At 67.1% G+C, this 56,543-nt stretch carries 55 protein-coding genes, 1 tRNA gene and 1 pseudogene (2 of these 57 cut by a window edge); 30 read left to right on the top strand and 27 right to left on the bottom strand.

The window, feature by feature from the left end:
- Positions 1-382: the 5' portion of an ABC transporter ATP-binding protein gene (locus tag D1832_RS02180; RefSeq protein ID WP_241510814.1), read on the bottom strand. The gene continues 371 nt to the left of window position 1, outside the view; the window shows 382 of its 753 coding nt (coding positions 1-382); its start codon is at positions 380-382; its stop codon lies off the left edge, out of view.
- A 161-nt stretch (positions 383-543) separates the two neighbouring features.
- On the opposite strand from D1832_RS02180, the gene D1832_RS02175 reads away from it, so the two are divergent.
- The 8 genes from D1832_RS02175 to D1832_RS02140 are packed head-to-tail and all read left to right on the top strand — an operon-like array spanning position 544 to position 7,231.
- Entirely contained in the window at positions 544-1,287 is a 744-nt protein-coding gene (locus D1832_RS02175) for a helix-turn-helix transcriptional regulator (RefSeq protein WP_118912419.1), read from the top strand.
- On the top strand, positions 1,284-2,702 hold the full coding sequence (sufB, locus tag D1832_RS02170) for a Fe-S cluster assembly protein SufB (RefSeq protein WP_118912418.1): 1,419 nt from the start codon (positions 1,284-1,286) through the stop codon (positions 2,700-2,702). Before D1832_RS02175 ends, sufB begins: the two co-directional genes overlap by 4 nt.
- Positions 2,702-3,922, top strand: coding sequence for a Fe-S cluster assembly protein SufD (gene sufD, locus D1832_RS02165; RefSeq protein WP_118912417.1), 1,221 nt, complete (start codon positions 2,702-2,704; stop codon positions 3,920-3,922). Before sufB ends, sufD begins: the two co-directional genes overlap by 1 nt.
- Positions 3,919-4,248: a non-heme iron oxygenase ferredoxin subunit gene (locus tag D1832_RS02160; RefSeq protein WP_047312787.1), complete on the top strand. Its 330-nt coding sequence runs from the start codon at positions 3,919-3,921 to the stop codon at positions 4,246-4,248. Before sufD ends, D1832_RS02160 begins: the two co-directional genes overlap by 4 nt.
- Before the next feature lie 38 nt (positions 4,249-4,286).
- Positions 4,287-5,057, top strand: a complete 771-nt coding sequence (sufC, locus tag D1832_RS02155) for a Fe-S cluster assembly ATPase SufC (protein ID WP_118912416.1) — start codon at positions 4,287-4,289, stop codon at positions 5,055-5,057.
- A 2-nt stretch (positions 5,058-5,059) separates the two neighbouring features.
- Positions 5,060-6,355: a cysteine desulfurase gene (locus D1832_RS02150; protein WP_118912415.1), complete on the top strand. Its 1,296-nt coding sequence runs from the start codon at positions 5,060-5,062 to the stop codon at positions 6,353-6,355.
- A gap of 1 nt (position 6,356) precedes the next feature.
- Positions 6,357-6,839, top strand: a complete 483-nt coding sequence (gene sufU / locus D1832_RS02145; RefSeq protein WP_047312790.1) for a Fe-S cluster assembly sulfur transfer protein SufU — start codon at positions 6,357-6,359, stop codon at positions 6,837-6,839.
- Entirely contained in the window at positions 6,836-7,231 is a 396-nt protein-coding gene (locus D1832_RS02140) for a metal-sulfur cluster assembly factor (RefSeq protein ID WP_225910765.1), read from the top strand. The genes sufU and D1832_RS02140 overlap by 4 nt, the downstream gene beginning before the upstream one ends.
- Positions 7,232-7,460: 229 nt before the next feature.
- On the opposite strand, the gene D1832_RS02135 is transcribed toward D1832_RS02140, so the two are convergent.
- Positions 7,461-7,934, bottom strand: coding sequence for a C40 family peptidase (locus D1832_RS02135; protein WP_052947149.1), 474 nt, complete (start codon positions 7,932-7,934; stop codon positions 7,461-7,463).
- Between the two features lie 305 nt (positions 7,935-8,239).
- A complete protein-coding gene (gene ypfJ, locus D1832_RS02130) occupies positions 8,240-9,208 on the bottom strand; it encodes a KPN_02809 family neutral zinc metallopeptidase (RefSeq protein WP_118912414.1) in 969 nt (322 codons plus the stop codon).
- Positions 9,209-9,372: 164 nt separating this feature from the next.
- Here ypfJ and D1832_RS02125 point away from each other — a divergent pair, with 164 nt between their 5' ends.
- Positions 9,373-10,971 carry an ABC-F family ATP-binding cassette domain-containing protein gene (locus tag D1832_RS02125; protein ID WP_118912413.1) on the top strand — a complete coding sequence of 533 codons (1,599 nt, stop codon included), beginning with the start codon at positions 9,373-9,375 and terminating at the stop codon, positions 10,969-10,971.
- A gap of 115 nt (positions 10,972-11,086) precedes the next feature.
- On the opposite strand, the gene D1832_RS02120 is transcribed toward D1832_RS02125, so the two are convergent.
- The 4 genes from D1832_RS02120 to D1832_RS02105 all read right to left on the bottom strand — a co-directional run bounded on the left by D1832_RS02120 (position 11,087) and on the right by D1832_RS02105 (position 13,344).
- On the bottom strand, positions 11,087-11,857 hold the full coding sequence (locus D1832_RS02120) for an SDR family oxidoreductase (RefSeq protein WP_118912412.1): 771 nt from the start codon (positions 11,855-11,857) through the stop codon (positions 11,087-11,089).
- A 12-nt stretch (positions 11,858-11,869) separates the two neighbouring features.
- Positions 11,870-12,718 carry an SURF1 family cytochrome oxidase biogenesis protein gene (locus D1832_RS02115; RefSeq protein WP_118912411.1) on the bottom strand — a complete coding sequence of 283 codons (849 nt, stop codon included), beginning with the start codon at positions 12,716-12,718 and terminating at the stop codon, positions 11,870-11,872.
- Between the two features lie 73 nt (positions 12,719-12,791).
- A complete protein-coding gene (locus D1832_RS02110; protein WP_118912410.1) occupies positions 12,792-13,031 on the bottom strand; it encodes a hypothetical protein in 240 nt (79 codons plus the stop codon).
- Positions 13,003-13,344 carry a DUF3099 domain-containing protein gene (locus D1832_RS02105; protein ID WP_118912409.1) on the bottom strand — a complete coding sequence of 114 codons (342 nt, stop codon included), beginning with the start codon at positions 13,342-13,344 and terminating at the stop codon, positions 13,003-13,005. Before D1832_RS02105 ends, D1832_RS02110 begins: the two co-directional genes overlap by 29 nt.
- Positions 13,345-13,479: 135 nt before the next feature.
- On the opposite strand from D1832_RS02105, the gene fabG reads away from it, so the two are divergent.
- Genes fabG through D1832_RS02090 form a run of 3 tightly spaced genes read left to right on the top strand, consistent with a single transcriptional unit; the run spans position 13,480 to position 16,962 of the window.
- Positions 13,480-14,190, top strand: coding sequence for a 3-oxoacyl-ACP reductase FabG (gene fabG, locus D1832_RS02100; RefSeq protein ID WP_118912408.1), 711 nt, complete (start codon positions 13,480-13,482; stop codon positions 14,188-14,190).
- A 56-nt stretch (positions 14,191-14,246) separates the two neighbouring features.
- Positions 14,247-15,008: an enoyl-ACP reductase FabI gene (fabI, locus tag D1832_RS02095; protein WP_118912407.1), complete on the top strand. Its 762-nt coding sequence runs from the start codon at positions 14,247-14,249 to the stop codon at positions 15,006-15,008.
- 58 nt (positions 15,009-15,066) lie between these two features.
- On the top strand, positions 15,067-16,962 hold the full coding sequence (locus tag D1832_RS02090; RefSeq protein ID WP_241510813.1) for a Mur ligase family protein: 1,896 nt from the start codon (positions 15,067-15,069) through the stop codon (positions 16,960-16,962).
- Between the two features lie 84 nt (positions 16,963-17,046).
- Here D1832_RS02090 and cphA read toward each other — a convergent pair whose 3' ends face one another.
- From cphA to glgC, 4 genes are read right to left on the bottom strand one after another with little or no spacing between them, the layout of a single operon-like run.
- Positions 17,047-19,896 carry a cyanophycin synthetase gene (gene cphA, locus D1832_RS02085; RefSeq protein WP_118912406.1) on the bottom strand — a complete coding sequence of 950 codons (2,850 nt, stop codon included), beginning with the start codon at positions 19,894-19,896 and terminating at the stop codon, positions 17,047-17,049.
- A gap of 30 nt (positions 19,897-19,926) precedes the next feature.
- Positions 19,927-20,817, bottom strand: a complete 891-nt coding sequence (locus D1832_RS02080) for a cyanophycinase (RefSeq protein WP_118912405.1) — start codon at positions 20,815-20,817, stop codon at positions 19,927-19,929.
- A 10-nt stretch (positions 20,818-20,827) separates the two neighbouring features.
- Positions 20,828-22,051 (bottom strand): phosphoserine phosphatase SerB, encoded by a 1,224-nt coding sequence (serB, locus tag D1832_RS02075; protein ID WP_118912404.1) that lies wholly within the window; start codon positions 22,049-22,051, stop codon positions 20,828-20,830.
- Positions 22,052-22,094: 43 nt separating this feature from the next.
- Positions 22,095-23,348 (bottom strand): glucose-1-phosphate adenylyltransferase, encoded by a 1,254-nt coding sequence (glgC, locus tag D1832_RS02070; protein ID WP_118912403.1) that lies wholly within the window; start codon positions 23,346-23,348, stop codon positions 22,095-22,097.
- Positions 23,349-23,411: 63 nt separating this feature from the next.
- Between glgC and glgA the strand changes: the two genes are divergently transcribed.
- On the top strand, positions 23,412-24,623 hold the full coding sequence (gene glgA / locus D1832_RS02065) for a glycogen synthase (RefSeq protein WP_118912402.1): 1,212 nt from the start codon (positions 23,412-23,414) through the stop codon (positions 24,621-24,623).
- A 64-nt stretch (positions 24,624-24,687) separates the two neighbouring features.
- Here glgA and D1832_RS02060 read toward each other — a convergent pair whose 3' ends face one another.
- The 3 genes from D1832_RS02060 to D1832_RS02050 are packed head-to-tail and all read right to left on the bottom strand — an operon-like array spanning position 24,688 to position 27,460.
- On the bottom strand, positions 24,688-25,449 hold the full coding sequence (locus D1832_RS02060) for a hypothetical protein (RefSeq protein ID WP_147362591.1): 762 nt from the start codon (positions 25,447-25,449) through the stop codon (positions 24,688-24,690).
- Between the two features lie 25 nt (positions 25,450-25,474).
- Complete coding sequence (locus D1832_RS02055; RefSeq protein ID WP_206609337.1) at positions 25,475-26,761, bottom strand: MFS transporter; 1,287 nt, start codon at positions 26,759-26,761, stop codon at positions 25,475-25,477.
- Between the two features lie 57 nt (positions 26,762-26,818).
- The gene (locus tag D1832_RS02050) at positions 26,819-27,460 is read right to left on the bottom strand and encodes a GntR family transcriptional regulator (RefSeq protein ID WP_118912400.1); all 642 of its coding nucleotides are present in this window, start codon (positions 27,458-27,460) and stop codon (positions 26,819-26,821) included.
- 173 nt (positions 27,461-27,633) lie between these two features.
- Between D1832_RS02050 and D1832_RS02045 the strand changes: the two genes are divergently transcribed.
- The 4 genes from D1832_RS02045 to D1832_RS02030 all read left to right on the top strand — a co-directional run bounded on the left by D1832_RS02045 (position 27,634) and on the right by D1832_RS02030 (position 31,175).
- Positions 27,634-28,419: an ABC transporter ATP-binding protein gene (locus D1832_RS02045; protein WP_118912399.1), complete on the top strand. Its 786-nt coding sequence runs from the start codon at positions 27,634-27,636 to the stop codon at positions 28,417-28,419.
- Positions 28,420-28,518: 99 nt separating this feature from the next.
- The gene (locus D1832_RS02040) at positions 28,519-29,295 is read left to right on the top strand and encodes a sulfite exporter TauE/SafE family protein (protein ID WP_118912398.1); all 777 of its coding nucleotides are present in this window, start codon (positions 28,519-28,521) and stop codon (positions 29,293-29,295) included.
- Positions 29,296-29,317: 22 nt separating this feature from the next.
- A complete protein-coding gene (locus D1832_RS02035) occupies positions 29,318-30,220 on the top strand; it encodes a TrmH family RNA methyltransferase (RefSeq protein ID WP_118912397.1) in 903 nt (300 codons plus the stop codon).
- Positions 30,221-30,431: 211 nt separating this feature from the next.
- The gene (locus D1832_RS02030; protein ID WP_182434618.1) at positions 30,432-31,175 is read left to right on the top strand and encodes an FRG domain-containing protein; all 744 of its coding nucleotides are present in this window, start codon (positions 30,432-30,434) and stop codon (positions 31,173-31,175) included.
- Between the two features lie 178 nt (positions 31,176-31,353).
- On the opposite strand, the gene D1832_RS02025 is transcribed toward D1832_RS02030, so the two are convergent.
- The 6 genes from D1832_RS02025 to D1832_RS02000 all read right to left on the bottom strand — a co-directional run bounded on the left by D1832_RS02025 (position 31,354) and on the right by D1832_RS02000 (position 40,102).
- Entirely contained in the window at positions 31,354-31,773 is a 420-nt protein-coding gene (locus tag D1832_RS02025; RefSeq protein WP_118912395.1) for a hypothetical protein, read from the bottom strand.
- 392 nt (positions 31,774-32,165) lie between these two features.
- Entirely contained in the window at positions 32,166-35,102 is a 2,937-nt protein-coding gene (locus D1832_RS02020; protein WP_118912394.1) for a type I restriction endonuclease subunit R, read from the bottom strand.
- Entirely contained in the window at positions 35,102-36,265 is a 1,164-nt protein-coding gene (locus tag D1832_RS02015) for a restriction endonuclease subunit S (protein ID WP_118912393.1), read from the bottom strand. The genes D1832_RS02020 and D1832_RS02015 overlap by 1 nt, the downstream gene beginning before the upstream one ends.
- A complete protein-coding gene (locus tag D1832_RS02010; RefSeq protein ID WP_118912392.1) occupies positions 36,262-37,755 on the bottom strand; it encodes a type I restriction-modification system subunit M in 1,494 nt (497 codons plus the stop codon). Before D1832_RS02010 ends, D1832_RS02015 begins: the two co-directional genes overlap by 4 nt.
- A complete protein-coding gene (locus D1832_RS02005; protein WP_118912391.1) occupies positions 37,752-39,302 on the bottom strand; it encodes a type I restriction-modification system subunit M in 1,551 nt (516 codons plus the stop codon). The genes D1832_RS02010 and D1832_RS02005 overlap by 4 nt, the downstream gene beginning before the upstream one ends.
- A 218-nt stretch (positions 39,303-39,520) precedes the next feature.
- Positions 39,521-40,102: a recombinase family protein gene (locus D1832_RS02000; RefSeq protein WP_118912390.1), complete on the bottom strand. Its 582-nt coding sequence runs from the start codon at positions 40,100-40,102 to the stop codon at positions 39,521-39,523.
- Between the two features lie 244 nt (positions 40,103-40,346).
- Here D1832_RS02000 and D1832_RS01995 point away from each other — a divergent pair.
- Positions 40,347-40,757, top strand: a pseudogene (locus tag D1832_RS01995) (TrmH family RNA methyltransferase); the annotation flags it as partial.
- A 103-nt stretch (positions 40,758-40,860) separates the two neighbouring features.
- On the opposite strand, the gene D1832_RS01990 reads toward D1832_RS01995, so the two are convergent.
- From D1832_RS01990 to D1832_RS01980, 3 genes are read right to left on the bottom strand one after another with little or no spacing between them, the layout of a single operon-like run.
- Positions 40,861-41,400: a YbhB/YbcL family Raf kinase inhibitor-like protein gene (locus D1832_RS01990; RefSeq protein ID WP_118912389.1), complete on the bottom strand. Its 540-nt coding sequence runs from the start codon at positions 41,398-41,400 to the stop codon at positions 40,861-40,863.
- Positions 41,401-41,432: 32 nt separating this feature from the next.
- Positions 41,433-41,825, bottom strand: a complete 393-nt coding sequence (locus tag D1832_RS01985) for a DUF3037 domain-containing protein (RefSeq protein ID WP_118912388.1) — start codon at positions 41,823-41,825, stop codon at positions 41,433-41,435.
- Entirely contained in the window at positions 41,822-42,598 is a 777-nt protein-coding gene (locus D1832_RS01980) for a HipA family kinase (protein ID WP_118912387.1), read from the bottom strand. The genes D1832_RS01985 and D1832_RS01980 overlap by 4 nt, the downstream gene beginning before the upstream one ends.
- Before the next feature lie 34 nt (positions 42,599-42,632).
- Between D1832_RS01980 and D1832_RS01975 the strand changes: the two genes are divergently transcribed.
- The 4 genes from D1832_RS01975 to D1832_RS01960 all read left to right on the top strand — a co-directional run bounded on the left by D1832_RS01975 (position 42,633) and on the right by D1832_RS01960 (position 48,053).
- Complete coding sequence (locus D1832_RS01975) at positions 42,633-43,406, top strand: lysophospholipid acyltransferase family protein (RefSeq protein WP_118912386.1); 774 nt, start codon at positions 42,633-42,635, stop codon at positions 43,404-43,406.
- A 77-nt stretch (positions 43,407-43,483) separates the two neighbouring features.
- Positions 43,484-45,580, top strand: a complete 2,097-nt coding sequence (locus D1832_RS01970) for a RecQ family ATP-dependent DNA helicase (protein WP_118912385.1) — start codon at positions 43,484-43,486, stop codon at positions 45,578-45,580.
- A gap of 53 nt (positions 45,581-45,633) precedes the next feature.
- Positions 45,634-46,680: a glucose 1-dehydrogenase gene (locus tag D1832_RS01965; protein WP_118912559.1), complete on the top strand. Its 1,047-nt coding sequence runs from the start codon at positions 45,634-45,636 to the stop codon at positions 46,678-46,680.
- Entirely contained in the window at positions 46,677-48,053 is a 1,377-nt protein-coding gene (locus D1832_RS01960; protein ID WP_118912384.1) for a DNA polymerase IV, read from the top strand. The genes D1832_RS01965 and D1832_RS01960 overlap by 4 nt, the downstream gene beginning before the upstream one ends.
- Before the next feature lie 43 nt (positions 48,054-48,096).
- Here the strand turns inward: D1832_RS01960 and D1832_RS01955 are convergent, their stop codons facing one another.
- On the bottom strand, positions 48,097-48,465 hold the full coding sequence (locus tag D1832_RS01955) for a tetratricopeptide repeat protein (protein WP_118912383.1): 369 nt from the start codon (positions 48,463-48,465) through the stop codon (positions 48,097-48,099).
- 135 nt (positions 48,466-48,600) lie between these two features.
- Here D1832_RS01955 and D1832_RS01950 point away from each other — a divergent pair, with 135 nt between their 5' ends.
- The 4 genes from D1832_RS01950 to D1832_RS01935 all read left to right on the top strand — a co-directional run bounded on the left by D1832_RS01950 (position 48,601) and on the right by D1832_RS01935 (position 52,016).
- The gene (locus D1832_RS01950; RefSeq protein WP_047312822.1) at positions 48,601-49,053 is read left to right on the top strand and encodes an NfeD family protein; all 453 of its coding nucleotides are present in this window, start codon (positions 48,601-48,603) and stop codon (positions 49,051-49,053) included.
- Positions 49,054-49,120: 67 nt separating this feature from the next.
- Positions 49,121-50,374, top strand: a complete 1,254-nt coding sequence (locus D1832_RS01945; protein WP_118912382.1) for an SPFH domain-containing protein — start codon at positions 49,121-49,123, stop codon at positions 50,372-50,374.
- A 161-nt stretch (positions 50,375-50,535) separates the two neighbouring features.
- Positions 50,536-50,620 (top strand) — tRNA-Leu (locus D1832_RS01940).
- Positions 50,621-50,693: 73 nt separating this feature from the next.
- Positions 50,694-52,016, top strand: a complete 1,323-nt coding sequence (locus D1832_RS01935; protein WP_118912381.1) for a M20/M25/M40 family metallo-hydrolase — start codon at positions 50,694-50,696, stop codon at positions 52,014-52,016.
- Positions 52,017-52,048: 32 nt separating this feature from the next.
- On the opposite strand, the gene D1832_RS01930 is transcribed toward D1832_RS01935, so the two are convergent.
- On the bottom strand, positions 52,049-52,249 hold the full coding sequence (locus D1832_RS01930) for a DUF5703 family protein (protein ID WP_047312900.1): 201 nt from the start codon (positions 52,247-52,249) through the stop codon (positions 52,049-52,051).
- A 37-nt stretch (positions 52,250-52,286) separates the two neighbouring features.
- On the opposite strand from D1832_RS01930, the gene D1832_RS01925 reads away from it, so the two are divergent.
- The gene (locus D1832_RS01925; RefSeq protein WP_118912380.1) at positions 52,287-52,577 is read left to right on the top strand and encodes a primosomal protein; all 291 of its coding nucleotides are present in this window, start codon (positions 52,287-52,289) and stop codon (positions 52,575-52,577) included.
- Positions 52,578-52,669: 92 nt separating this feature from the next.
- Here D1832_RS01925 and D1832_RS01920 read toward each other — a convergent pair whose 3' ends face one another.
- Entirely contained in the window at positions 52,670-53,656 is a 987-nt protein-coding gene (locus D1832_RS01920) for an aldo/keto reductase (RefSeq protein WP_182434617.1), read from the bottom strand.
- Positions 53,653-54,654 carry a magnesium and cobalt transport protein CorA gene (locus D1832_RS01915; RefSeq protein WP_047312901.1) on the bottom strand — a complete coding sequence of 334 codons (1,002 nt, stop codon included), beginning with the start codon at positions 54,652-54,654 and terminating at the stop codon, positions 53,653-53,655. Before D1832_RS01915 ends, D1832_RS01920 begins: the two co-directional genes overlap by 4 nt.
- Positions 54,655-54,705: 51 nt before the next feature.
- On the opposite strand from D1832_RS01915, the gene D1832_RS01910 reads away from it, so the two are divergent.
- The 3 genes in view from D1832_RS01910 to D1832_RS01900 are tightly spaced (at most 9 nt apart) and all read left to right on the top strand, a layout consistent with a single transcriptional unit that may run on beyond the window.
- Positions 54,706-55,434, top strand: coding sequence for an MSMEG_4193 family putative phosphomutase (locus D1832_RS01910; RefSeq protein ID WP_118912378.1), 729 nt, complete (start codon positions 54,706-54,708; stop codon positions 55,432-55,434).
- Between the two features lie 9 nt (positions 55,435-55,443).
- Positions 55,444-55,965 (top strand): DUF3090 domain-containing protein, encoded by a 522-nt coding sequence (locus tag D1832_RS01905; RefSeq protein ID WP_118912377.1) that lies wholly within the window; start codon positions 55,444-55,446, stop codon positions 55,963-55,965.
- On the top strand, positions 55,962-56,543 hold the 5' portion of the coding sequence (locus tag D1832_RS01900; protein ID WP_206609336.1) for an SCO1664 family protein. 255 nt of this gene lie beyond the right edge of the window; 582 of the gene's 837 nt are visible here — the first part of the coding sequence; the start codon lies at positions 55,962-55,964; the stop codon falls past the right edge of the window. The genes D1832_RS01905 and D1832_RS01900 overlap by 4 nt, the downstream gene beginning before the upstream one ends.

The raw sequence follows: 56,543 nt of genomic DNA, 5'->3' as shown, positions 1-56,543 counted from the left end.
GTTCGTCAATGTCACGGGGCTCGGCGTAGAACGACGCGAGATGGCGAAGGAGCGCGAGGGGCTTCGTCCCCATTGGCAGGCCGCCGTCCTCCAGCATGACGCCCACACGCGCACGGTGGGCGGCGTCCGCGTTCCACGGCTCGGCTCCCAACACGCGGATGGAGCCGGAGGCCGGTCGGCGAAGTCCCTCGGCCATCTCGACGACGCTCGTCTTGCCCGCGCCGTTGCGCCCGAGAAGCGCCGTGATGGCTCCGGCCGGCGCGTGCCACGACAGGTCGCGCAATGCCTCCACACCGCCGTAAGCGTGCGACACACCGTCGACGACAACGGCGTGTTCGGCCGGTTCGGGTCGTTTCACTGCGGGCGACGGGGGATGAGGCACCGAAACAGCGTACTCGGGGGGCACACGGCGTCTCCCGGCGGTCGAAGTGAGGTGAACCTCAGTTTCGCGAGGGAATCGATTTACGCAACATGGGTGTTGTTAATTTCGATGGAGAGTCGACGTGGTTACGTCTACGAAGCGATCGAAGGAGGTGCGAGGCCATGACGCCGGAGCCTGTGAACCCAGGAGCCGCTGCGAGTCCTGCTGCACCCCAGAGTGTGCCGACGCGCGAACGCGTCCGGCTCGCCGTTTCCGAACACGGCCCTGTCACCGCCGCCGAACTCGGCGAGCGCATGGGCCTCACTCCGGCCGCCATGCGCCGTCACCTCGACGCACTCGTCGCGGACGGTCTCATCGCCGAGCGGGAGGCCCCGTCGTCCGGAGCCAAGCGCCGCGGCCGGCCGGCACGCGCCTACGTCCTCACCGACGCCGGCCACGCCGCCATGACGGCCGGGTACGACACGCTCGCCAACCAGGTTCTCGAGCACCTCGTGCGCGTCGGGGGAGACGAGGCCGTCGAGGCTGTCGCTCGTGAGCGCGCCCGTGAGATCGCCCACTCGGTCAAGCCCCTCGTGGACGCCGCCGGTGACGACCCTAACGCCCGCGCCCGCGCCCTGGCAGGCGCGTTGAGCAGCCAGGGCTTCGCAGCGTCGACACGCCCGGTGGCGCAGGGCACGCCGCTCGCGGGCGTCCAGTTGTGCCAGGGTCACTGCCCGGTACAGCATGTGGCGGCCAACCACCCCCAGTTCTGCGAAGCGGAAGCCGAGGTGTTCTCCGAGGTTCTCGGCGTCCACGTCCAGCGGCTCGCGTCGCTCGCGCACGGCGACCACGTGTGCACCACGTTCATCCCCACCATCACCACCGACCGAAACAATGCCGCCCCACATGAGGAGGAGCAGCGATGAGCACGATCGAGGAGCTCAACCCAGGTCTCGCCGACCTCGGCCGCTACGAGTACGGATGGGCGGACTCCGACACCGCCGGCGCATCCGCCAAGCGCGGCCTGTCGCCGGATGTCGTCACCGACATCTCGGACCGCAAGAGCGAGCCGGAGTGGATGAAGAAGCTTCGCCTGAAGTCGCTCAACCTCTTCGAGAAGAAGCCCATGCCGAACTGGGGCAGCGACCTCACGGGCATCGACTTCCAGAACATCAAGTACTTCGTGAAGTCCACGGAGAAGCAGGCCACCACGTGGGACGAGCTTCCCGAGGACATCAAGGCCACCTACGACAAGCTCGGCATCCCGGAGGCCGAGAAGCAGCGCCTCATCGCTGGTGTCGCCGCGCAGTACGAGTCGGAGGTCGTCTACCACCAGATCCGCGAGGACCTGGAGGAGAAGGGTGTCATCTTCGTCGACACCGACTCCGGTCTGCGTGAGCACGAGGACCTGTTCAAGGAGTACTTCGGCTCCGTCATCCCCGCCGGTGACAACAAGTTCGCCGCGCTCAACACGGCCGTGTGGTCGGGTGGCTCCTTCATCTACGTGCCGCCTGGCGTCCACGTCGACATCCCGCTGCAGGCCTACTTCCGTATCAACACGGAGAACATGGGCCAGTTCGAGCGCACGCTGATCATCGCCGACGAGGGCAGCTACGTTCACTACGTCGAGGGCTGCACCGCCCCCATCTACAAGACCGACTCCCTGCACTCGGCCGTCGTCGAGATCGTCGTCAAGAAGAACGCCCGCGTTCGCTACACGACGATCCAGAACTGGTCGAACAACGTCTACAACCTCGTGACGAAGCGCGCCACCTGCGAAGAGGGCGCCACGATGGAGTGGATCGACGGCAACATCGGCTCCAAGGTGACGATGAAGTACCCGGCCGTCTTCCTCATGGGCGAGCACGCCAAGGGCGAGACGCTGTCGATCGCGTTCGCGGGCGAGGGCCAGCACCAGGACGCCGGCGCCAAGATGGTCCACGCCGCGCCGAACACGAGCTCGACCATCGTGTCGAAGTCCGTGGCCCGTGGCGGCGGCCGTACCTCCTACCGCGGTCTCGTGCAGGTGCTCGAGGGCGCCGAGCACTCGAAGAGCTCCGTCGTCTGTGACGCCCTGCTCGTCGACCAGATCTCGCGTTCGGACACCTACCCCTACGTCGACGTCCGCGAGGACGACGTGCAGATGGGTCACGAGGCCACCGTCTCCAAGGTCTCCGAGGACCAACTGTTCTACCTGCGCAGCCGCGGCCTGAGCGAAGAGGAGGCCATGGCGATGATCGTGCGTGGCTTCGTCGAGCCCATCGCGCGTGAGCTGCCCATGGAGTACGCACTCGAACTCAACCGCCTCATCGAACTCCAGATGGAAGGAGCCGTCGGCTGATGACCGCCGTCACGCCAGAAATGGGCAAGGCAGACAAGGCCACTCTCGCGGGTGACCACAGCCACGGGGCCACGATCCCGGACCAGTCGCGCGCCGAGCGCCGCAAGTCCTTCGACCTGGGTGCCTTCGGTGTCCCGAGCGGCCGCGAGGAGGAGTGGCGTTTCACGCCCGTCGACCGCCTCTCGCCGCTGCTCGCCGAGAAGCAGACCGACCCCGGGGCCGTCACCGTCACCGTGACGGGCGAGGGCTTCGAGTCCGGCACGCTCGCCGAGGGTGAGGCTCCGCGCGGCACCGTGCTCGTGCCAAGCGACCGCGGTTCGGTTCTCGCGTCGTCCCTGACGCCGAACGCCGACCACGTCGTCATCCCGGCCGAGGCCGAGCTCGCCACACCGGTGCGCATCGCGGTCGACGGCAAGGGTGGCGACAAGCGGGCCAACGCTCACCTCGTCATCGAGGCCAAGCAGCACAGCAAGGCGCTCGTCATCCTCGAGCACACCGGCTCGGCCCAGGTCACGGCCAACGTCGAGATCGTCACCGGCGACGGCGCCGACCTCACGGTCGTCACCGTGCAGCGCTGGGAGGACGACGCTCTCCACCTCGCCGAGCACGACGCACTCGTCGGCCGTGACGCGCGCTACCGCCACATCGCGGTGACGCTCGGCGGCGGCATCGTGCGCATGAACTCGAATGTCCGCTACGCCGGGCCCGGGGGAGAGGCGACGCTCCTCGGCGTGTACTTCGCCGACTCCGGTCAGCACCTCGAACACCGCTCGTTCATCGACCACAACGCGCCGAACTGCACCTCCCTCGTCACCTACAAGGGTGCCCTGCAGGGTGAGACGGCCCGCACCGTCTGGGTGGGCGACGTGCTCATCCGCGCCGAGGCCGAGGGCATCGAGACCTACGAGCTCAACCGCAACCTCGTGCTCACCGACGGGGCCCGTGCCGACTCCGTGCCGAACCTCGAGATCGAGACCGGCGAGATCGAGGGTGCGGGTCACGCCTCCTCGACCGGCCGCTTCGACGACGAGCAGCTGTTCTACCTGCAGGCTCGTGGCATCCCCGAGGACGAGGCACGTCGTCTCGTCGTGCGCGGCTTCTTCGCCGACATCGTGAACAAGATCGGTGTCGCCGAGGTCGTCGAGCCCCTCATGGAGGCCATCGACGAGGAACTCGCCGCCACGGCCGCGCTCGTGGAGAGCGCAGGAGCCGAGGCATGAGCGACGCGAACGTCGAGTGGGTCAAGCTGGCGCAGCTGAGCGACATCGGTACGCCGGGTGCGATCAAGGTCGACATCGACGACCTGCAGATCTGCATCGCGCGCGACTCCGCCGGTGACGTTCACGCGCTCGACGACACGTGCTCGCACGCCGCAGTCTCCCTCTCCGAGGGCGAGGTGGAGGACGACGGCATCGAGTGCTGGCTGCACGGCTCGAAGTTCGCCTACGCCACCGGCGAGCCGATGAGCCTGCCGGCCACGCAGCCGGTCAACGTCTATCCGACCAAGCTCGAGGGCGACGACATCCTCGTCGGCATCCCCGCCTGAGCACCCCCGAAACTTTCCTGACAGAAGGACGAACAAGCATGTCAACGCTGGAAATCCGCGATCTTCACGTGACCGTCGAGACGGAGAACGGCACGAAGGAGATCCTCAAGGGCGTCAACCTGACGATCAACTCGGGCGAGACGCACGCCATCATGGGCCCCAACGGCTCCGGCAAGTCGACGCTGGCCTACTCCATCGCCGGCCACCCCAAGTACACGGTCACGTCGGGCACCGTCACGCTGGACGGTGAGGACGTCCTCGCGATGGAGGTCGACGAGCGCGCCCGTGCGGGCCTCTTCCTCGCCATGCAGTACCCCGTCGAGGTTCCGGGCGTCACCGTCTCGAACTTCCTGCGCACGGCCAAGACGGCCATCGACGGCGAAGCACCGAAGGTGCGCACGTGGGTCAAGGACGTCAAGGGCGCCATGAGCAACCTCAAGATGGACCCGGCCTTCGCCGAGCGCAACGTCAACGAGGGCTTCTCCGGCGGCGAGAAGAAGCGCCACGAGATTCTGCAGATGGAGCTTCTCAAGCCGAAGATGGCGATCCTCGACGAGACCGACTCCGGCCTCGACGTCGACGCGCTGCGCATCGTCTCCGAGGGCGTCAACCGCGCCAAGGACGAGACGAACTGCGGCGTCCTGCTCATCACGCACTACACGCGCATCCTGCGCTACATCAAGCCCGACCACGTCCACGTGTTCGTCAACGGCAAGGTGGCCGAGGAGGGTGGCCCCGAGCTGGCCGACCGCCTCGAGGCCGAGGGCTACGACCGCTACGTCAACGCCGCTGCGGAGGCGAAGGCCTGATCATGGCGCACGCATCGTTCGACGCGGCGCGCGTGCGCGAGGACTTCCCGCTGCTCGCGCGCCGCGTCCGCGACGACAAGCCGCTGGTCTACCTCGACTCCGGTGCGACGTCGCAGAGCCCCGAGTCGGTCATCACCGCCGAGGGCGACTTCTACCGCACCGTGAACGCTGCGGTGCACCGAGGAGCCCACCAGCTCTCCGAGGAAGCCACCGACGCCTACGAAGGCGCGCGCGAGACCATCGCCCGTTTCATCGGTGGGCGAGCCGACGACATCGTGTTCACCAAGAACGCCACCGAGGCTCTCAACCTCGTCGCGTACGCCTTCAGCAACGCCGGCGCGCCCGGCGCGATGGACGGCGTCGACGAGGCGATCGCCTCGAAGTTCGCGCTGGGCCCCGGTGACGAGATCGTCGTCACGGCGATGGAGCACCACGCGAACCTCGTGCCGTGGCAGGAACTCGCACGTCGTACCGGCGCCACGTTCCGTTGGATCGAGATCACCGACGACGGTTTCGTCGACCTCGATTCGGCGCGTGAGGTCATCACCGAGCGGGCCAAGGTCGTCGCCTTCACCCACGTCTCCAACGTGCTGGGCACGATCAACCCCGTCAATGACCTCGCAACGATCGCTCGCGAGGCCGGGGCACTCGTCGTTCTCGACGCGTGCCAGTCGGTGCCGCACATGCCCGTCGACGTGGCACAGCTCGATGTCGACTTCCTTGCCTTCTCCGGCCACAAGATGCTCGGTCCCACCGGCATCGGTGTGCTGTGGGGCAAACACGAACTCCTCGAGGCGATGCCTCCGTTCCTCACCGGCGGATCGATGATCGAGATCGTGAAGCTCGAAGGCACGACGTTCGCGCCCCCGCCCCAGCGCTTCGAGGCGGGCACCCCGAACGCCGCTCAGGCCGTCGGTCTCGGCGCCGCGTGCGACTACCTCGAGGCGCTCGGCATGGACAACGTGCTGCGTCACGAGCAGGATCTGATCCAACTCACGCTCGACGGCCTCGCCGAGCGTCCCTGGGTCAGCGTGCTCGGCCCCCAGGACGCAGGTGCCCGACTCGGTGCGGTCGCGTTCGTCGTCGACGGGGTGCACCCGCACGACGTCGGGCAGATTCTCGACGACGCCGGTGTTGCCATTCGTACCGGTCACCACTGCGCGTGGCCGTTGCACCGACGTCTTCGCGCCGTGGCGAGCAGCCGTGTCAGTTTCAACGTCTACTCCACGGCCGACGACGTCGAGGCGTTCCTCACGGCGCTCGACCGGGTGCCGAACATCTTCGGTCTGGAGGTCTGAGATGGATCTGTACCAGGAGCTCATTCTCGAGCACTCCAAGCGCCCGCAGCACGCGGGCCTGCGCGAGCCGTTCGGCGCCGAGAGCCACCACGTCAACACCTCCTGCGGTGACGAGATCACCCTGCGTGTCGACGTCGAAGGCGAGGGCGACGACGCCGTCATCAAGGACGTCAGCTACGACTCGATCGGTTGCTCGATCTCCGTGGCGTCGGCGTCAATGCTCGCCGAGAACCTCATCGGGCTCACGCTGCGTGAAGCCCAGGAGGTCTTCGGTGCCACCCGCACGATGCTCACGAGCAAGGGCCAGGCTGCCGGTGACGAGGAAGTCATCGGCGACGCCATCGCCCTCGCCGGAGTCTCGAAGTACCCCGCGCGCGTCAAGTGCGCCCTGCTGTCGTGGTCCGCACTGCAGGACTCGCTCGGCAAACTCGGTCTCGATCTGACCGGGGGCGCCGCATCCACCACGGAGGAGACCAAGGCATGACCGACAACGAGATCACGGCCGACGTGACCGCCAACGAGGCCGAGGCGCCCGAGCGCGCCCAGGCGCAGGGAGTCAGCGACTCCGGCGTCGAGGTCGAGGAGGTCAAGGAGGCCCTGCGTGACGTCGTCGACCCCGAGCTCGGCATCAACGTCGTCGACCTCGGTCTCGTCTACGGCATCACCGTCGACGAGAGCAAGCACGCCGTCATCGACATGACGCTGACGTCTGCGGCCTGCCCGCTCACGGACGTCATCGAGGAGCAGGTCGCCACGTCCCTGCTCGATGTCGTCACGGGCCACACGCTCAACTGGGTGTGGATGCCGCCGTGGGGTCCGGACAAGATCACCGACGACGGCCGCGAGCAACTTCGCGCGCTCGGCTTCAACGTCTGACAAGAGGTGGGCGAAAGCGGCTCCGGTCCACCTGAGTCGCGTCGACCCTGACGACGAAGGCCCTCACCATTGTGGTGAGGGCCTTCGTCGTGTCGTTGGCTCGCGGGACGTCCGCGAGAAAACGCAACCCGTGTGAGAAGCCGGTCGATTGCCCACAGCGCAGAGACGCGAAACGCCCCTCGTCCCGGAGGACGAGGGGCCGTTTCGAAACGTCGCAGAGGCTCGCGGATCAGACGCGACCGAAGCGGTAGCTGGCACCGGCGCGCGAGAGCGACACGCGCGTACCCGGACGCATAGCGTGCCACACCATGCCGTTACCGGCGTAGATACCCGTGTGGTAGGCGTAACCACCAGAGGTGAGGAACGCCAGGTCGCCCGGACGGGCGTACGCGCGGGAAACGCGGTAGGAGGAGCGGTACTGCTGGTTGGCCGTACGCGGCAGGTAGCGGCCGACCTGGCGGTAGGACCAGCTCGTCAGACCCGAGCAGTCGAAGCGCCATGGGCCGGAAGCGCCGTACACGTAGGGCGCACCACGACGGCTCGAAGCCTTGGCCACGGCGCGGCGCGCGGACGCGGCCGTGACGGCGCTGGCGTTCGAGGCGCTGGCAACCGAGACGGCGCCGAGAGCGGAGGAGGCCAGAGCCGTGCCGACGGCAACCTTGGAGGTGTTGGCCATGAAGGAGCGGCGGGACATGTTCTTCATGTCGAGTCATTTCCAGGAGCGCTTACGAGGCATGACCTGTCGGGTTCGAGATCCTAGATTCTCGGCCCACCGAAGTGAGCTTTACCCCAAGAACCACCGAAGTGGCCCGGATGCTGGGTGCACCGTTCCCGTCGCTCCGCATCATGCGAAGTGATACCTGGCCTTCGTGACGGGACTCAGCGACGAAGCAGGGCCGCACCGTTTCGGTGCGACCCTGCAAGGTTACAGACTGATCACGAGCGACACAAATCGAGCTCTCGTCAACTTGTCAGGAAAACCACATCCTCGCGGTTTTCCGGCGTTTCTCAGCCCAGATCCTGCGCGTTGAACGTGTCGCAGGAGTTGAGTTCACCGCTCTGGAAACCGGTGAGGAACCACTTCTGACGCTGCTGCGATGAACCGTGCGTCCACGACTCCGGCGTCACCCGGCCCTGAGCCTTCTGCTGGATGCGGTCGTCACCGACCGCGGATGCGGCGGACAGCGCCGACTTGATGTCGGACTCGGTCACGGGCTTGAGGAGGGTGTTGCCGTTCTTGTCCTTGGCCTCGGTGGCGTGGTTGACCCAGATGCCGGCGTAGCAGTCGGCCTGCAGCTCGAGGCGGACCGATCCGGACTCCGGCCCCTTCGGGTCCTGCTGGGCGCGACCCAGGGCGCCGAGAAGGTCCTGGATGTGGTGGCCGTACTCGTGCGCGACGACGTACATCTGAGCGAGGTTGCCGCCGTCGGCGCCGTAGGTGCTCGACAGCTCCTGGAAGAAGCTCGTGTCGATGTAGACCTTCCGGTCGTTCGGGCAGTAGAACGGCCCCATCTGCGAGCTCGCGGTGCCGCAACCGGAGGACGTCTGGCCGCTGTAGAGCTTGGTGGGCGCGTACTCGTACTCGGTGCGACCGCCGGTGAAGTCCGGGAGCGCCTGGTCCCAGTAGGCCTGAACGGCATTGACCGTTCCGATCACGCGGCAGGTGTCGTCCTCGTTGGCGTCAGCACCCGTCTTGCAAGCCTGGATCTGCTGGGAGACCCGGTCGTTCGAGCCGGAGACGTCCTGCGTGTCCTGGCTGTACTGGTTGATGCCGCTCGCGCCGCCGGGGTAGCTGCTCCCGCCACCGCTGCCGGTGATGTCGATGCCGAAGAACGCGAAGATGAGCATGAGGATGAGACCGCCGATACCGCCGACGGCCGTACCTCCGCCCATCCCGCCGGGGCCACCGCCGAAGCCTCCGGAACCACCGGATTCGACCTGCGACGTGTCCAGCTGCGCGTTGTCGTTGAACGTCAAGAGAACCTCCGTTGTGAAGGCGGACGGCGTCGTCCACCCCGATTCATCTCTCGTAGACTACTGGGGCTTCACGCGCCTCGCCGTATGTCACGCGAGCCGAGCGCTCCCGTCCGGCGTGTCGGAGCCGTACACCCCTTCACCGTTCTCTCGAGGAGCCCTGCCCTGTGATCACCGCCGAAGGCATCGAACTGCGCGCCGGCTCGCGCATCCTGCTCGAGAGCGCCACGTTCCGGGTGGCCGCCGGTGACCGTGTCGGACTCGTCGGGCGCAACGGTGCCGGTAAGACCACCCTGACGAAGGTGCTCGCCGGTGAGGGTCTGCCCGCTGCCGGCAAGGTGGTCAGCTCCGGGGCAGTGGGATACCTGCCGCAGGATCCCCGCACCGGTGACCTCGATGTCCTCGCGCGCGACCGTATCCTGTCGGCGCGCGGCCTCGACGCCATCGTCGCCGACCTGCGCAAGGCCGAAGCATCCATGGCCAGTGAGAACGACGACGTCCGCGAACGGGCTATGCGTCGCTACAGCCGTCTCGATGCCGAGTTCGACGCCCAGGGCGGGTACGCCGCCGAGTCGGAGGCGTCGTCGATCGCCTCGAGCCTCGGGCTCGAACAGCGCATCCTCGAGCAGCCCCTGCGCACGCTGTCCGGTGGTCAGCGTCGCCGGATCGAATTGGCACGCATCCTCTTTTCGGGCGCTCAGACCCTGCTTCTCGACGAACCGACCAACCACCTCGATGCCGATTCCATCATCTGGCTGCGCGATTACCTCAAGAGCTACCGAGGTGGGCTCATCGTCATCAGTCACGACGTCGAACTGCTCGACGCCGTCGTGACGAAGGTGTTCCACCTCGACGCCAACCGGGCCGAGATCGACCAGTACAACGTCGGGTGGAAGGCCTACCTCCAGGCCCGCGAACTCGACGAGAAGCGTCGCAAGCGCGAGCGACTCAACGCCGAGAAGAAGGCCGGCGTCCTGCTGGCCCAGGCCGACAAGATGCGGGCGAAGGCGACGAAGGCCGTGGCGGCCCAGAACATGGCGCGGCGCGCCGAGAAGATGCTCGCCGGCATCGAGGGCGAACGCGTGCAGGACAAGGTCGCCAAGCTGCGCTTCCCGAAGCCTGCGCCGTGCGGCAAGACGCCGCTCATGGCGGAGGGACTCTCGCGCTCCTACGGTTCGCTCGAGATCTTCACCGATGTCGACCTCGCCATCGACCGTGGCTCGAAGGTCGTCGTCCTCGGACTCAACGGTGCCGGTAAGACGACGCTCCTGAGGATGCTCGCGGGCGTCGATGCACCGGATACGGGCCGCATCCTGCCTGGCCACGGACTCAAGATCGGTTACTACGCCCAGGAGCACGAGAACCTCGACGTCGATCGCAGCGTCCTGGAGAACATGAAGTCAGCAGCGCCCGAGCTCGGGGAGACCGAGGTCCGCAAGGTGCTCGGCTCGTTCCTCTTCTCCGGTGACGACGTCGACAAGCCCGCCGGCGTTCTCTCCGGTGGCGAGAAGACAAGACTCTCGCTGGCGCTGCTCGTCGTCTCGAGCGCCAACGTGCTGCTGCTCGACGAACCGACGAACAACCTCGACCCGGCCAGCCGCGAGGAGATCCTCGGGGCGCTCAACAACTACGAGGGCGCGGTCGTCCTCGTCAGCCACGACCACGGAGCCGTGGAAGCACTCAATCCGGAGCGCATCCTCCTCCTGCCGGACGGCGTCGAGGACCTGTGGGGCCCGGACTATGCCGACCTCGTCTCGCTGGCCTGACCCAGGAGACGGCCCTCCGGCCGCGGTCCACACCACCGCAGGCGCTACACAACGGTCTCGCCGCCGACGTCATCGTGCAGGGACGTCGGCGGCGAGGCCGTTGCGGTTCAGAGGTTCACAGGGCGCGCAGGAAACCGCCGTCGACGGGGATGGCGATACCCGAGAGGTAGGACGCGGCCGGACTGGTGACGAAGGCCGCCACCCGACCGAACTCCTCCGGCGTGCCGTAGCGACCCAGCGGAATCGCGCCCTCGTTCTTCGCACGCGTGGCCTCGGCGTCACGGCTGCCTGCGTCGAGCGAACGGACACGGTCGGTGTCGATACGCCCCGGGAGCAGGACGTTGACGCGGCCACCGCGCGGGCCGTATTCGTCAGCCAGCGTCTTCGCAGCCATGGCGAGGCCGGGACGCAGACCATTGGAGATGGCGAGCCCCGGAATCGGCGACTTCACCGAGGACGACAGCACCATCGTCACGGCCATCTGAGCCTCCGGCTCGAAGGGTTCGTCGAGCACCGCGCGTGCCATGCGCAGACCGCCGAGGAACACGCTGTCGAAGGCTGCGCGCCACTGCTCCTCGGTCGTGTCACCGAGCTTGCCCGCGGGCGGTCCACCCACGGAGACGACGGCGCCGTCGAGGCGGCCGAAGCTCTCCTTGGCCACGGCGATGAGGCGAGCGGGGGTCTGCGGGTCGGCGAGGTCAGCCGCGACCGCGCGCACGTTCGCGCCGGTCGGGAGCTGCTCGGCCGCCGCGTCGATCCGCTCCTGATCGCGTGAGGCGATGACGAGGTCAGCGCCGTCCGCCGCGAGCACCTTCGCCGTCGCGAGGCCCAGGCCGCCGGAGGCGCCGGTGACGATGTACGTCCGTCCGTTCAGTCCACAGTCCATGGCTTCATCCTGTCACTCGTCCTCTTCGTCCCAGATCCGCTGCTTGCGCTTCTTCTCGCGCTTCGGACGCGCGGCAGTCGCGCCCTTCTGTGCCTGCACCTCGCCGGCGGACGCGGGATCGGCCGTCTCGAGGCCGTCGAGGTACTCACGCCGGGCGCGCATCAGGACGAAGGCGTATCCGGCGACGATGCCGAGCCACCACTGGATGGCGTAGCTCAGATTGATGCCGGCCGCCATGCCCTGCGACGGCCGCTCCAGGGCCTGCGGTCGCGGGGGAGTCGTCCCGTCGGGCATCGCCTCGGTGCGCATGCGGACGTAGCCGTCGACGAGTTGCTCACCCGTGGCCTTCTCGGCGTCGGCCGTCGAGATCGAGGAGAGCTGGCCTTCGACGGGGGGCCGGCCGAGGCTCTTCTCGCTCGGCCGCACCCAACCGGTCACCGTCACCTGGCCACGCGGCGACGCGGGAACAGAACTCGGCTTCGCCGCGCTCGAGCCGTTGGTCACCCACCCGCGGTCGACGAGCACTTTGATGCCGTCGACGGCGAAGATGTCCACGGTCTCGTAGCCGAAGTCACCGCCGGGGCCCGGCCGGTTGCGCACCATGCGGACGTCACCGAGATAGGTGCCGGTTCCGCGAACCTGCTTCCACTCGTCATCCTTGGCGGGTGCCCTGCCGTCCTCGAGAACGTCACCGAACGGGACAGGCCGGGCGTCGTAGTTCGTGTCGATCCGCTCCTGGATCGTCGATTTCTCCTGCCAGCGATTCCACTGCCAGCGCCCTGCAACGAGGCAGATCGTGGCCCACAGCGTCGCGACGAGCAACCACGTGAGCCAGCGTTTGGTGGAGAGCAGTCGAAGCACCCCACCAGCCTAGTAGGGCTGTTCGCCGCCCTGACGCCGGGCATCAGGGACGAGCAGGTTCCCGGGAGGCGCCTCAGCCGTCGTTCGGATCGAGTGCGTCAGGCCGGACACTGTCCCGGTAGAAGCCGCGCAGAGACAGGAAGTCGCGCAGCGTCACCTCGTGCTCGTCGCACGCGAGCCAGACCTTGCGTCGTTGCGCGTCGTGCAGCTTCGGGTTGTTCCACCGCAGAGCCCAGGTCGCGTGGCGTCGGCACCCCTTCGCGCTGCAGATCAGCTCGGCGGGGTCATCGAGAAGAGCGGTCCGCAGATCCATGGATCTCCTTGTGAGGCACCGGAGGGGGAGTGACGGCACCCATGCGGTCGATGCGCCGCTTGCCCGTCGCGTTGGCGTACACGACGGCCACGTACGGCAATACGGCAGCGAGAACGAAGCACACGACACTGAGCGGGCGGCTGACCTGCCAGGTGGCGACGGCCGCGATGAAGCAGACCGTCCGGATGGCCATCGAGATGAGGTAGCCACGCATTCTGCGGTTCTGGTCGTCCTCGGCCGACTCGGGCAGGCTCGTCGCCGAGAGGCGGGGCTGTTCGCCCTTGCCCGTCCGCGAGGAAGCTGCTCGTGCCATGGCTCCAGCCTACGACTCACCACGATTCGTCCCAATTGGAGTACCCGGGGGTAGTGGATACGTTGCTGAACAAGGTTGATTTCCGGCGCGCCCGCGCCCGACCACACGACATGCTGCGAACGAAGGACAGGGTGGATGACGAGCCGCAACGTACTGGTGACCGGAGGCAACCGAGGTATCGGTCTGGCCATCGCCGAGAGGTTCCGTGACCAGGGGGACGCCGTCATCATCCTTTCGCGCGCCGGTGAGGACGTCGCGGGCATGCCCGCGGTTGCGGGCGACGTCAGCGACTCCGACTCGGTGAAGAAGGCGTTCAAGGAGGCCGAGGAGAAGCTCGGCGGCCCCATGGACGTCGTCGTCGCGAACGCCGGAATCACCGACGACGGTTTGCTCATGCGCATGAGCGACGAGTCGTTCGACCGTGTCATCGACACCAACCTCGCCGGCGCGTTCCGCTGCGCCCGCGCCGCGACGACCGGCATGATCCGCTGCAAGGGCGGGCGCCTCATCTTCGTCTCGAGCGTCGTGGGACTCCACGGGTCTCCGGGCCAGGCCAATTATGCGGCGAGCAAGGCCGGTCTCGTCGGTCTCGCCCGCTCCGTTGCTCGCGAACTCGGGGGCCGTGGCATCACGGCCAACGTCGTCGCGCCCGGCTTCATCGAGACCGAAATGACGTCCTCGCTGCCGGAGGACCGGCAGAAGGCCTACAAGGACGCCATCCCCGCCGGGCGCTTCGCCCGCCCCGATGAGGTGGCAGCCGCCGTCACGTTCCTCGCCTCGCCGGAGGCCGCCTACATCAACGGTGCTGTCGTACCCGTCGACGGCGGCCTCGGCATGGGCCACTGACCACTGACCCAGCCCGCATCCTCCACTCCGCTCCGCCCCGCACGAAAGGCACCACCATGGGTCTGCTCGAAGGTAAGAAGCTCCTCGTCACCGGCGTCCTCATGGACTCCTCGATCGCTTTTCACGTGGCGCGCCTGGCCCAGGAGGAGGGCGCCGAGGTCGTTCTCACGAGCTTCGGCCGCACGATGAAGATCACGCAGACGATCAGCCGTCGGCTGCCCAAGCCCGTCGAGGTGGTCGAACTGGACGTGACGAACACCGAGCACCTCGAGACCCTCGCCGAGCGCCTCGAGCCGATCATCGGTTCGCTCGACGGCGTCGTGCACTCGATCGGCTTCGCACCGCAGGGCGCGTTCACCTTCATGGACGCCACGTGGGAGGACGTCTCGACGGCACTGCACGCCTCGGCGTATTCCCTCAAAGCCCTCGCGAAGGCTGCCGAGCCCCTCATGAAGGACGGCGGCGCCGTTGTCGGGCTGACGTTCGACGCGAAGTTCGCCTGGCCCGTCTACGACTGGATGGGCGTGGCCAAGGCTGCGTTCGAATCGACGAACCGCTACCTCGCGCGTGACCTCGGCCCGCAGGGGATCCGCTGCAACCTCGTCGCCGCCGGCCCGATCCGCACCACGGCGGCCAAGTCGATCCCGGGTTTCGAGCAGTTCGAGGAGACCTGGAACAACCGTGCTCCGCTGGGTTGGGACGTCTCCGACGCGGTGCCCGCCGCGCGCGCCTGCGCGGCACTGCTGTCCGACTGGTTCCCGGCGACGACGGGCGAGATCGTCCACGTCGACGGCGGCGTTCACGCGATGGGTCAGTAGGCGTCCAGCCCGTGTCGGGCGGATGCAGGTGAAGCACACCCGTTCTAGGGTGAACCTCATGACTGCAGACGGCACGCAGGCCGCAGGTGTCCGCCTGCTCGGCAACCGCGTTCTCGAGGGCCCGAACCTCTACTTCCCGCGCCCCGCGATCAAGACGACGATCGACGTCTCGGGGTGGCTGAGCAGTGAACCGGACCAGCTGAGCGAAGCGTTCGCCCTGCTTCGCGCGCGCCGCCCGCGACTCGGCGACGAGGGTTCTGCCGTCCGCGACCGCGCCGTCATGCGCCTCGTCGAGGTCGTCACGCGTCGTGTTGCCGCTGCGAGCGGCACGGGTCAGCTCGGTGTCCGGGTTCGCCACGGCGAGGAACCCTCGGAGTACGTCGTGGCCTTCCCGTGGAAGCACCTCGAACGCGGCCGCGCGTTGGGCCGCGCCGTGGCTGCGGCTCTCGCCGATCTGCTCGACCCGGTGTCCTCCTCCGACGCCGTTCGACGTGCCGCCGACGCGGTTCTCGCCTCCGAACCGGGCCCCGCCGGAACCATGTCCAAGCCGAAGGTTCCGGTCATCTCGATCACCGGAACGAACGGCAAGACGACGACCACGCGCCTCGTCTCGCACATCTCGATGACCGCGGGGCGCAAGACGGCGTGGAGCTCCACCGACGGTGTGCTCGTCATGGGCGAACACGTCGAGAGGGGTGACTACTCGGGACCGTCGGGAGCTCGCACCGTGCTCGCCACCCCCGGCCTCGAGGTCGCCGTCCTCGAAACCGCGCGAGGCGGCTTGCTCAACCGCGGAATGGGTGTGCCGTACAACGACGTCAGCGTCGTGACGAACGTGTCGCCCGACCACCTCGGTACGGGCGGCATCGACACCGTCGACCAGCTCGCCGAGGTCAAGGCCATCATCACCAAGGTCACCCGACCGAGCGGTTGGTGCGTGCTCAACGGTGACGACCCCCGTGTCTGGGCGATGCGGGTCGGTACGCCCGCGCAGATCATCACCTTCACACTCGACCCGGAAGCGCCCTGCATCCGTGAGGCACGGGCCGCACACGGCAAGGCGTTCACCGTCATCGACAACGACATCGTGTGTATCGACGACTCGGGCGTGGACTCTCTCGTCTCCCTCGACGACGTGCCCATGACGATGGCCGGGCTTTCCGCCCACAACATCGCGAACGCTCTCGCCGGGGCGGCCGGTGCCCTGGCGCTCGGACTTCCGCGCAGCGCCGTCGTCGAGGGGCTACGCACGTTCTCCCCGGACGCGAACCTCAACCCGGGCCGCATGAACGTCTACACCGTGCCCAAGCCGAGCAGCCCCGACGAGTCGATCACCGTCATCATCGACATGGCCCACAACGAGGGAGGTTTGGAGGCGCTCCTCGCCGTCGGTCGTGGACTCGTCGCGCCCGGGGGGCGACTCCTGCTCGGCCTCGGAACCGGCGGGGACCGCAGCGACGAGATCCTCGCCAACCTCGGCGAGCTCGCGGGCCGTGGAGCAGATCTCGTCCACGTGGTGCACAAGGAGCACTACCTTCGCGGTCGCTCGATGGAGAACCTCGAAAGCCACTTCCGTGACGGTCTCGCGCGCGTCGGGGTGAGCCCGGAGGCGAGCCACCGCACCGAACTCGACGGCGTGCAGAGCCTCCTCGACGCGGCACACGGGGGCGACGTCGTGGCGGTCATGACCCACAGCCACCAGGCGGACATCCACTCCTGGTTGACCGAGACGGGCGCGTCGATGGACGACGCGCGAACCATCGCCCGCAAGGCACGCACCGCTCGCGGTGTACCGAACGAGGAGATCGAGAGCACCGGCTTGCCCGACGACGTTCAGGGCCACATCGGTGACGCCGTCGCGTCATTGCGTCGGGTGACCGCCTCCGGCCACGCACCCGCAGCACTCGTCGACGCTCTCGACCTGCTCACCTCACTGCCGCACCGCGAGTCCTGACACGCTCGCCAATCCGGCCTCGTCCCGACGACCAGTTGGCCCCTTCCCACCGCACCGATGGGGAGGGGCCAACGCGTTCGTTCCTCAGCCCTGAGTGTCAGCCGGGTTCGGAGTGACCGCCTCGGCCGCGGCGTCGTCCTCCTCGGCGCTGGCGAACCGCTCGTCCGGGCTGAAGTCGGGGTCGCCCGGCTGTTCCTCGTGGGTGTGCGCGCCCGGCGTCGCGAGGTGGGTGCGCTTCTCGACCGTGGCCATGACCCGGGCGTGCTTGTCGGCGCAGATGACGATGACGTCGTTGGGCCGCGCCTGATCGAGTGCCTTTGTCGTCGCCTCGAGCTCGTCGAGGACGGTGACGATCTTCGTCGCGCGGCCGCCGTCGGCAGCCACGGCTCGCGCACCCTCCTCGATGATCCTGGCCGCTTCGCCGACCTCGCGGCGGCGCAGGTTCTCGTCCTCACGGATGATGACGGTGTCGAACCACTTGGCCGCCAGTTCACCCATCTCACGGATGTCCTGGTCACGACGGTCGCCGGCAGCTCCGACGACGACGGTACGGCGCACCCTCTGGGCACGGTTCTTTCCCGCGACATATCGGTCGACGAACTCGCCGAGCAGGTCGAGGCCCGCCGGGTTGTGGCAGTAGTCGACGAACACCTCGGCGTGATCGACCTCGATGCGGTTGAGGCGACCGGGGGAGAGGTAGTAGCTCGTCGTGAAGGTGCGCAGGCCCTGACGGATGTCGTGCAGCGGCACACCGGCGGCGAAGGCCGCTCCCGCCGCGGCGAGCGAGTTTGCGACGTTCATGCGTGCGGCGCCGTTGAACGTGCTCGGCAGCAGGTGGGTCCAGGCGAGCTGCATCGAACGGCGGCCCTGCTTGAGGACGATCATCTCGCCCTTCTCCGTCGGCTCGAGGACGACGGCGCGGTCACCGCGAATGCAGCGCTCGTCGATGAACTGCCTGACGCGGCTGTCCGGGGCGTCCATCGAGAACCACACGATGGTTCCACGGCACACGTGGCGCATACGGCGCACGTACGGGTCGTCGGCGTTGAGGACGGCGAAACCGTCACGCGGTACGGCCTCGACGACGACCTGCTTGACGTCCGCGAGGTCCTTGAGGGACTTCACACCGCGCATGCCGAGGTGGTCGTTCTGGATGTTCGTGACGACGGCGATGTCGTTACGGTCGTAGCCCAGGCCCTCGCGCAGGATGCCGCCGCGGGCGACTTCGAGAATCGCGAAGTCGACTCGCGGGTTCTGAAGCACCATCTTGGCCGACTTGGGGCCTGACGCGTCACGGGTGATGAGCAGACGCTCGTCGACGATGATGCCGTCGGTCGAGGTCATGCCGACCTTCTTGCCGAGGCCCTTCATGACGTGCGCGAGCATGCGCGACGTCGTCGTCTTGCCGTTGGTACCCGTCACCGCGACGATCGGCACACGTGACGGCGTGCCGGGCGGGAAGAGCAGGTCGACGACCGGCTTGGCGATGAACTGCGGTTCCCCGACCGTCGGGTGGGTGTGCATGCGGAACCCGGGAGCGGCATTGACCTCGCAAATCGCGCCGCCGGATTCACGCACCGGCACCGTGATGTCGGGGCAGATGAAGTCGATGCCGGCGACGTCGAGCCCGATGAGGCGCGCGGCCTCCTCGGCGATCTCCACGTTGTCGGGGTGGGCATCCATGGTGCGGTCGATGGAGATACCACCGGTCGACATGTTGCCGGTGAGGGCAAGCTTCACCATGACGCCGGCCTCAGGCACGGCGTCCATCGCGTAGCCCTGTTCCTCGACGAGTTCGCGGGCGGCGTCGTCGACCTTGATGCGTGTGAGCACCTTCTCGTGACCGTATCCACGACGCGGGTCGGCGTTCGTGATGTCGACGAGTTCGGCCACCGTGTGTTCGCCGTCGCCCATGACGTGGGCGGGCACGCGCTCGGCGATGGCCGCCATCCGGCCGTCGATGATGAGGCAGCGGTAGTCCTTGCCCGTGACGAAGGACTCGACCTGCAGCACGCCGCGGCGCGACTGTGCCAATGCGATCGGGTAGGCCTCGCGGACGTCGTCCTCGTTCTGCAGGTTGAGGCAGACACCACGGCCGTGATTGCCGTCGAGCGGCTTGACGACGACCGGGAAGCCGATCTCCTTGGCCGCCTCGACGGTGCCCTCCATCGTGCGCACGACGTCGGACTTCGGCACCGGTAGACCGGCCGACCCGAGCAGCTTCACCGTGAGGTTCTTGTCGCCCGCGATGTCCACCGCGAGCGCGGGGGTGCGCGACGTCATCGTGGCGCGGATGCGCTGGGCGTGGACGCCTTGACCGAGTTGGACGAGCGAGGCGCCGTTGAGACGGGTCCACGGAATGTCGCGGGACACAGCCTCTTCGATGATGGCCTGCGTCGAGGGCCCGAACGCCTTGCGCTGCACGAGGTTGTGGAACCGCTCGAGCTCCGCCTCGACGTCGAACTCGGGGTTGTTCTGCACGAGGTGATTGACGATGTTGACCGCCAGTTCGCCGGCTGCGAGACCGACGCTCTCGTCGAGGAAGGCGAAGATGACGTTGTACCAGCCCTCTCGGTCCTCGACACCACGCGTCTTGCCTCGACGGACGTCGTGACCGGCCTCCTGCTGCAGCTGCAGCGCGAGGTGCTCGGCCACGTGACCGAGCCAGGTACCCTCGTGGAGGCGCTCGATGAAGCCGCCCTCACGCCCGCGCGAGCACGAGTGTCGCTGCAGGCCGGGGAAGAGCTCGACGAGAGCCTCGGTGAAACCGGGCAGCGCGTGCGTCGGGTAGTACTCGAGCACGCCCAGATCGAGCACGAGGTGAATCGCCGGCTCGTAGGACCACACGTTGGGGCCGCGGTAGACACGCGTGCTTCGGATGCGCAGGCTCGGCTCGATGGGCCCGGGAGCTTGCGGGATCTCGACGACGGTCATGGAGTTCTCCCTCGTGGAAGGCACAGCGTCTCAGTGACGCAGTGCGGCTGCGGCCGTGGCGGTGTCGTGCTGATCCTTCGCGGCCGTGACGGCCACGTCGGCGTTCTGCTCGACGAAATCCGTCAAGGTCGCTGTGGCCAGGTCGAACGTCGCTCCGTACGGCAGCGAGTGAACGACCGCTCCCGTGACGAGCAAGGGCGCGTCACGGCGGGCTTCATGGGCGTCGGTCTGCGCCCGTCGGGCATCGACGATGAAGACGGCGCCGGATCCGACGATCGTCAACTCGTGCCCGTTCGTGATCTCGGCGGCCGTGTCCTCGTCAATGCCCATTCCGAGCAGGCTGGGAGAACCGGCGACGAGCGAGAGCAGTCGGCCGTAGCGCGAGCGCTGGTCGAAGTGCTGGTCGATGATGACGCCCGGCACGAGGCCGAGACCCTGCGTGAGCTGGCTGGAACGCTGGCGGGGGGTGACGCCCTCCTCGCCCATGGAGATCATGAACTGGCTCATGATCGAGGCACCCGCACTTGTGCCGGCGATGACGGCGCCACGCTCGTAGGCGCGCAGCATGGCGTCGCCGAGCGGGGTGCCGACGATGAGCTGGCTCAGCTTGAGCTGGTTACCACCCGAGATGAAGACGCCTGTGGCGTTGTCGATGCTCTCGACGAGCTCCGGCGACGACGACTCGAGGCGCGTCTGCGGGTCGACGCTCGAGACCTCGGGGCATCCCAAGCGCGAGAACACGGTGGAGTACACCTCGATGACTTCTGACGCCAGCGACGATGCCGTCGGGATGACGACGATGTTCGACTTGCGGCCCCCGGCCAGACGCACGAAGCGGCGCAGGATGGTCACGCGGCCGATCTTGTCCTCGGCCCCACCGATGATGAGCAGGGATCGACGGGGCTCGCTGTTCTCAGGCATGGGGGCTATGTTAGGCGCCCGTTCGGCTCATCGCAGCAGAGTCCACGTCGAGATTGTCTGCTTCTTCGATGTCCTCACGGCTGATGCCGAGCAGGAACAGCACACTGTCCAGGTAAGGCACGTTCACGGCGGCATCGGCCTGAGCCCGCACAACGGGCTTGGCGTTGAACGCAACGCCGAGACCAGCGAGCGCGAGCATGTCGAGGTCGTTGGCTCCGTCACCGATCGCGACGGTGCGTTCCAGGGGGAGACCTTCGTTCTGCGCGAAGTGCGCGAGAGCGCGTGCCTTGCCCTCACGATCGACCACCTCGCCGAGCACACGCCCGGTGAGCTTGCCGTCCGCCACCTCGAGTGTGTTGGCCTGGGCGTACGTGATGCCGAGTTCGTCGGCCAGGGGGCGCACGACCTCGATGAAGCCACCCGAGACGACGCCGACGGTGAAACCGAGACGCTTGAGGGTGCGCACCAGCGTGCGCGCGCCGGGCGTCAGGCGAATCGCGGCGCGGACGTCATCGAGCACCTCGACCGGAAGCCCTTCGAGAACGGCGACACGTGCGTGCAGGGACTCGGCGAAGTCGAGTTCGCCGCGCATGGCCCGCTCGGTCACCTCGGCGACCTCGGCCTCACGGCCTGCGTGGGCCGCGAGCATCTCGATGACCTCGTCCTGGATGAGCGTCGAGTCGACGTCCATGACGACCAGACGCCGCCCTCGCCGCGCCAAACCGGCAGCGGCGACACTCGCGTCACAGCCGCTCTCCGCCGAGACCTCGGCCACGCGGCGTCGCAACTCGACGACCTCGACACCGGACACATCGAGCTCGATGGCCGTCACGGGGGTACGGGCGAGACGACGCACCCGGTCGATGTTTCCGCCGTGGTGAACGACTTCGGCCGAGATCTCGGCCAGTGCCTCGGCCGGCACGGTGTCCGCCAGCAGCGTGACGACGGCGCGCCCGGGCAGGCGGTGCACGTCATCCGCCATACCGGGCGTCAGCGTGAGCGAGAGGCCACGCAGTTCGGCGAGGCGGCGCATCTCGACCTCGAAGTCCTCCGGATGCTGGGAGGAGACGAGGAAGGACAGCGTGATGCTCCCGCCGAGCACGGCCTGCCCGACGTCGATGATCTCGACGCCGAACCGGGTCATCGCATCGGCCAGTTCGTGGAAGAGCCCCGGGAAGTCGGTGCCCTGGAACGTCAGGCCGATGAGGTCGGTACGCGAGTTGTCGTTCGTCACGACCCCATTCATAGCCTGAACCACTCTCGCGTGCATCCGCCGCTCACGACGTGATGACCGTGCTCTTGCCGACGACGACGATGCCCGACTCCGTGACGGTGAACCCGCGAGCACGGTCCTGCTCGTGGTCGAGGCCGATGTGCGTGCCCTCGGGCAGGTGCACGCCCTTGTCGATGATGGCGCGGCGCACGATGCACGAGCGTCCGACCTTGACGCCGTCGAGCAGGATCGAGGAGTCGATGTCGCTGAACGAGCGCACGACGACGTTGGGCGAGAGCATCGAGTGGCTGACCGTCGCGCCGGAGATGATGCAGCCGGGGGAGACGATCGAGTCGACGGCGGTGCCGGTGCGCCCGTGGCTGCCATGGACGAACTTCGCGGGCGGCAGGCTCATGCCGGACGTCGTGTGGATCGGCCAGCGGTCGTTGTAGAGGTTGAAGATCGGGTGGATCGAGACGAGGTCCATGTGGGCGTCGAAGTAGGAGTCGATCGTGCCGACGTCGCGCCAGTACCCGCGGTCGCGATCCTCCGCGCCGGGGATCTCGTTGTCCTTGAAGTCGTAGACGAACGCCTCACCCCGCTCGACGAAGGCGGGGACGATGTCGCCGCCCATGTCGTGCTTGCTGTCCTTCAGGTCGGCATCACGTGTGACCGCCTCGATGAGCGCGTCGGTGGAGAAGACGTAGTTGCCCATCGAGGCGAGCACCTCGTCGGGGCTGTCCGGCAGCCCCTGCGGGTCGGTGGGCTTTTCGAGGAAGGCGCGGATGCGCGCCGGGTTCTGCGGGTCGACGTCGATGACGCCGAACTGGTCGGCGAGCGAGATCGGCTGACGGATCGCGGCGACGCTCGCCTTCGCACCCGAGGCGATGTGCGCATCAACCATGTCGGCGAAGTCCATGCGGTAGACGTGGTCGGCACCGACGACGACGACGTAGTCGGGCTTCTCGTCGTGGATGAGGTTGAGGCTCTGGTAGATCGCGTCGGCCGAACCGAGGTACCAGTTCTTGCCGACACGCTGCTGCGCGGGCACCGGCGTGACATAGTTGCCGAGCAGGGAGCTCATGCGCCACGTCGTGGTGACGTGACGATCGAGGCTGTGCGACTTGTACTGCGTCAGCACGACGATGTGCAGGTAGTTCGAGTTGACGAGGTTGCTCAGCGCGAAGTCGATGAGGCGGTAGATGCCACCGAACGGCACGGCGGGCTTGGCCCGGTCCGCCGTCAGCGGCATGAGACGTTTGCCCTCGCCGCCGGCGAGAACGATGGCTAGGACCTTGGGGCCTCCACGATTTGGCATGCCACTGACGATAGGCGGATCGTGTCTTTCATCACACCCCCGGAGGGGCTACCGTCTTGTCCCGTGAGAGTCGACATCCTGACGAAGGAATACCCGCCCAACATCTACGGCGGCGCCGGGGTCCACGTCGCCGAACTCGTCAAGGCCTTGCGAGCGACAGGCACGCAGACCAAGGTGCGGGCGTTCGGCGAACCGGTGGGGGAGGCCGACACCGACGGATTTCCCGATCTGCCGCAGCTGGCCGAGGCCAACGGCGCGCTCAAGACACTCGGGGTGGACCTCACGATGGTGCCGGCCACCCAAGGTGCCGACATCGTCCACTCGCACACCTGGTACGCCAACTTCGCCGGGCACCTCGCCTTGATGCTCCACGGCGTCCCGCACGTCGTGACGGCGCACAGCCTCGAGCCCATGCGCCCGTGGAAGGCGGAGCAACTCGGTGGTGGCTACGCACTCAGCTCGTTCATCGAGCGCACCGCCTACGAGGGTGCCGCCGCCGTCATCGCGGTTTCCGACGGCATGCGACGCGACGTGCTGCGCAGCTACCCCCAGCTCGACGAGAGCAAGGTCCACGTCGTTCACAACGGCATCGACGCCGACGCCTGGGCGCCGGATCACTCCGAGAAGGCGCTGGAGATCGCGCGCGGCCACGGCGTCGACACCGGCCGCCCGAGCATCGTGTTCGTCGGTCGCATCACCCGGCAGAAGGGCCTGCCGTTCCTCCTGCGCGCCATGCGTGACGTTCCCACCGTCGTGCAGCTCGTACTGTGTGCCGGCGCCCCGGACACCCCCGAGATTCTCGCCGAGGTCGAAGGCCTCATCGCCGAACTGCGTGAGAGCCGTGACGGCGTCGTGTGGATCCCCGACATGCTGCCCCGCCACGAGGTCGTCGCGCTCCTGTCACAGGCCACGTGCTTCGTGTGCCCGTCGGTGTACGAGCCGCTCGGCATCGTCAACCTCGAGGCAATGGCGTGCGAGGCGGCCGTCGTCGGCACGGCCACAGGGGGAATCCCCGAGGTCGTCGTGGACGGCGAGACCGGTTGGCTCGTGCCGATCGAGCAGGTGAACGACGGAACGGGTACGCCCGTCGACCCCGATACGTTCGTCGCCGATCTGGCCTGCGCCCTCACCGAGGCGACCTCCGACGTCGAAGAGGCCCGCCGACGGGGTCGAGCCGGGCGTCAGCGCGCCGTCGAGCACTTCGGGTGGGACGCGATCGCCGAGCGCACCCAGCAGGTCTACGCGACGGTCCTCGAAGGCTCCCGTACGGCCTGATGCGTCATTGCCGGAGACACTCCGCTCTGGGCACACCGCAACGCGCGATCAACGTTGCCCGTCCTCATCGAGGGCGGGCAGCGTCGTGTGCGAGGCCGATGGCAGCCGCCGTCGCGGCCTGTGCGAGAGCGAGTTCGGCCTCGTCGAGCAGGGAGCGCAGCGTGCGCTCGCGCGCTGCGACGCTACCCGCGTCGAGGCCGCCGCTCGTCGTCAGTGCCTCGTCGAGGGCGGCGACGACGAGGCCGGCCGTCGTGATGATGCGCATCGCCCGCGGGTGCAGGCCCGGTGGCAACGCCCAGCGCGCGCCGTCGAGGCGTTCGTCGACGCGCTCGCGGGCCGAGGAGCCGAGGAACGGTGCGATGTGCAGGGATTCGAGCACCCCGACGTGCGCCAGCAACGCCTCGCGGAAGCGTCGGTCGATGTCGGCCAGTGCAAGTGCCTCGAGGCGGTGGATCGGCACCGGGTCGCTGTCGTGCGGTTCGAGCGTGAGCTTGAGGCCCTCGTCACCGGCCGGCCCGTAATACTCCAGCCGCGGCACGAGCACCCCGCCGAGCGACGGCCCGAACAGGCATTCTCCGGCTTCGATCGCAGCCGGAGTCGCGGGTCCGCCGGGCGGCAGCAACCCGCCGTGGACCCCCGGGCGGGGCAGGTCGACGCAGACGATGCGTTCGCCGAGGTCACGCCACAGTTCGAGGCGCGGCAGGCCACCCTCGACGGCGTCGACGTCGGGCAGCGCGGCGCCGATCGCCTCGCTGAGCGGGCGATCGGCGGCGATGGCGTGCGTGGCCCACAGGGCCAGGCGCACGGAGGCAGGCAGTTCGTACACGATCGCCCAGCCTAGTGGCGACGGGTCAGTGCGCCAGAGCCGTCGGAAGGTGCTTGCGCGAGAACATCAGGACGACGCCGAGGCTCAGCGCGGCGAGCACGACGCCACCGACGAACATCACGGGGTAGCTCAGCCAATGGCTGACGACGGCGAGCGCGGCGGGCACGAAGAAGCCGAGGTAGGTGATCGAATAGTAGACAGCCGTCAGTCCCGCGAGGTCCTCGGGACCGGCGATGCGCTGCACCTCCTGCAGGCCGGAGACGAGCAGCATGCCGTAGGCGAGACCGAGGACGGCGGCCGCGACGAGCGCGAGCCACGGGCTGACGAGGCGCGCTGCAAGTGCGGCGATGCCGAGGCCAGGCAGCGTCATCGTCAGGGCGATGATGATGGCGCGCGCGGAGCTGACGTCGTCGAAGCGCTTGCCGACCTGCTGGATGAACAGCCCGCAGCCGAGCGCGACGAGGCACAGCAGGCCCGAGAAGGCGATGCCGAACGAGCCGGTGCGATCACCCATGACGGCGGGCAGCACGGCATAGGCGCATCCCGCGCAGCCGAACACCCACGGCGCCATCGGCAGGACGACGAACAGGAAGCGACGGTGGCCCGCAGCGGGCACGCGCAGGTCGTCGAGGAAGCGTCCCGGCATCTTTTGGGCGGCATGCGTCTCGGGGGCGCGCGTCAGGAGCACATAGCTCGCCGCCGTGATGACGAGGTGGACGAGGTAGCACAACTCCGCGGGCAGCGGCGCGAACTGCGCGAGCGCCGCTGCGGTGGCGGCGCCGAGCGCGAATCCGGCCGTCAGGCTGATGGAGGCGCGACGCGCGCCCGCGGCGGCGTCGGCCTCGGCGTCGAACGGGGGGCTCGACAGTTCTTTGATCCACGAGCCGCCGACAACCATGGCGAGCCCGAGCGCCAGGCCGGAGAAGATGCGGCCGACGAAGAGCACGGCCGGCGAGCCGGAGCCGACGGCGAGCAGCACCGACGCGATGATCGCGAGGATCGGCGCGGGCAGCATGAGAGGGCGACGGCCCCAGCGGTCCGAGGCGGGCCCGCCGAGCAGAAGCGCGGGCATGATGCCGAGCACGTACGCGCCGAGCAGCAGGTCGACGGCGCCCGTCGAGAGCGCGTCGATGTCACGGTAGAGACCGAGCAGCGGCGTGAACTGGTTGCCACCCCACGCGACGGTGAACATCGCCGCCCCGACCGGCAGCCAGGCGGCCCGCGCGCCCCCGGCGCCGGCGCGCTCGGGGCTGTCGACGCTCGTCGTGATGCGTTCGTGGCTGGCGGTGCGGGTCGGGGTGTCGAGTGACACGCGGGGGCCTTTCGTCGGGTGTGGGTGAGTGGTGCGAAACTCGTGTGGTCGGAGGGCTCAGGGGAGCAGTCCGTCGTAGGAGTGGTGCAGGTGCGCCGTCAGCTCCTGCTCGAAACCAGTCGCGTCTCCCGCGGCGACGAGGTCGACGAGACGGGCGTGGGCGGTGAGGACGTCGCGGCAGCGGCGGTCGTCCTTCCACAGGATGCGCGCGGCCATTCGGCGCTGGCGTTCCCCGAGACGCTCGTAGAACTCGGTGAGGATGGCGTTGCCACCGGCGGCGACGAGGTGGGTGTGGAACACGCAGTCGGTCTCGGTGAAGTCGTCGTGGTCGCCGGTTTCGAGGCTCTGGCGCTGACGGCGCAGGATCTCGCCGAGATCGATGGCGACGTCGCGGTGCTCCTGCGCCTCGACGACGCTGCGCGCCGCACGCGACTCCACCGCGATGCGCGCCTCGACGACGTCACGCACCTCGCGCGGTTCAACGGCGCGCACGAGCGCGCCGCGCTTGGGGTACAGCGTCATCCACCCCTCGGCCTGCAGCCGGACGAACGCCTCGCGCACGGGGGTGCGGGAGACGTCGAGCAGCTCCGAGATCTCACCCTCGCTGATGAGGGCGCCCCCGGCGATCGAGCCGTCGAGGATGCAGCCCTTCACCTCGCGGTAGACCGCGTCGGCCGCGGAGATCTTCGGCTCGCTCATGCTCGCTCCTCGTTCAAGTGGTCGATGTGCTGCCCACACTTGCAGGCGTTCGACGCAACATAGATACAAGTTGTAGCTTACACCCGTGTCGGCTGGGCGTCAGGCGCGTCCACGACGTCATCGGTGCCGTGTCGCGTGGCATTCGACCCCGTCGAGTCAGTAGGGTCACGGGTATGAGCGATGTGTTGTCCTTCTCCGGGGTCGGTGTCACGCGCGGCGCGCAGAAGCTGCTCGACGACATCAACTGGGACGTCGAGGAGGGCGAGCGTTGGGTCGTCGTCGGCCCCAACGGCGCCGGTAAGTCGACGCTACTGTCCATCGCGTCCGGGCGGATGCACCCGAGTGCCGGTGTGGCCGGCATCCTCGGCGAGGTGCTCGGCGCCGTGGACGTGTTCGAACTGCGTCCGCGTATCGGCCTGTCGGCCGCCACGATCGCCGACCGTATTCCGAACGCTGAGAAGGTTTCCGACGTCGTCGTCACGGCCAGCTACGGCATGGTCGGACGCTGGCGCGAGAAGTACGACGAGTTCGACCACGGCCGTGCTGCGGAACTGCTCGAGGAGATGGGTGTCTCGCACCTCGCCGAGCGTCGCTTCGGGACGTTGAGCGAAGGTGAACGCAAGCGCGTTCTCATCGCCCGCGCTCTCATGACCGACCCGGAGCTCATGCTCCTCGACGAACCCGCCGCAGGGCTCGACCTCGGCGCCCGTGAGGATCTCGTCGGTCGCCTCAGCACACTCGCCGAGGACCTCGACGCTCCGGCGCTCGTCCTCGTCACGCACCACGTCGAAGAAATCCCGCCGGGCTTCACCGACATCCTCATGCTGCGCGAGGGCCGTGTCGTGGCGGCCGGCCCGATCGAGTCGACCCTCACGGCGGAGAACCTGTCGGAGACCTTCGGCATGCCGCTCGAACTCGAGCAGCACGGTGAACGCTGGAGCGCCCGAGCCGCTCGCTGATTTCTTGGTGCGAAGGCCGCCCGCCTTCGTCCGTGTGCGGCACCCACGGCCCCACCGTGCCCACGCGCCCTTCCTCGTGGCCGTGAGAAGGATGTCGACATGGGTTTGTGGGAAGCGCTCGCCATCATCGCGGCGGGTATGGCTGCTGGCATGATCAACGCGGTTGTCGGTTCCGGCACCCTCGTCACCTTCCCTACTCTTCTCGCCCTCGGGTACCCGGCCGTCACGGCCAATATGAGCAACACGATCGGACTCGTGGCCGGCGGCATCACGAGCACTCTGGGTTACCGCGAGGAACTGCGCGGCAAGGCCGCCCGCCTCAAGCGGATCGTTCCGTTCTCCTTCTTCGGTGCCGTGGTCGGCGCGCTGCTCCTGCTCGTGCTTCCCGAGTCGGCCTTCGACGCGATCGTCCCGGTGCTCATCGCGCTGGGCGTGCTCCTCGTGCTCGCCGGACCGTGGCTCAACAAGAAGGCCGCGAAAGCACACGAGGACGCCGACCCCACGCGTCCGCTCGCGGGGCCCCGCCTCGTCGCGCTGGCCGTCGGAATCTTCGTGGCCGGTATGTACGGCGGCTACTTCGGCGCGGCCCAAGGCATCATCCTCATGGGCCTCATGAGCGTTCTCCTGCCTGATCCGCTGCAGGAGATCAACGGCATCAAGAACGTTCTCGGCACGGTGGTCAACGGCGTCGCAGCCCTGACGTTCATCGTCGTCGCGACCGACCAGATCGACTGGGCCGTGGCGGCCCTCGTCGGCATCGGCGCTCTCGTCGGCGGCTTCGTGGGAGCGCGCGTCGGGCGCAAGCTCAACCCATGGGTCCTGCGTGTCCTCATCACCGTCATCGGCATCATCGCGATCGTCAACATCCTGCGCTGACCCGCCCGCGTACCCTTGTGCGGTGCCGATCGAGATCACGAGCCCCGACGACGAACGCGTCGCCGACTACTTCCGCCTCACCGACGTCGCGCTGCGCAAGAAGCTCGAGACCGAGCGTGGCCTCTACATCGCCGAGAGCGAGAAGGTCATCCGCCGGGCACTCTCCCGGGGTGACGTTCCCCGCAGCTTCCTCATGGGCGAGCGCTGGCTCACCGACCTGGCAGACGTCATCGCCGACGCCGAGGCCCAGGGCGTGCCGGTCTACGTGGGGGAGGCCGACGTCATCGAGTCGATGACCGGCTTCCACCTCCACCGCGGAGCGCTTGCGTCGATGAATCGTCCGGCCCTCGCCGACCCCGCGGAGTTGCTCCGTGGGGCCCGCCGCGTCGTGGTGCTCGAGGACATCGTCGATCACACGAACGTGGGCGGTTCTGAACTTCGAGAGCCGTCCTCGCAGGCCAGCGGATCGCAGCGTCGCTCGCGGATCGCGATCCTGGACGGATTGGTCGACCATACCAATGTTGGCGCGTGTTTTCGCTCCGCCGCGGCGATGGGCGTCGACGCGGTCCTGGTGACACCGACATGCGCGGATCCGCTCTACCGCAGGGCTATTCGCGTGTCGATGGGCACAGTGTTCCAGGTGCCGTGGACGCGCATCGATCACTGGCCGAGTGGCGTCGATCAGCTCAAGGCGGCTGGATACGTCGTGGCGGGGATGACGCTGGGGGAGGGCTCGATCACTCTCGACGACCTCGTGGACGAAGACCACCAAAACCTCGCGCTCGTGTTCGGCACCGAGGGACACGGGCTTTCAGCTCAAACGGAAAAGGTGCTCGATCGCAGGGTGACGATCCCGATGATGGGTGGTGTCGATTCGCTGAACGTCGCGGCGAGCTCGGCTGTAGTTTTCTACGCGACGCGGTAGGCCAGGTCGAAAGTCAGGGCAAGCGAGAGGAACTCAACGAATGCGAGGGATAGACTTCTTCGGTCCGTGGGAGGGCAGTCCGGTCACGTCCTGGGAGACGGCCCTGAGTGAGATCGAGTCAGTGCTCAGGCGGACTGGGACGCAGCGCGCCGTCGGCTGGCGCGGACAGGTCGATGCTCGGTAGAGCCTCCATAGCGGGCTGTACAGGAGGTTGCTAGACGCGCGATCAGCCTCGCAAACGGCACCAGAGGAAGACGATCTCCTTCGAGCGGAGGAAAAGATCGCTCACTTCGTGCGGGCGAACTGGCGTTTCGACCAAATGCCTTATCTCGAACTGCTGGCGAATCTGCAGCATTTCAGAGGTCCGACACGTATGCTTGATGTTTCGCTTAGTCCGCTGGTTGCCCTCTGGTTCGCTGTCGAGGAGCAGCATAGTGAACTTGACGGTGCGGACGGGCGGATCTTCGCGTTCGACGTTACGAATCGTCGTGTACAACTGGACGCGAAATGGAACACGTACGACGTCCCATGGAGTGGGTCAGGTGCTAACACTCCATGGTGCAGAGATCTTCCGCTCCTGTGGAGACCTCCTTCGTACAACGAGCGCATCCCCGCCCAGCAGTCTGGATTCTTATTGGCCGGGGTGCCAAAGGTCTACGCCGGTGGGAATGCCCAGTACCGGAAGGCCCCCGGGACTTCAGGAGATTTTTGGCGTATTAACGAAGTTCGACGCGCCACCTCAGTCCCCACCAAGATGGTGGATCGCTCCGGAAAAGCTCTGCAACGAGCTACCGAGCCCACTCTGACGATTCGAATTACGGCAGAGGCGAAGGTGGAGATTCGTCGCCGCCTCGAACGGGACTATGGGTACAATCCCGCAACGATGTACCCCGACCTATTCGGCATGGCCGCCGAAGTACGTCAAGCTGTCGATAATGCCGCATTGTTAAAGTAAACCAGCAAACCGAGGAGAAGGCTTGTGCTGGCTTTCGGGTCCTAAGGGCCCTGGCTCGAGCCATAAACTGGAAAATTGCTAAATCAACGAGACACGACCCTGATGAGTGACGACGTCGAACCTCTAAACGCCGCGGCGAGCTCGGCTGTCGGCTTCTACGCGACGCGGTCAACTATAACTAGGTGCGGGCCTTTGGAAGTCGAAGCTCAGCGAGCACGGGGTCACCGGCGATCCCAGGAGCCGGAGACGGCAGATCTAGCTCGTCGATCGAAACTACGTGTCGCTGCCATTCGACGCCGGATTGAAACCGGGCTAACCGTAGCGAGATGGCATGGGGCTGCTGGTTTGAGCCGGGTTGAGCTCGGCCGCGGAACCAGACGTCCGAGATGCCCTCAGGGAGGGTTATGTCCTCAATCTGTTCCATCGGACCGTCGTCGTAAGAGTCAGACAGACGATAGAAGTAATCGCCCACATCGTAGCTTCGTGCGAACAGGAAGAGATGCCGCTCCTCCGCCGGCTGGGCTCTCAGTTTCGTGATGTTCTCGATTGCCCACGTAGCACTTAACAGCTCAGTGCAAACTGCACCGAGATCGTTCATGCGAACTGGCATGCATCCGCTTTCCACCTGCGGCCTGCCTGCCTTCTTGGTCCGCGCCCACTCAGCCATGAGAGCCGCGGGGGGTCACTTCCACTATGCATTTGCCAGTAGGGGTGTCCCATGAGCCGTCGGGCATCTTGCAGCCACCGCCAGCGTCTGCGAGCCTGATGTCGACGCCAAGGACCTGCTCCATTGCTAAGAACGCGATTTCCTCTTCGCGACTTGCCTTCGCACCAGCGCTGTTACTTATATTTCCGACTCAATTCTTTCCATAGCGGAGAGCAGGTTCAGATCGCCCGGTAAGGCTTTGAGGCGGCTCGTCTGAGGCTCATGGACATCAACTTCTCGCGCCGACACGCCTCTGCTCGAGGAGCCTGCTGGAGATGCGAAGGTCAGTAGTACTCTCGGACATAGCCGAGGGCCTTCTCGAACACGTCGTTATCGCGAATCTTGAACTGGACGTACAGGGTTTTCCGGAGTGCCTGGCGGACTTCCTGGTCACCGCGGATCGTGGACTGCCAACCTTCGAAGCGGACCCCTCGGACGACTTCGTCAATCCGATTGACGACGTTCTCGACAATAATCGGGGTCTCGTCGCCCTTGAGAGCGTCGAACAGTTCGGTCAAGGCCGCCTTGCCTTGTTCCTCGCGAGGTGTCTCGTCGGCCGCCTTCTCCGCGGCCACAGTGTCTCGAGCAAGTTCTAGAAGCTCGCGGAGGAATTCCAGGCTGGACTGCTGAATGTCGGCGTACCGCTCCCGCAGATCGTTGAGGCGCTGGCCGAGCTCGATAAAGATCGGGTTGTTGAGGTGACGCGCGATCCGGGCGGTGATCTGCTTCTCAATCTCTTCGGTGGACACGTCCTTGCGCTTGCCCGTCATCAGGTCTTCGATCGTCTGGGCGTCGAGGACGATCGTCTCGTTAGCTTGGGGGATCTCTACCTGGACGTTCTCGTTTATGAAAGCGATCGTCTTCGCACCCAGCGCGTGCCACACGAGCCGTCCAGTGATGTCGGAAGGGCGGACGGACTCATAGACGTCAGTAAGCCAGCGGTAGTCGTCGCGGAACTCAGTCAGCATCGGATCCGGACTGACTGCCTCCCACAGCTGGGAGACGACGCTGTACGCCGCCCCGAATGCATCCTTTGTGACCTCATCGGCGATCGCGGATTGCGCCTGGACGAGGCCTTCGTACCCGCCGACCGTGCGGTCGACACCGGGGAAGAACGCGAGTGCGGCAACCATCGCCGGCGCGAGCTGAGCCTTCAGTTCTTCGATGTTGGAGACGACCTCTCGGACAGCCTGCTCGTCGAAGGAGAGGGATCGAGCGACGTCGTCGAAGATGCCGAGGTAGTCGACGATCAGGCCGTGGGTCTTGTCCGGCGGGTACACGCGATTGGTGCGAGTGATCGCTTGGAGCAACGTGTGCTCCTTCAGTGGCTTGTCGAGGTACTGGCAGTAGAGGATCGGAGCGTCGAACCCGGTCAGCAGCTTCGCCGTCACGATGATGATCTTGAGCGGGTCGGTCGGGTCATTGAACCGCGCGACGACCTGCTCAAGCTCCTCGGCACCTGGGGTCCACTTGGCCCAGTCGGGCGAGTCACCTCGGGTCTTCGACATGACGATGGTCGATGCCTCGGGCCCGAGGTGCTTGTCGAGCTCATTCTTGTACGCGACGCAGGAGGCCTTGTCGTACGCGACGACCTGAGCATTGAAACCCTGGGGCTCCACTTTGGATTGGAAGTGGGCGGCGATGTCGGCGGCGATCTTTCCGATGCGCGAGGGAGTCTTGATCAGCACCTCGATCGATGCCGCCTTCTTCGAGAGGGTGATCTTGTCGCTCTCGGACAGATCGCGATCCGTGGCGAGTTCCTCGAACGCCGCGTCGATCGCCTCCTGGTCGATGTGGATTTCTGAGAGTCGTGGTTCGAAGTGCAACGGAAGGGTCGCACCGTCGCGGATGGAGTCCTGGAATGAGTACCGCGACAGGTAGCCGCCCTCGTCCTCGGGTGCACCGAACCACTTGAACGTGTTGCGGTCGCGCCGGTTGATCGGCGTGCCCGTCAAGCCGAAGAGGTACGCGTTGGGCAAGGCCTCACGCATCTTCTGCCCGTAGTCGCCCTCCTGCGAGCGATGAGCCTCGTCGACCATCGCGATGATGTTCTGCCGGGCATCGAGGACGCCAGGTGCCTCGCCGAACTTGTGGATCGTGGTGATGATGATCTTCCGCGCGCCCTGGCTGAGCAGATTCTGGAGTTGCGCTCGCGAGTCCGTCGACACCAAGCCCGGGACGTCCGAGGCGTTAAAGGTGCCAGTGATCTGGGTGTCCAGGTCGATGCGGTCGACCACGATCAGGATCGTCGGGTTCGTGAGCTCGGCCATCGCGCGCAGTTTGAGCGCAGTGAAGACCATGAGCAGTGACTTGCCCGAGCCCTGGAAGTGCCAGATCAGGCCCTGCTTGACCGTGCCGAGCAGCACTCGGTCGACGATCAGATTGGTCGCCTGGAACTGTTGGAACCGCGCGATGATCTTGATCTTGCGATGCTTCTTGTCAGTCGCGTAGAGGGTGAAGAACCTCAGAAAGTCGAGCACCGCACGGGGAGCGAGGACGCCTTCGACGGCTTCTTGCACCGCTACGAGCCCGATCTTCGCCCGCGCATCCTCATCGGTCGGGTCCTCGCGCCAGGGCCCCCAGAGTTCCACCGGCATTCCGATTGTGCCGTAACGGAAGTCCTTGCCCTCGGTCGCGAACGAGAACACGTTGGGTACGAAGAACTGCGGGACGCTCTGCTCGTAGTCATCGTGGATTTGTGTAGCGCCATCGATCCAGGTGTACGCCGGCCGGATCGGCGTCTTCGCCTCACCGACCACCAGCGGCAAGCCGTTGCACCACAGCACGAGATCGAACCGCTTTTCCAGCCGGCCCTGCCTGAAGGTCACCTCGGTCGAGACGGTCCACTGGTTCGACGAGTCCTCGTCGAGATGGTCGAAGTCAATCAGCCGGACCGTGGTGTGTTCGCCATTCGGCCCGAACGGCATCGACTTCTGCCCGGTCAGCCACGCCATGAACTCCTCGTTGGCCACCACCGGATGCGGGCTGTTGCGGGCGGCGATCAGGATCGCGCGGAGGTTGTAGATAACCTCGTCCGCCTTCGCAGGGTCCGCCTCGATCTCCGGGTTGAAGCGGATGAGCGCGCCTTTCAGCACACCTTCGAGCAATACCTCATCGGTACGGCGCGGAAGCTCATTCCCGGGCAGAAACTGTACATCGATCGACGCCACCAGATCGCGGACGAAGTCGCGGACTGAGTTCGCTTCGTTGAACTGAGCCATCAGTTTCCTCCAAAGACGTCCAGCATTAGAGCAGAACGGAGTGCTGCGGACCTCTCCGAAGTTTCTACGAGCTTGGCTGACGCCGCGTCGAGTTGCTCCAGGTTGGCGACAAGCCATGACTCCCTTTGGTCACCAAGTCGCGGGATGGCTAGACCCCTCAGCGCTGCGAGTGTTAGTTCAGAGAATGTAGAACCCTTGGCCTGGCGATTGACCTGGTGAGCCATCCATTCCGAGTTCATGATCGCCAGCACGTAGTCCGATGCCACGCGCTTCTCATCGATTGCCACGCGGGCCGTGCCTTGGGTGAGGTTAGCGCCGTGCAGTTCCTCTGGGACCCGAAGCGTAAGACCGGTCCGACCTCGGAGTGCGACAACGAGGTCGCCTGGGGAGACCTGCGAGCGGTCGAACTTCGCGGCGATTGTGGGGCTTGTTCGCTTCATGCCGCGAATCGAGAGGCTGCCACTCGTCATGTCGGAGACTCGGATGTATGGCACGCCGCCGTCGACTTCCGGACCGGCCTGGACGATTCCATAGGTGATGGTCGTGTCGTCCCGGATCAGACTCTCCAGGGCGACCTGTTCGGCCTCGCCATGCACGCAGTTCCGAATTAGGCTGGCACGGACCTGAACGAGATGCTCCTTGACTCTCTTAGTCGCGGCACGATCACGTTCGATGCTCCACAGGAGATCGGCGATTCGCTTCTGTTCCTCAAAGTGCGGGAGGTCGAACTCGAAGTCCTTCAAGTCGCGCCAGTTAGTACGTGGGGACAGAGACCCGGCCGACGTACCGAGAGCGTGCTCAAAGAAACCGTTTGACTGCACGAGGAATGGGAGCAACTCCCCACGGAGCTGAGTCTCATCGGCCTCGAAGGTGTAGATGTCGCCGGAGCAGATGGCATCGAACTCGGCGTAGGCGACCTTGCGCTGGTATGCGCGGCGTTTGCCGAAGAGCGTTCGGCCGGGCTTCACGCGTCGTGTGAAGGTGGTGCCGTCCTCTGTTGAACCCCACCGGCTAACCTTCAGCTCGCCGGGGTCCATGTGCTCCATCGCGATGACGCGGTTGATGCCGGCCGCTTCGAGATCACGGACGGTCTCATTGACGTTGCGGACAACGTCGCCGAAGGCAACCCGCTTCCAGTGCGACTTGTCGAGGTTGAGGCTCACGCGGGCACCTCCGCTCTCAGCAGCGCGAGAACGTCAGTAATCGCCTGGCCCGAAACCTGCGCGGCAGTTCGCCACTGCGCCACGGCATCGCTGACATCGATGTGCTCGCCGACTTCCCTCGCCGAGTCGCCGGCGACGTACAACGGAATCGCGAGACTGTGGCCTTTCTCCGCGATCTGGTCGAGGGTGGCAACTGCTGCGAACCCGTCCTGTGGCTCGAAGGCGCGATAGGCGTCCAGGATCTTCTGTTGGTGCGCCTCGCGGAGGAAGGACTGTGCCTGTTCTCGGGCGACTTCGTTCACGGCATTGATGAACAGCACCTCGCCCTGGTGCTCGGCGGGCTTATTGGCGCGGAGCGTGACGACCACGGCCTCCATGGGACTGTTATAGAAGAGCCCTGCGCCGAGCCCGAGAACGCATTCGATCAGGTCGGACTTCACCAGTGCTTCACGCAGGGCTGACTCCTCACGCCGGAAGAGCACCCCGTGGGGGAAGAGGATCGCGGCGCGGCCCGTATCGGGGTCGAGACTCTTGGCGATGTGCTGGAAGAACGCGTAGTCGGCACGTCCCTGTGGCGGGACGCCCCAGACGTTCCGGCCATAGCGGTCCTTGGCGAATGCGGCACGGTTCCAGGCCTTGATGGAGTAGGGCGGGTTTGCCAGCACGACGTCGAACGTTTGCAGATGGCCCGCGCCGTCGAGGAATGCCGGTCGGCTGAGGGTGTCGCCGTGGGCGATGTGGCCGTCTGTGATGCCGTGCAGGAACAGGTTCATCCGCGCGATGGCGGATGTCCCGTAATTGAGCTCCTGGCCGTAGAGGCGCAGATTCCGCCACTCCTTGCCCTGCCGCTTCAGTTCGGCGGCGGTGGAGATGAGCATGCCGCCTGTGCCGCATGTGGGGTCGTAGACCGACTCACCCGGCTGGGGCTCGAGCATCATCGTCATCAGGTGCACGAGTGTGCGGTTGGTGTAGAACTCCTGCGCCGTGTGACCGGAGTCGTCGGCGAACTTCTTGATTAGGTACTCGTAGCCGTTGCCGAGCTCGTCCTCGGGCAGGTTGGCGATCGAGAGCGTCTTGGTGGAGAAGTGCTCGATGAGGTCGGCCAGGGTCGAGTCCGGGAGCAGGTCCTTGTTGCCCCAGTCACCGTCGCCGAAGACTCCCGGAAGTGTGTCGGGGTTGGCCTTCTCGATGGAGCGCATGGCGTGCAAGAGCGCCGCACCGATGTTCTGCGTGACACCGCGGATGTCTTCCCAGTGGCAGCCGTCGGGGATGGCGAAGCGGTGATTCTCGGGGAGGTCGGCGAGCTCCTCGTCGTCGTACACCTCCATCGAGGCGGCGTGCTCTTCGTCGTAGACATCGGAGATCCGCTTCAGGAAGACGAGCGGGAAGATGTACTGCTTGTAGTCGCCCGCGTCGATCAGCCCACGGAGCACGATCGCCGCGCCCCACAGGTAGTTCTCCAGCTCGCGCTGCGTGATTCTGGTGCTCATACGGACAGCCCCCACTTCGCGAGCTCGGCCTCCAGCGCAGCACGCGTCGTGGTCGCCTCGGCGTGCGCCGTTTCGAGATTAGCGAGAGCGTCCGCGAGCGTGAGCTTCTCGCCGCAGTCAGGAGGCGCGACGTACAGCGGGATGTTGAGGTTGTAGTCGTTGCTCTCGATCTCGGCCAGGTCGACGACACGGGAGCGGCCCTCGATGTCAGCGTAGAGCTCATAGGCGTCGAGGATCTGCTGGGCATGCTCGGGTTCGAGGGTGTTCTGGTTGCGTCCGCGCTTGAACAGGTCTTCACCGTTGATGAAGAGCACCTTGCCCGTCTCGTCCGGTTGCTTCTCCTGTCGAAGGATCAGTACACAGGCGGCGAGGCCCGTGCCGTAGAACAGGTTGGGAGCCAACCCGATGACCGCGTCGACGAGGTCTGACTTGAGCACGTGGGTGCGGATCCGCGCCTCAGCGCCCTGCCGAAAGAGTGCCCCCTGGGGCAGGACGACGGCGACACGGCCCGTCTTCGGTTTCGCCGAGGTGAGCATGTGCTGGACCCAGGCCCAGTCGGCGTACCCCTTCGGCGGGACTCCACCAAGTGCGTTCCGTCCCCACTTGTCGGACGCCCACTCCGGCTCACCCCAGTTCTTGAGCGAGAACGGCGGGTTGGCGACGACACAGTCGAACTGCGCGAGGTTGTTGCCCGTGTAGAAGGCGGGGTTGCGCAGCGTGTCCTCGCGGACGATCTTGAAGTCTTCGACGCCGTGGAGCAGCAGGTTCATCCGCGCGATCGCCGAGGTCGCTAGCACCTTCTCCTGGCCGTAGAGCTTGCCCCACAGGGTTTTGGGGCTGCCGCCGGCATCTTTCACGTGCTCGATGACCTCGATCAGCATGCCGCCGGTGCCGCAGGCCGGGTCGTAGACCGTCTCACCCTCGGTGGGATCGAGGATGTTGACGAGCAGGCCGACCACCGAACGCGGCGTGTAGTACTCGCCGGCCTTCTTGTTCGACTGGTCGGCGAACCGCTTGATGAGGTACTCGTACGCGTTGCCGAACACGTCGGGCGGCACAGCGGCGTTGGTCAGCGCCTTGCTCGAGAAGTGCTCGATGAGATCGGCGAGCTTGCGATCGGGCAGCTTGTCCTTGTTGGTCCAGCTGGCGTTGCCGAAGATGCCGTACAGCGTCTCGGGGTTCGCTTTCTCGATTTCACGGAACGCAGTCTGCAAGGCGGTGCCGATGTTCGCTGTGTTGGTGCGCACGTCGTCCCAGAGGCTTCCGGGTGGGATCGCGAAGCGGTGATTCTCCGCGAACAGGGCGAACTCGTGGTCGCCTCCGGACTCGTCGAGCGCTTGGGCGTACTCCTCGAGGTAGACGTCGCTGATCCGCTTGAAGAACATCAGCGGGAAGATGTACGCCTTGAAGTCGGCCTGGTCGATGCTGCCGCGCAGCAGGTCAGCCGCCGCGGCGAGGTACTGCTCAAGCTCCGCGGGCGTCAGCGGCTCGCTGCCACCCCTCGGCAGCAAAGTGAGCGCTGCCGCGCGTGCCTCGTCCTCAGTCATCCGGCCCCCGTCGTCACTCCAACACTCGACCGGAATCCTATCCTCGGTGCCGACGTGCGGTGACCAAACGGTCCATGAGGCAGGGCAGCCATGCCTTGCGTAGGCTTTTCGGGAGGAGTGTCCGGTGCCGGCCTCGAAGGGTCGACAGCTCCGGGACCTTCACCAACCTGTTCAGTCCTACCCTGGCTGCGTGCGCCTGCGTCTCCGAGGACGTCGCACTACTCCATTGGGTGCGTAACTGACTGCAGGCCGCGAACCAGCACGTTGTGGACGGTCCCGACCGAGACGCCGACAGCTTGCGCTATGGACCGGATCGACTTGCCCTGTTCGCGACGCATCACCATGTCGTTGTATCTGGCGTCATCGATCAACGTCGGCCTGCCCAGAGTCGAGCTATCCGCTCGATCGGCCGTCAATCCGGCCCTGATCCTGTCGCTCCGGATGCTTCTGCGGGTCTCAGCGATCTCGCGGCACTGGTCCACGAAGAACGACGGCTCTGAGTGTTCACCGGCGGCCGCGCCCCCGAGCACTCGAACGGCAACACCTCGGTCGACCAGATCGACCAGCACCTCCAGTCCATCGGCCATGGTCTGCGCCAGGTAGCGAACCTTCGTGACGACGATCTGATCTTCGCTGCTCGCGTCGTTCAGCACTGCGAGGAGCCCCGGCCGGTTCTCGATCACGCGTCGTCGGGTCGAGGCTTCTTCGAACACTTGCGAGCAGATCGGATCCAGCGCTTCGTGCTGAACCTCCGCCTCGCGAGCGTCGCCGGTTAACCGGACCAAGCCGATGCTGGCCATCGCGGACTACTGGGCTCTGCGCTCACACCAGCCTGAGCAGTCCGGTTGATGAGGTCCTCGAGAGGGATGCTGGGCACGACGGAGCATAGGTTTATTGAACAGTACGCGGCGACACAACGACACGTGACCTGTGGCAATGTGTCGTGTGACCAGTGCAAAGATGGGTTCGAGCGCGGCATCGGATCTGATTCTCGACCATCGTGAGAGGTGCTGGTGCGGTGTTGAACTGAATGGAACACCTCCCAACGTCGGTGCCATCTTCCGTTCCGCTGCGGCACTCGGCGTCGATGCCGTGCTAGTGACGCCCCAGTGCGCCGACCCGCTCTACCGGCGCTCGATCCGGGTCTCGATGGGCACGGTGTTCCAGGTGCCGTGGACCCGCATCGACCCGTGGCCGGGCGGAATGGAGGCGTTGCGCGAGCAGGGTTGGGCCTTCGCGGCGATGGCTCTCGGCGACGACTCGGTGACACTCGACGAGTTGGCGGCCCGCGCGCCGGAGCGGCTGGCCCTCGTCATGGGTACGGAGGGCGACGGCCTCGGCAAACGAACGGTGGCCGGCTGCGACCTCACGGTGCGGATTCCCATGGCCGGCGGCGTCGACTCGCTCAACGTCGCCGCGGCGTCCGCCGTCGCGATGTACACGTTGCGCGCCTGACGTCGAACCGACACCGGAGCACGGCCCAGCCCCAGCACACTGGACAGCATCGACGACGCCCCACCCGAGCCGAAGCTCGAGTTGGGCGTCGTTGTGAGCCGGATCAGTGACCGTAGGTGGCCGTGATCGTTGCGCGCGCCGCGGTCTGGAAGACCGCGTTGAAGCTGAGGACCGCGGGGGTGACGCTGTCGTCGATGGCGAGCGGGTCGCCCTCGACGGCGTGCACCGCGAAGATGTAGCGGTGGGGACGATCGCCCTCGGGCGGAGCGGCGCCGGCGTAGCCGCGCGAACCCGTGTCGTTCGTCAGCTGGAAAACACCTTCGGGCAGGTTCGTGCCGTCACCGGCGCCTTCGGGCAGTTGAGTGACGTCGGCGGGGATACCGGCCACGGCCCAGTGCCAGAAGCCGGACGGTGTGGGGGCGTCGGGGTCGAAGCACGTGACGACGTAGGAGGTCGTCGACTCCGGAGCGCCGCTCCAGCTCAACTGAGGGGAGCGGTTGCCACCGGTGAAGCCCCAGTCGTCGAAGACGTGCGCGTCGGCGAGCGTGTCGCCGTCGGCGAAGTTCTCGCTCGTCACGCTGAACGACGGAACCTCGGGCAGGAGGGAGTAAGGGTCGGGTGCGACGGGTCGTTCGAGAGTCATGTTTCGACCCTATGCCGCGACCTCGGGCGTTGTCAGCCGCCCGACGGGGTGACGAGGCGCGACACAAGCCGATCGAGGGTGAGTGCCGGATCGTCGGTGACGCCGCCGTGCAGGGGGCCGGGCTGAAGGATCGTCGAACGAGGGGCGGTGATCCATCCGAAACGCTGCCCCAACTTCGGCATCGCCGGTCGGCCGGCGCAGGCCTCGCCACGCACAGCGGCACACATACCCTCGAGCGCGGCTTCGACATCAGCCGGGTCGAGGTGCGGTGCGAAAGCTTCGAGGCGCTGCGGCGCGAGATCGAAGCGGGCGTCGAGGAAATCGGCCATCTGCGCATAGACGACGACGCCGACGTTGAGGAACTCCTCGCGCTCGATCGACGGCACGAGACGCAGGAGGACGTACTGGTAGCCAATGCCGCTCATCGCGCACCCTCCGCGTGGGCGGGCGACCAGGCCTGCGGTGAGGCCAGCCGCGCGAGAAGGTTCTCGACGTAGGCCCCGCGGACGTCGGTCGGCGTCGGCATGGCATCCGTGGCTTCGAGCCACTCGTCCGGTACGAGGCCGAGGATGCGCTCGAGGAGCTGTGCATCGACCTGGGCGCTGAGCCGTTCGTGCGTCGCGGCGGCTTCGGTGGCCACGCCCCACATGATGTGCGAGGTGGCCTCGAAGCGTTGCGCGGCGAACCGCTCCGGGTTGGAGCCCTTCGACGGCCACGAGTAGTGGAAGTAGAGCGCTGCGCCGTGATCGATGCACCACGTGTTGCCGTGCCAGCGCACGAGATTCGGGTTGTGCGGCGTGCGGTCGATGTTCGCCGTGAACGCATCGAGCCAGAGGATGGTGGCGGCTTCGTCGGCGGGCGGCGGCTGCGAACCGTCGTAGGCGAACGCGCCGGGCAGCAGGTCCACCCCGAGGTTGAGCCCGAGGCTTGCCGTGAGCAGGTCCTGTACCTCCTCGTCCGCCTCGTACTTCGCGATGGGTTCGGGGAGCTCGACGAGCTTCAGCGCAGGAACCCGCAGGCCGAGGGTTCGTGCGAGTTCACCGACGACCACCTCGGCGACGAGAACCTTGAGCCCCTGGCCCGCTCCGCGGAACTTGACGACCCACGTGCCGTCGTCACTTCCCTCGACGACGCCGGGCAGCGAACCGCCCTCCTTGAGGGGGACGACGTACCGCGTCGCGGTGATGGTCTCGAGCACCGCAACAGGGTAGCCGGGCCACTAGGCTGGCCGCATGGAACCGGTCTACACCTCCGTCATCGGCCTGGCCCGCACGCTCTTCGCCGGCCAGGGCTTGAAGTTCACCCTCCTCGGTGAGGACAACGTGCCGCGCACCGGCGGCGCCGTCGTCATGATGAACCACCTGTCGTACATGGACTTCACGTACGCCGGCTTCCCCGCGCGCAAGCACAAGCGCCTCATCCGCTTCATGGCGAAGAAGGAGGTCTTCGACAACAAGATCTCCGGTCCGCTCATGCGCGCCATGAAGCACATCGCCGTCGAGCGCGGCAACGGTGCCGCGAGCTACCGGGCAGCGGTCGACGCTCTCAAGGCGGGAGAGATCGTCGGCATCTTCCCGGAGGAGACGATCTCGCGCTCCTTCGAACTGAAGTCCTTCAAGTCCGGTGGCGTCCGCATGGCCAAGGAGGCCGGCGTTCCGATCCTTCCCATGATCATCTGGGGCTCCCAACGCGTGTGGACCAAGGGCAAGCCCAAGCGCATGGGCCGCACGAACACGCCCATCACGGTCGCCGTCGGTGAGCCGATGCACTACGACGAGGCGCTCAGCCCCGAGGAGAACACCGAGCGCGTCAAGACCGTCATGAAGACCATGCTCGACGAGATCCGCGCGGGCTACCCGAAGCTCAGCGGCAGCGACCTCGAGTTCCTGCCCGCGTCCATGGGCGGAACCGCCCCGACGCTCGAGGAGGCCGAGGCCGAGGACGCCCGCGTCGCCGCCGAGCGTCGCCGCAAGTTCGTCGAGAAGCAGCGCGAGAAGCGCGACTGATCTCGGCCAGGTGCCGAGCGAGGCGCTGACAGCCCCGGATTTCCGGGGTTGTCAGCGCCTCGTCCTAGGGTGAGGACATGTCGATCGACCACGTCGCCACTCGCGTCCTCGAAGCGCTCGCCGGCCCCGGAGCCGCCCTCCGCGACGATCAGCGCACCGCGGTCGAAGCGCTGTCCCGTCCGGGTGCCCGCGTCGTCGTCGTGCAGGCCACAGGCTGGGGCAAGTCCGCCGTCTACTGGGTCGCCACGGCAGCCTCCCGCGAACGAGGTGACGGTCCCACCCTCGTCGTCTCGCCACTGCTCAGCCTCATGCGCGACCAGGTCGCCGCCGCCTCCCGTGCCGGCCTGCGCGCCGCGGCCATCCACTCGGGCAACCTCGACTCGTGGAGCGAGATCGAGGCAGCCGTGGCCGCCGACGAGCTCGACGTTCTCCTCGTCTCACCCGAACGCCTCGCGAACCCGACCTTCGGCAAGCGCGTCATGAGCGGCCTCGCTGGGCGCCTCGGTCTCCTCGTCATCGACGAAGCCCACGCAGTCTCCGACTGGGGCCACGACTTCCGGCCCGACTACCGCCGCGTCGCCGACGTCCTGCGCGAACTGAACCCCCGCACGCCCGTGCTCGCCACCACGGCTACCGCAAACGAGCGTGTCACCGAGGACCTGGCGGCCCAGCTGGGGGAGTCGGCCCTCGTGCTACGCGGTCCGCTGGCCCGATCGTCCCTCCACCTCGCGGTGCTCCCGGAGATGACGGCGCTCCAGCGCTACGCGTGGGTCGTCGATCACCTCGCGTCACTGCCGGGCAGCGGCATCGTCTACACCCTCACCGTCGCGGACGCCGAGCGCCTGACGGCCGCCATCAAGGCGGCCCACGGCGATTCCCTTCCCGTCGAGGCCTACACAGGTCAGCTGGAAGCCGGTCAACGCGAGCACCTCGAGGACGCGCTACGGCGCAACGAGGTCAAGGCCCTCGTGGCCACGTCGGCCCTCGGGATGGGCTATGACAAGCCCGACCTCGGCTTCGTCGTCCACCTCGGCGCCCCGGCGTCGCCGGTCTCCTACTACCAGCACATCGGGCGAGCCGGGCGAGCCATCGAGCACGCCGTCGTCGCGCTGTTGCCAGCGGCCGGTGACGAACACATCTGGGACTACTTCGCCACGGCCACCATCCCGCGCAAGGACCAGGTCGAGTCCCTCCTCACCGCAATGCGTGCCTCCGACGGGCCGATGAGCGTTCCGGCCCTCGACGCCGAAACAGGCATCCGCCGTACCCGCGTCGAACTGCTGCTCAAACAACTCGCGGTCGACGGTGTGGTCGAGCGCAGCGCGGACGGCTGGAGCGCCACCGGCGTCCAGTGGACGTTCGACGAGGAGCACTACAAGGGCGTCATCGCCACGCGTGAGCGTGAGGCCGACATCATGCGCAGCTACATCGCAGGCCGCGAATGCCTCATGAAGCTGCTGCGTACGGCCCTCGACGACCCGGAGGCCGAGAACTGCGGCCGATGCTCCGTCTGCCTCGGGCGTCTGCCCGAACCGCTGAGCGCCGACGTCGACGCCGCCACGGTCGAGCGCATCGCCGCCGTGTTGCGCGCGGAGACCATCACGCTCGAACCCCGCAAGATGTGGCCAGGTGGCCCCTTCGGGGCCCGTGGGCGCATTCCGGCGGAACTGGGAGCAGATCCGGGGCGGGTCATCATTCACGCCGACGCTGCCGAGTGGGAGGACGAACGCCGCGAGGATGCCCGCGCCGGTGGAAGCGAGCCACCCTCGCAGGCGCTCCGGGACTCGACGGTGCGTGTCCTCGCGGCCTGGGCGTCCACCTGGCGCCGCCGCCCGAGCTGCGTCATCGCGCTTCCCACACGCACCGCATCGGCCGCCGTCGCCACGGCGCGCGTCGAGGGCCTCGCCGAGCACCTGGGCGAGGTAGGCAATCTGCCCGTGGCGACGTGGAACGGCGTCCCGCCGGACACCCAGGGGCTCTCCGGAGCACAGGTTGCTGCGGCGTGGCGTGACGCCTTGGCCACGACGGGTTTCCCCGACGTGGCCGGCGCGAGCGTTCTCCTCGTCGTCGACACGACAAACACGACGTGGGAGCCCACCGTCGCCGCGGCGAGCCTGCGCGAAGCCGGTGCCGATGTCGTCCTTCCGCTCGTCATCCACCGCGCGGTCGGCTGACGTGGCGTGCGTCGAATCGCCGGTCGCCCGGCCTCGGTTCTAAGGTGACGTTCATGCGTGCACTCACCGTCGTACCCCTGAAGGCCGACTCCCTCGCCGTCACCGACATGCCCGACCCGAACCGTGGTGACGACGAGCTCCTCGTCGAAGGCCTCGCGCTCGGCGTATGCGGCACCGATCACGAAATCTCCGAAGGCGCCTACGGCTGGGCCCCCGACGGTGCCGAGCGCCTCATCCTCGGCCACGAGTCCCTCGGGCGCGTCCTCGAAGCTCCCGAAGGCAGCGAGTTCGCACCGGGTGACCTCGTCGTCGGCATCGTGCGTATGCCCGACCCCCAGCCCTGCGTCGCGTGCGCCCACGACGAGTGGGACATGTGCCGCAACGGCGAGTACACCGAGCACGGCATCAAGCAGATCCACGGCTTCGGTTCGAGGCGCTGGAACATTCCCGCCGAACACGCCGTGAAGCTCGCACCCAACCTCGAGAAGGTCGGTGTCCTTCTCGAACCGACCACCGTGGTCGCCAAGGCGTGGGAGCAGGTCGAGCGCATCGGCTCGCGCGCCTACTTCGACCCCAAGAAGGTGCTCGTCACCGGCGCCGGCCCCATCGGTCTCCTCGGCGCCCTCATCGGCGTTCAGAAGGGCCTCGAGGTCTACGTCCTCGACCGTGCCACCGAGGGCATCAAACCCGAACTCGTCGAAGCGCTCGGCGCGCACTACGTCACGGGCGATGCCGTCGAGCAGATGACGACCATCGCCCCCGACGTCGTCATCGAAGCCACCGGTGCCGTGCCCGTCATCTCGGCCGTGCTGGCCAACAACGTGCCCTACGGCATCGTCTGCCTCACCGGAATCTCGGCTCCGCACGAGTCCGAGGTCGACCTCGGGTTCATCAACCGTGACCTCGTGCTCGACAACGGCGTCGTCGTCGGCTCCGTCAACGCCAACCGCCGCCACTACGAAGAGGCCGCCGCAGTGCTCGACCGTGCGGACAACGCGTGGCTCGAGCGTCTCATCACGCGCCGGGTGCCGCTGGAGGACTTCGCGCAGGCCTTCGAGCGTCAGGACGGCGACGTCAAGGTGGTTCTCGACCTCACGTGAGAAGCGACCCCAGCATTCTGCACGTCGACCTCGACGCCTTCTTCGCGTCGGTCGAACAGCGGGACAAGCCCAGTCTGCGTGGGCGACCAGTCGTCGTCGGCGGCACCGGGATGCGTGGGGTCGTCTCGACGGCGTCGTACGAGGCCAGGGTCTACGGTGCCCGCAGCGCGATGAGCACGGCGGAGGCGCGTGCTATCTGCCCCGCCGGAACGGCGTTCCTCTCCCCGCGCTTCGAGGCGTACCGCAAGTCGTCCCTCGTCGTCATGGATCTGCTGCGTGAGCTGTCGCCGCTCGTGGAGCAGGTCTCCATCGACGAGGCGTACGTCGATCTACGGGGCGCCGACCTGGAGGATCTGGAGGTCGACACCGTCCGGAAGCGACTCGAGCGCCTCGACGCCGACATCCGGGAGGCGACCGGCGGCCTCACGGCCAGTGCCGGTGCGGCCACCTCGAAGATGCTCGCGAAGATCGGCTCGGACCTCGACAAACCGAACGGCATCACGATCGTCGCGCCGGGGGAGGAGAAGAGCGTCCTCGAACCGATGAGTGTGCGGGCGATCAGCGGCGTGGGGCCGGCCACGGCGGCCCGGCTGCGGACGTTCGGGGTCGAGACGGTCGGCGACCTGCGGCGCATGACCGACACCGACCTCGTCAGCGTGTTCGGCGAACGGCACGGGCGCTCCCTCTTCGCGCTGGCGCGGGCCCGTGACGACCGCGAGCTCACGCTCTCGCGCGAGGCCAAGAGCATCTCGAACGAGGAAACCTTCGAACGTGACGTGCACGAGCGTCACGTCCTGCACCGCGAGATCGAGCGCATCGCCGAATCGGTCGGGGCGCGCGCCGAGAAGGCCGGTGTCTTCGGCCGAACCGTCCACCTCAAGGTGAGGCTTCCCGACTTCACGGCCCTGACGCGCAGCTTCACGACCACCTCACCGACACGGGACGCCGACGTCATCGCGCGAACCGCCACACGCTTGCTCGACGGGCTCGATCTGCCTCAGGGTGTGCGCCTGCTCGGCGTCGGTCTCAGCGGGTTCGTAGCGCACGCCCAGACGGGACTGTTCGATCTCGAGACCTCGGCCGACGACGAGACCGAGTACCCGGAGGTCTTCGCACCGTCACCGCAGGACGAACCCGCCCACGGCAGTGACGCCATCGATCTCTCGACGCGCTTCAGCCCGTCGCCAGAGCGCCGCTGGCGTACCGGAATGGACGTCCACCACCCCGATCACGGCAACGGCTGGGTCTGGGGCTCCGGGCGCTCGCGCGTCACGGTTCGCTTCGAGGGGCCGACCACCCCGCCGGGACCGGTGCACACCTTCGCCGTGGACGACGAGGCCCTCTCACCAGCAGAAGCGCCGAGCTGGACGTAGATCACGTCTCAGCTGGGCGCTTCGCCGGTTGTTCTTCGGACTGTCAGTCGGCAGTCACGCCCAGGGCCGCCGCCAAAGCGGCCGGAGCCTTCGCCTCCTCCGCGCGCCCCTGCCGCTGCAGCGTTCGCGCGAGAAGCATGGCGGCGTAGCCGTTCGTCGGCTGATCGCTCATGACGGCACGAGCGGTGCTCTCGGCGAGATCCAGCCGGGCCGAGTGGTAGTAGGCGCGGGCGAGCAGTTCACGCACGTCGCCGAGACCGTGGCGGTGGTCGACCGGCTGGCCCAGGATCCATTCGAGCCGCTCGGCGGCATCGACGTAACGGCGGCGTTCGAAGTCACGCAGGGCACCCTCGTACTCGACGCGGGCGTCGGTGCGCACGGGGGTGAAGTCGCTCCACGGGTAATTCGTCATCGAAGGCCTCCTGACCGATCGGTCGATGTTCTGAGATGTAAGACAATCGTTAGGGTTTCGCATTCCCGACCCCAGTCGGACCACGTACGGTGGGCCGCAAGCGCATTGACGGCCAACCCTTGGGAGCGGAACACGATGAACGGCAGTGCATGGCTGATGTGGCTCGGCGTCGCGCTCGCGATGGCGGCCGTGGAGGCCGTCACGGTGGACTTCGTGTTCATCATGCTCGCGATCGGCGCTCTCGCCGGCGCCCTGGCCTCCTTCCTCGGCGCAGGGTTCGTCCTCAGCGCGGTCGTCGCGGTCGCTGTCGCAGTGGGCCTCCTGTTCACGCTGCGCCCGGCCCTGCGCAAGCGTCTGCGCCCCAAGCGTGACAACAGGGACATCGGCCCGACGTCCGTCGTCGGCCTCACCGGCTACGTCGTCGAGCCTGTGTCCGACACGGCCGGCCTGGTCAAGGTCCACGGTGACCTGTGGACCGCGCGTACCGACGTTCGCACGACGCTGCCGCTCGGCTCGTCCGTTCAGGTCGTCGAACTGCAGGGCGCCACCCTGCTCGTCGACCCGGCCAGCCCCGGCGCCCACTACTGATCGCGCGCCACCACAGTCCGAAGCACACACACTGCCGGGCACCCGAACCGGCGGGGGAGGGAACACCATGTCACCAGGACTCATCGCCGTCCTGCTGCTCGTCCTGTTCGTCGTCGTCGTCCTCATGCGGACGGTGCGCATCGTGCCGCAGCAGACGGCGCAGATCATCGAGCGCCTCGGTTCGTACAACCGCACCCTGACCGACGGTCTGCACATCCTCGTGCCGTTCATCGACCGCGTCCGCGCGAACATCGACCTGCGCGAGCAGGTCGTCACCTTCCCGCCGCAGCCGGTCATCACGAGCGACAACCTCGTCGTGAGCATCGACACCGTCATCTACTACTCGGTGACCGACCCGAAATCGGCCGTGTACGAGATCGAGAACTTCATCCAGGGCATCGAGCAGCTCACGGTCACGACGCTGCGTAACGTCATCGGTTCGCTCGACCTCGAGCAGACCCTGACCTCGCGCGACCAGATCAACGGCCAGCTGCGCGGCGTGCTCGACGAGGCGACCGGGCGCTGGGGCATCCGCGTCAACCGCGTGGAGCTCAAGGCCATCGACCCGCCGGCTTCGGTGCAGGACTCGATGGAGAAGCAGATGCGCGCCGAGCGTGACCGCCGCGCCGCCATCCTCAACGCCGAGGGTTTCAAGCAGTCGCAGATCCTCACGGCCGAGGGTGAGAAGCAGTCTTCGATCCTCAAGGCCGAGGGTGAGGCCCAGGCAGCCATCCTCAAGGCACAGGGTGAGGCCCGCGCCATCCAGCAGGTCTTCGACGCCATCCACCGGGGCAAGCCGACGCAGCGTCTGCTCGCTTACCAGTACCTGCAGACACTGCCGCAGCTCGCTCAGGGCGACTCGAACAAGATGTGGGTCATCCCTTCCGAGGTCACGGACGCTCTGCGCGGCATCTCGAGCGCCCTCGGCGGCGACGCCGGTCGCCCGGGAGACAACGACGACGAGGAATGGGTCGACCCCGGCACGAGCGACACCAACGCGTTCGCCGACACCACCCTCGAGGACCCGGAGGTCGCTCTGGCGAACGCCCGCGGTGAGGCCAACCAGGCCACGACCGAGGCGGAGCGCAACACGCAGACGGCCGCTCGCCCCGTGCGAGCTGCTGCTCCGTCAGCCGCCGAAGATGCCCCGAGCGAAGTCGAGCGCCAGCAGATCGCGTCCTCGCCGCACGTGGCTGCTCCCACGTTCGACGAGGCTGCAGGCTCGCCGGAGCCGGCACCGCAGGAGGTGCGCGAGGAGCGTCCCGTGCGCGCGCCGCTGCCAGGTGTGAACCGCGACGAGCAGGGGAATCCCAACGCCTGACGTATGACGTTTCGACGTCGTCAGCCCGCGAACGGCCCGCCGACATCACCGTCTCGGCGGGCCGTGGCGCACCCCCAGGATCTCGATGTGCATTCGCCGGAATCGCCTGGTAATGTTTTCCCTCGTTGGAAGGACGCGGAAGCGGCCGGAAAATACCACCTGTCCGGGTGGCGGAATGGCAGACGCGCTAGCTTGAGGTGCTAGTGTCCTTTATCGGACGTGGGGGTTCAAGTCCCCCCTCGGACACACCGCGAAGCGGCTCGATGAGAGATCATCGGGCCGCTTTTTCGTGCCCGGAAACGGGTGGCAGAGTAGGAGCATGACTTCTGCAGCCGCCGAAAGCGACGTCCTTCGTATCTGCCGTGACCTCATTCGCATCGACACGAGCAACTACGGCCCCGGGGTCGAGGGGCCGGGGGAGCGCGAGGCGGCCGAGTACGTCGTCAGTCAGCTGCAGGAGGTCGGCCTCGAGCCCGAGTTGTTCGAGAGCGAGAAGGGCCGCGCTAACGTCGTCGTCCGCATCCCCGGTGAGGACTCCGAGCGCGGGGCTCTCGTCGTCCACGGGCACCTCGACGTCGTTCCGGCGGAAGCGGCCGACTGGACCCACGACCCCTTCGCGGCAGACCTGGCCGACGGGTGCGTCTGGGGTCGCGGCGCCATCGACATGAAGGACATGGACGCCATGATCCTCGCGACGGTGCGTGACTTCGCCCGCCGCAGCGTCAAGCCGTCTCGAGACCTCGTCGTTGCCTTCTTCGCCGACGAGGAAGCCGGGGGAGTGCTCGGCTCACACTGGGCCGTCGACAACCGCCCCGAACTCTTCGACGGCGCCACCGAAGCCATCAGCGAGGTGGGCGGCTACTCCGTCACCGTGCCGGCAGCCTCCGGTGGTGACCAGCGGGCCTACCTGCTCCAGACCGCGGAAAAGGGCATCCGGTGGCTGCGCCTCACCGCCCACGGACGCGCCGGACACGGCAGCGTGCCGAACGACGAGAACGCCATCGTCCGACTCGCGCAGGCCATCACGCGCATCGACGCCCACGTGTGGCCGCGCCAGTACATCGCGAGTGTGCGCGCCCTCCTCGACGGTCTGTCGACCACCACGGGCATCACGTACGCCGACGACGACAACACCGCCCTGCTGTCCACGATCGGCGGGGCTCGCGGCTTCGTCGAAGGCACCCTGGCGAACACGTCGAACGTGACGATGCTTGCGGCGGGGTACAAGCAGAACGTCATTCCTCAGACGGCATCGGTCAACGTCGACTGTCGCTTCCTGCCCGGCCACGAGGACGAGCTCATGGGGGTCATCGAGGAACTCGCCGGTGAGTACGTGACGGTCGAGACGTTGCACCGGGACATTGCGCTCGACGCGCCGTTCGAGACGGACCTCGTCGAGCGGATGAAGTCGGCTCTGCGCGCCGAGGACCCGGGCTGTGAAGTGCTGCCGTACTGCCTCTCGGGCGGCACGGACAACAAGGCGCTCAAGGAACTCGGCATCACCGGCTACGGGTTCGCACCCCTGCGTCTGCCGGCCGACCTCGACTTCGCCCCGATGTTCCACGGCATCGACGAGCGCGTGCCGGTCGAGAGCCTGGAATTCGGTCAGCGCGTCCTGGCGCGCTTCCTCACCGACTGCTGAGCGGCTCGCGGCTCCGCCCGACACGACAGGAGTCAGAGCAGGCCGCCGGGGGACTCGCGGCGCATGCGAATGATGCGCCGGCGCAGCCAGACCCGACGCATTCCGCCGAGGTAGAGGCGCGTGCGCGCGAGTTCCCAGTGCCCGTACTCCGCCTCGTCGGTGAGGGCCTGTCGGATATCTCCGCGGCTCGTGCCGCGCTCGAAGGTGAGCGTGCGGTATTCGTACTCGGGCATCTGCACATTCTGCCGCGTTCGCGGTAGCGTTTTCCACATGACCGCAGACCCGCGCGCAGCTCTGGAAACACTCACGAGCGCCTTCGAACGTCACCTCGAAGCATGTTCCGGACGACGGGGAGAGAACGACCCCGCGGTCGTCGCCGCCTACCAGGCGTTGGCCGATGCCTTTGAGGACTACGACGACGCCCTCATGGACGCCTTCAACGAAGTCACACCGCTCGAGGTGTACTCGGAGGAGGACTTCGACGAGGAAGACGACGAAGATGACGACGACGAGTACGACGAGGAAGACCTCGACGACGAAGACGAGGACGACGAGCACTGAGCGGCGCGCGTCATAGTGCAATGACGCTCCGAACATGAGGAAGGCCCGCCGGCAACGGCGGGCCTTCCTCATGTCTAGTGTCGCGAGGCGACTCAGCGGGTGCGCGAGACCTCGTCGAGGACGGCAAGGATCTCGTCGGGGACGACGAGTTGGCCCGCACGCAGGAGCACGCGCATCTGCGCTGGTGTTCGCGCACCGACCATGAGGGCGTCGAGTCCCTCCTGCCGCAACTGCCAGGCGAGGGCCAGTTCGCTCGGGTGCACGCCCAGCCCCTCGGCGGCGGTGGCGAGCGACTCGACGACGGAGCGCGCCGAGGCACCGAAGTGACGGGGCTGGAGCGGGACGACACCGGCGGCCCTGCGCGAGTCCGCCGGGGTTCCGTGGCGGTACTTGCCGGTCAAGGCCCCTCCCGCGAGAGCGCTTCCGCCGAGCACACCGTGGCCCCGAGTCCGAGCTGCGTCGACCACGTCGGTGTCCGCAGAACGCTCGAGCAGGCTGTACTCGGTGGCGTGCGCCGCGAGACGGATGCGCCGCGTGGCCAGCTCGTGGCTGAGATCCACTGCGCGCCAGGCCGGTACATCGCCGACACCGACGTAGGTGGCGCGCCCTGAGGTCAACGCCCACTCCATCGTCTCGGCCACCTCGGCGCTCGGCGTCACGCCGTCGAAGCCGTCGACCAGCCACAGGTCGAGGTGCTCAGTGCCGAGGCGGGCCAGCGACGCGTCGAGGCCCGCCATGAGCGCCCGACGCGACGTGTCGCCGCTACTACCGGGCACCGGCACACTGTGCGAGCCGCGCCCGGAACGTGCGATGAGAAACACTTCGTCACGCGCATGGCGGCCGCCGACGATCTCACCGAGAAGTTCCTCGGCCACGCCGCCGTCCGTGTCACCGACCTCGAGGGTGAAGCCACCGGCGTCACGGTAGGTGTCGACGACCTCGGCGCCCCGTTCGGCGTCGACGCTGCCGCCCCACCCGGAGACACCGAGGACGACACGACTCACCCGGGCGCCGCTCGCGCCGAGGGTCGCGACGTCCACGTGCGGTCGGTCGTCGTGCAGGTGCGTCAGTGAGCTCACAGCCATCCTGTTCTCTTGAAGGTGCGCCACAGGAGCACACACGCGGTGACGAGGACGGCGAGCACGACGTAGTAGCCGTAGTAGAACTCGCTGCCGCCGACATTCACCGATGCTTCCAGCTCCGGCATCGAGTGGAAGTTCATGCCGTAGATGCCCGCCAACATCGTCGGGACGGACGCGATCGCGACCCAGGCCGAGATCTTGCGCATGTCGTCGTTCTGGCGAACCGAGACCTGCGCGAGGTGGGCCGACAGGACATCCGACAGGAGCCGGTCGTAGGTCTCGATGTGCTCGTGGACGATGAGGAGGTGATCCTGGATGTCACGGAAGAAGGGCGAGAACTCGTCGGGCACGAAGCGTGCCGCGAGCAACCGCCGAGCGGGCTCGATGAGGGGCTGCACCGCCCAGCGCGCTTCGAGCAGTTCGCGCTTGAGCGCGTAGATCTCACCGACGTCCGTCGTCAGGCCGGGGGTGAACACGCGGTGCTCGATGGCGACGACGTCGTCACTCAACTCCTCGTCGATGGTGCGGTAGCGGTCGACCACCGCGTCCATGACGCTGTAGAGCACAGCCATCGGCCCCTTCTCGAGCATCGTGGGGTCGTGTTCGAGCGCAGATCGCACCTGCTCGAGGGGCGCGGGTTCACCCCGTCGCACCGTGACGACGAAGTGGGGGCCGACGAACGCCATGAGTTCACCGGTTTCGACGTCGGAACTCTCGTCGATGTAGCGCAGGGTGCGCATGACGACGAACGCCATGTGGCCGTAGATCTCGAACTTGGGTCGTTGGCCACCCTTGAGGGCATCCTCGACAGCGAGGGGGTGCAGCTCGAGTTCACGGGCGAAGTGTTCGAACTCGTCGGCCGTCGGATCCTTGAGGCCGATCCACAGGAAGCTGGACTCGTCGTCCCCTCGGGCCTGGAGTTCAGCGAGTTCGTCGCTGATGTCACCGCAGGGCAGGCGTTCGCCCCGGCGGTAGACGGCCTGGTCGATGATCACGGGCTCATTGTCCTCGACCATCCGGCCCGGCGCTGTCATTAGGCTGGCGGCGTGGCGACCCTCATCCTGCTCCGACACGGACGTACGACGGCCAACGCTTCAGGTGTTCTGGCCGGCTGGACGCCCGAAACCCACCTCGACGACACCGGCCGAACGCAAGCCTCCGCCATCGCCGAGTCGATCTCCGCGGCAACGACTCCCGTACGCCTCGTGACGTCGCCGCTCGTGCGCTGTCGCGAGACGGCAGCCCCGCTCGCGGAGCGCACCGGCTTGGTGCCCGAGGAACATGACGGCATCGGCGAGTGCCGCTACGGAGCGTGGACGGGGCGCCCACTCGTCGAGTTGGCGAAGGAACCGCTGTGGAAGGACGTCCAGGAGGCCCCCTCCGGCGTCACCTTTCCGCCCAGCGACGCGTTCGAGCACGAGTCGATGCGCGACATGCAGCGTAGGGCCGTCGAGACCGTCCGCGGGATCGACGCCGGGGTCGAGCAGGCCCACGGCGCGAGTGCCACGTGGGTTGCCGTGAGCCACGGCGACGTCATCAAGGCGGTGCTCGCCGACGCTCTGGGCACACCGCTCGACGACTTCCAGCGGATCGTCGCCTCGCCCGCCTCGGTCAGCATCGTGCGCTACACGTCGTCACGGCCGTTCGTCCTCCTCATGAACCACACCCACGGCGGGCTGCGTGACGTGCTCACCCACCAGGCGACGAGCGGCTCGGACGCCACCGTCGGCGGATCGAGGGGCGTCACGGACACCGCGTCTGGACAGCGCAATTAGGCTGGAGCCATGCCAGTGCTCGAGTTCGTTCATCCTCAGCGCTTCGTCGCCGGTACGGTCGGCGAGCCGGGGGCCCGTGAGTTCTACCTTCAGGTGCGCGACCCGCGCCGCGTCGAGGGCGTCGCCATCGAGAAGCAGCAGGTGGAACTCCTCGCCGAGCGTGTTGCCGAACTGCTCGACGAGGTGGGAGCCGACCGGGACGTTCCTGCTGCGCCGCAGGACAACGACCCCCTCGAGCTGCCTGTCGACCCGATCTTCCGGGTCGGCAGTATGAGCGCCGCGTGGAATCCGACGACGCAGTTGCTGAGCATCGAGTGCCACGACCTCGAGCACGAGGTGGGCGCCAGTGACGAGACCGACGGCGAGCAGACGACTCTGCGCGTCGTCATGACCCCCAGCGTGGCGCGAGAGTTCTCCCGCCGCTCGATCGCCCTCGTCGCGCAGGGCCGACGTCCGTGCCCGCTGTGCAACGAGCCGCTCGATCCCAGCGGTCACGTCTGCCCTCGAGCCAACGGGTACCGCCGCCGTTGAGCGAACCCAAGGAATCGGGAGGTTCGCTCCCTGAGCACGCTCGGTGGACGCTCGAGGGGCGACTCGTCGAGGCGTCCAACGTCGTCCTGCGCATGGCCGACGTGAGTTCACTCGCCGCGGTGCCGGACGACCCGAGCGAGCTCCCGGACGACGCAGCCCGCGCCGTGTTCAAGCCCGTGGCGGGCGAGCGTCCGCTGGCCGACTTCCCCCGAGGCACCCTCGCGCACCGGGAGGTTGCGGCGTCTCTCGTGTGCGCCGCGCTCGGCTGGGATCACGTTCCCGAGACCCGGTGGTTCGAAGACGACCTGGGCGAAGGCTCACTGCAGCGCTGGGTGGGCCCCCTCGTCCCGACGGAGCAGGCACACGTCGCGCTGCTCGACGAGGAGGAGTTCGTCTCCCAGCAGGGGTCGGTCCACCCGATCGCCGCGTTCGAGGGTGAGGAGGGACCACTCGTCCTCGTCCACACCGACACGCCCGCCCTGCGGCGAATCGCCGTGTTCGACACTGTGACGAACAACGCAGACCGCAAGGGCTCCCACCTCATCGAGACACCCGAGGCACTGTTCGCCATCGACAAC

Source organism: Dermacoccus abyssi, from assembly GCF_003515945.1.
Classification (GTDB): domain Bacteria; phylum Actinomycetota; class Actinomycetes; order Actinomycetales; family Dermatophilaceae; genus Dermacoccus; species Dermacoccus abyssi.
Note: the sequence above shows the minus strand (reverse complement) of the source record. Positions and strands in the feature narration are given on the sequence as shown.

Bases quoted from the DNA above. Each gene is read 5' to 3' on its own strand.
- D1832_RS02175 (WP_118912419.1), top strand. From the start codon at position 544: ATGACGCCGGAGCCTGTGAACCCAGGAGCCGCTGCGAGTCCTGCTGCA.
- sufB (WP_118912418.1), top strand. From the start codon at position 1,284: ATGAGCACGATCGAGGAGCTCAACCCAGGTCTCGCCGACCTCGGCCGC.
- sufD (WP_118912417.1), top strand. From the start codon at position 2,702: ATGACCGCCGTCACGCCAGAAATGGGCAAGGCAGACAAGGCCACTCTC.
- D1832_RS02160 (WP_047312787.1), top strand. From the start codon at position 3,919: ATGAGCGACGCGAACGTCGAGTGGGTCAAGCTGGCGCAGCTGAGCGAC.
- sufC (WP_118912416.1), top strand. From the start codon at position 4,287: ATGTCAACGCTGGAAATCCGCGATCTTCACGTGACCGTCGAGACGGAG.
- D1832_RS02150 (WP_118912415.1), top strand. From the start codon at position 5,060: ATGGCGCACGCATCGTTCGACGCGGCGCGCGTGCGCGAGGACTTCCCG.
- sufU (WP_047312790.1), top strand. From the start codon at position 6,357: ATGGATCTGTACCAGGAGCTCATTCTCGAGCACTCCAAGCGCCCGCAG.
- D1832_RS02140 (WP_225910765.1), top strand. From the start codon at position 6,836: ATGACCGACAACGAGATCACGGCCGACGTGACCGCCAACGAGGCCGAG.
- D1832_RS02135 (WP_052947149.1), bottom strand. From the start codon at position 7,934: ATGAAGAACATGTCCCGCCGCTCCTTCATGGCCAACACCTCCAAGGTT.
- D1832_RS02120 (WP_118912412.1), bottom strand. From the start codon at position 11,857: ATGGACTGTGGACTGAACGGACGGACGTACATCGTCACCGGCGCCTCC.
- D1832_RS02110 (WP_118912410.1), bottom strand. From the start codon at position 13,031: ATGGATCTGCGGACCGCTCTTCTCGATGACCCCGCCGAGCTGATCTGC.
- D1832_RS02105 (WP_118912409.1), bottom strand. From the start codon at position 13,344: ATGGCACGAGCAGCTTCCTCGCGGACGGGCAAGGGCGAACAGCCCCGC.
- fabG (WP_118912408.1), top strand. From the start codon at position 13,480: ATGACGAGCCGCAACGTACTGGTGACCGGAGGCAACCGAGGTATCGGT.
- fabI (WP_118912407.1), top strand. From the start codon at position 14,247: ATGGGTCTGCTCGAAGGTAAGAAGCTCCTCGTCACCGGCGTCCTCATG.
- D1832_RS02090 (WP_241510813.1), top strand. From the start codon at position 15,067: ATGACTGCAGACGGCACGCAGGCCGCAGGTGTCCGCCTGCTCGGCAAC.
- cphA (WP_118912406.1), bottom strand. From the start codon at position 19,896: ATGACCGTCGTCGAGATCCCGCAAGCTCCCGGGCCCATCGAGCCGAGC.
- D1832_RS02080 (WP_118912405.1), bottom strand. From the start codon at position 20,817: ATGCCTGAGAACAGCGAGCCCCGTCGATCCCTGCTCATCATCGGTGGG.
- glgC (WP_118912403.1), bottom strand. From the start codon at position 23,348: ATGCCAAATCGTGGAGGCCCCAAGGTCCTAGCCATCGTTCTCGCCGGC.
- D1832_RS02050 (WP_118912400.1), bottom strand. From the start codon at position 27,460: ATGAGCGAGCCGAAGATCTCCGCGGCCGACGCGGTCTACCGCGAGGTG.
- D1832_RS02045 (WP_118912399.1), top strand. From the start codon at position 27,634: ATGAGCGATGTGTTGTCCTTCTCCGGGGTCGGTGTCACGCGCGGCGCG.
- D1832_RS02040 (WP_118912398.1), top strand. From the start codon at position 28,519: ATGGGTTTGTGGGAAGCGCTCGCCATCATCGCGGCGGGTATGGCTGCT.
- D1832_RS02025 (WP_118912395.1), bottom strand. From the start codon at position 31,773: ATGAACGATCTCGGTGCAGTTTGCACTGAGCTGTTAAGTGCTACGTGG.
- D1832_RS02020 (WP_118912394.1), bottom strand. From the start codon at position 35,102: ATGGCTCAGTTCAACGAAGCGAACTCAGTCCGCGACTTCGTCCGCGAT.
- D1832_RS02010 (WP_118912392.1), bottom strand. From the start codon at position 37,755: ATGAGCACCAGAATCACGCAGCGCGAGCTGGAGAACTACCTGTGGGGC.
- D1832_RS02005 (WP_118912391.1), bottom strand. From the start codon at position 39,302: ATGACTGAGGACGAGGCACGCGCGGCAGCGCTCACTTTGCTGCCGAGG.
- D1832_RS02000 (WP_118912390.1), bottom strand. From the start codon at position 40,102: ATGGCCAGCATCGGCTTGGTCCGGTTAACCGGCGACGCTCGCGAGGCG.
- D1832_RS01990 (WP_118912389.1), bottom strand. From the start codon at position 41,400: ATGACTCTCGAACGACCCGTCGCACCCGACCCTTACTCCCTCCTGCCC.
- D1832_RS01985 (WP_118912388.1), bottom strand. From the start codon at position 41,825: ATGAGCGGCATTGGCTACCAGTACGTCCTCCTGCGTCTCGTGCCGTCG.
- D1832_RS01975 (WP_118912386.1), top strand. From the start codon at position 42,633: ATGGAACCGGTCTACACCTCCGTCATCGGCCTGGCCCGCACGCTCTTC.
- D1832_RS01970 (WP_118912385.1), top strand. From the start codon at position 43,484: ATGTCGATCGACCACGTCGCCACTCGCGTCCTCGAAGCGCTCGCCGGC.
- D1832_RS01965 (WP_118912559.1), top strand. From the start codon at position 45,634: ATGCGTGCACTCACCGTCGTACCCCTGAAGGCCGACTCCCTCGCCGTC.
- D1832_RS01955 (WP_118912383.1), bottom strand. From the start codon at position 48,465: ATGACGAATTACCCGTGGAGCGACTTCACCCCCGTGCGCACCGACGCC.
- D1832_RS01950 (WP_047312822.1), top strand. From the start codon at position 48,601: ATGAACGGCAGTGCATGGCTGATGTGGCTCGGCGTCGCGCTCGCGATG.
- D1832_RS01945 (WP_118912382.1), top strand. From the start codon at position 49,121: ATGTCACCAGGACTCATCGCCGTCCTGCTGCTCGTCCTGTTCGTCGTC.
- D1832_RS01935 (WP_118912381.1), top strand. From the start codon at position 50,694: ATGACTTCTGCAGCCGCCGAAAGCGACGTCCTTCGTATCTGCCGTGAC.
- D1832_RS01930 (WP_047312900.1), bottom strand. From the start codon at position 52,249: ATGCCCGAGTACGAATACCGCACGCTCACCTTCGAGCGCGGCACGAGC.
- D1832_RS01925 (WP_118912380.1), top strand. From the start codon at position 52,287: ATGACCGCAGACCCGCGCGCAGCTCTGGAAACACTCACGAGCGCCTTC.
- D1832_RS01905 (WP_118912377.1), top strand. From the start codon at position 55,444: ATGCCAGTGCTCGAGTTCGTTCATCCTCAGCGCTTCGTCGCCGGTACG.